Annotated in this window: 44 protein-coding genes and 3 pseudogenes (2 of these 47 cut by a window edge); 25 read left to right on the forward strand and 22 right to left on the reverse strand. The window is 42.1% G+C overall.

Features of this window, described 5'->3' with window-relative positions; translation table 11 throughout:
- The 3 genes from V7K38_RS21665 to V7K38_RS21675 all read left to right on the forward strand — a co-directional run.
- Positions 1–254: the final stretch of a protein phosphatase 2C domain-containing protein gene (locus V7K38_RS21665; RefSeq protein ID WP_334860485.1), read on the forward strand. It extends 2,023 nt beyond the left edge of the window; the window shows 254 of its 2,277 coding nt (coding positions 2,024–2,277); its start codon lies beyond the left edge, outside the window; it ends in the stop codon at positions 252–254.
- Between the two features lie 148 nt (positions 255–402).
- Positions 403–1,983 (forward strand): CHAT domain-containing protein, encoded by a 1,581-nt coding sequence (locus V7K38_RS21670; RefSeq protein WP_334860487.1) that lies wholly within the window; start codon positions 403–405, stop codon positions 1,981–1,983.
- Positions 1,984–2,135: 152 nt separating this feature from the next.
- Positions 2,136–2,783: a hypothetical protein gene (locus V7K38_RS21675; protein ID WP_334860489.1), complete on the forward strand. Its 648-nt coding sequence runs from the start codon at positions 2,136–2,138 to the stop codon at positions 2,781–2,783.
- Positions 2,784–3,007: 224 nt separating this feature from the next.
- Here V7K38_RS21675 and V7K38_RS21680 read toward each other — a convergent pair whose 3' ends face one another.
- From V7K38_RS21680 to V7K38_RS21700, 5 genes are all read right to left on the reverse strand, one after another.
- Complete coding sequence (locus tag V7K38_RS21680) at positions 3,008–4,390, reverse strand: PrsW family glutamic-type intramembrane protease (protein WP_334860491.1); 1,383 nt, start codon at positions 4,388–4,390, stop codon at positions 3,008–3,010.
- 927 nt (positions 4,391–5,317) lie between these two features.
- Entirely contained in the window at positions 5,318–5,770 is a 453-nt protein-coding gene (locus V7K38_RS21685; protein WP_334860494.1) for a nitrate reductase associated protein, read from the reverse strand.
- A gap of 219 nt (positions 5,771–5,989) precedes the next feature.
- Positions 5,990–6,448 carry a phosphate-starvation-inducible PsiE family protein gene (locus tag V7K38_RS21690; RefSeq protein ID WP_334860496.1) on the reverse strand — a complete coding sequence of 153 codons (459 nt, stop codon included), beginning with the start codon at positions 6,446–6,448 and terminating at the stop codon, positions 5,990–5,992.
- A 293-nt stretch (positions 6,449–6,741) separates the two neighbouring features.
- Complete coding sequence (locus tag V7K38_RS21695) at positions 6,742–8,961, reverse strand: molybdopterin oxidoreductase family protein (RefSeq protein ID WP_334860672.1); 2,220 nt, start codon at positions 8,959–8,961, stop codon at positions 6,742–6,744.
- A gap of 476 nt (positions 8,962–9,437) precedes the next feature.
- Positions 9,438–10,940, reverse strand: a complete 1,503-nt coding sequence (locus tag V7K38_RS21700) for a NarK family nitrate/nitrite MFS transporter (RefSeq protein WP_334860498.1) — start codon at positions 10,938–10,940, stop codon at positions 9,438–9,440.
- Positions 10,941–10,994: 54 nt separating this feature from the next.
- Here V7K38_RS21700 and V7K38_RS21705 point away from each other — a divergent pair, with 54 nt between their 5' ends.
- Positions 10,995–11,333, forward strand: a complete 339-nt coding sequence (locus V7K38_RS21705; protein ID WP_334860500.1) for a coiled-coil domain-containing protein — start codon at positions 10,995–10,997, stop codon at positions 11,331–11,333.
- On the opposite strand, the gene V7K38_RS21710 is transcribed toward V7K38_RS21705, so the two are convergent.
- Complete coding sequence (locus V7K38_RS21710) at positions 11,323–12,948, reverse strand: ferredoxin--nitrite reductase (RefSeq protein WP_334860502.1); 1,626 nt, start codon at positions 12,946–12,948, stop codon at positions 11,323–11,325. The two genes, V7K38_RS21705 and V7K38_RS21710, sit on opposite strands and share 11 nt — an antisense overlap.
- A gap of 611 nt (positions 12,949–13,559) precedes the next feature.
- On the opposite strand from V7K38_RS21710, the gene V7K38_RS21715 reads away from it, so the two are divergent.
- The 7 genes from V7K38_RS21715 (at position 13,560) to V7K38_RS21745 (ending at position 21,680) form a co-directional block, all read left to right on the forward strand.
- Positions 13,560–13,973: a QcrA and Rieske domain-containing protein gene (locus tag V7K38_RS21715; RefSeq protein ID WP_334860504.1), complete on the forward strand. Its 414-nt coding sequence runs from the start codon at positions 13,560–13,562 to the stop codon at positions 13,971–13,973.
- Positions 13,974–14,012: 39 nt separating this feature from the next.
- Complete coding sequence (locus V7K38_RS21720) at positions 14,013–15,311, forward strand: HEAT repeat domain-containing protein (RefSeq protein ID WP_334860674.1); 1,299 nt, start codon at positions 14,013–14,015, stop codon at positions 15,309–15,311.
- 503 nt (positions 15,312–15,814) lie between these two features.
- Positions 15,815–16,318 carry a hypothetical protein gene (locus V7K38_RS21725; protein ID WP_334860506.1) on the forward strand — a complete coding sequence of 168 codons (504 nt, stop codon included), beginning with the start codon at positions 15,815–15,817 and terminating at the stop codon, positions 16,316–16,318.
- A gap of 948 nt (positions 16,319–17,266) precedes the next feature.
- Positions 17,267–17,449, forward strand: coding sequence for a hypothetical protein (locus tag V7K38_RS21730; protein ID WP_334860508.1), 183 nt, complete (start codon positions 17,267–17,269; stop codon positions 17,447–17,449).
- Between the two features lie 691 nt (positions 17,450–18,140).
- Positions 18,141–18,836, forward strand: coding sequence for a pentapeptide repeat-containing protein (locus V7K38_RS21735; protein WP_334860510.1), 696 nt, complete (start codon positions 18,141–18,143; stop codon positions 18,834–18,836).
- Positions 18,837–19,397: 561 nt separating this feature from the next.
- Positions 19,398–20,261, forward strand: a complete 864-nt coding sequence (locus tag V7K38_RS21740; protein WP_334860512.1) for a hypothetical protein — start codon at positions 19,398–19,400, stop codon at positions 20,259–20,261.
- Positions 20,262–20,423: 162 nt separating this feature from the next.
- Entirely contained in the window at positions 20,424–21,680 is a 1,257-nt protein-coding gene (locus V7K38_RS21745; protein WP_334860676.1) for a glycoside hydrolase family 10 protein, read from the forward strand.
- A 59-nt stretch (positions 21,681–21,739) separates the two neighbouring features.
- Here V7K38_RS21745 and V7K38_RS21750 read toward each other — a convergent pair whose 3' ends face one another.
- From V7K38_RS21750 to V7K38_RS21790, 9 genes and pseudogenes are all read right to left on the reverse strand, one after another.
- Positions 21,740–21,931: a DUF6887 family protein gene (locus tag V7K38_RS21750; RefSeq protein ID WP_334860514.1), complete on the reverse strand. Its 192-nt coding sequence runs from the start codon at positions 21,929–21,931 to the stop codon at positions 21,740–21,742.
- Complete coding sequence (locus V7K38_RS21755; RefSeq protein ID WP_190942378.1) at positions 21,928–22,104, reverse strand: DUF6888 family protein; 177 nt, start codon at positions 22,102–22,104, stop codon at positions 21,928–21,930. Before V7K38_RS21755 ends, V7K38_RS21750 begins: the two co-directional genes overlap by 4 nt.
- Positions 22,105–22,109: 5 nt before the next feature.
- Entirely contained in the window at positions 22,110–23,591 is a 1,482-nt protein-coding gene (locus V7K38_RS21760) for a site-2 protease family protein (RefSeq protein WP_334860517.1), read from the reverse strand.
- Between the two features lie 211 nt (positions 23,592–23,802).
- Complete coding sequence (locus V7K38_RS21765; RefSeq protein WP_334860519.1) at positions 23,803–23,988, reverse strand: hypothetical protein; 186 nt, start codon at positions 23,986–23,988, stop codon at positions 23,803–23,805.
- A gap of 64 nt (positions 23,989–24,052) precedes the next feature.
- Positions 24,053–26,542, reverse strand: a complete 2,490-nt coding sequence (locus V7K38_RS21770; protein ID WP_334860521.1) for an S-layer family protein — start codon at positions 26,540–26,542, stop codon at positions 24,053–24,055.
- A gap of 83 nt (positions 26,543–26,625) precedes the next feature.
- Positions 26,626–28,335: a ShlB/FhaC/HecB family hemolysin secretion/activation protein gene (locus V7K38_RS21775; RefSeq protein WP_442940791.1), complete on the reverse strand. Its 1,710-nt coding sequence runs from the start codon at positions 28,333–28,335 to the stop codon at positions 26,626–26,628.
- A 465-nt stretch (positions 28,336–28,800) separates the two neighbouring features.
- Positions 28,801–29,016 (reverse strand): annotated as a pseudogene (locus V7K38_RS21780) (ATP-binding protein); the annotation flags it as partial.
- 42 nt (positions 29,017–29,058) lie between these two features.
- Complete coding sequence (locus V7K38_RS21785; protein WP_334860527.1) at positions 29,059–30,351, reverse strand: dihydroorotase; 1,293 nt, start codon at positions 30,349–30,351, stop codon at positions 29,059–29,061.
- A 184-nt stretch (positions 30,352–30,535) separates the two neighbouring features.
- Positions 30,536–31,888, reverse strand: coding sequence for a histidine phosphatase family protein (locus V7K38_RS21790; RefSeq protein WP_334860529.1), 1,353 nt, complete (start codon positions 31,886–31,888; stop codon positions 30,536–30,538).
- A 416-nt stretch (positions 31,889–32,304) separates the two neighbouring features.
- On the opposite strand from V7K38_RS21790, the gene V7K38_RS21795 reads away from it, so the two are divergent.
- Positions 32,305–32,430, forward strand: a complete 126-nt coding sequence (locus tag V7K38_RS21795) for a hypothetical protein (protein WP_334860531.1) — start codon at positions 32,305–32,307, stop codon at positions 32,428–32,430.
- 57 nt (positions 32,431–32,487) lie between these two features.
- Entirely contained in the window at positions 32,488–32,760 is a 273-nt protein-coding gene (locus V7K38_RS21800) for a sensor histidine kinase (RefSeq protein WP_334860533.1), read from the forward strand.
- On the opposite strand, the gene V7K38_RS21805 is transcribed toward V7K38_RS21800, so the two are convergent.
- The 4 genes from V7K38_RS21805 to V7K38_RS21820 form a co-directional block, all read right to left on the reverse strand.
- A complete protein-coding gene (locus V7K38_RS21805) occupies positions 32,713–34,014 on the reverse strand; it encodes a hybrid sensor histidine kinase/response regulator (protein WP_334860535.1) in 1,302 nt (433 codons plus the stop codon). The genes V7K38_RS21800 and V7K38_RS21805 overlap by 48 nt on opposite strands.
- Positions 34,011–36,797, reverse strand: coding sequence for a CHASE2 domain-containing protein (locus V7K38_RS21810; protein ID WP_334860537.1), 2,787 nt, complete (start codon positions 36,795–36,797; stop codon positions 34,011–34,013). The genes V7K38_RS21805 and V7K38_RS21810 overlap by 4 nt, the downstream gene beginning before the upstream one ends.
- Before the next feature lie 101 nt (positions 36,798–36,898).
- Positions 36,899–37,885, reverse strand: a complete 987-nt coding sequence (locus V7K38_RS21815) for a DUF928 domain-containing protein (protein ID WP_334860539.1) — start codon at positions 37,883–37,885, stop codon at positions 36,899–36,901.
- Positions 37,886–38,194: 309 nt separating this feature from the next.
- The gene (locus tag V7K38_RS21820) at positions 38,195–40,741 is read right to left on the reverse strand and encodes a CHAT domain-containing protein (RefSeq protein WP_334860541.1); all 2,547 of its coding nucleotides are present in this window, start codon (positions 40,739–40,741) and stop codon (positions 38,195–38,197) included.
- A gap of 238 nt (positions 40,742–40,979) precedes the next feature.
- Here V7K38_RS21820 and V7K38_RS21825 point away from each other — a divergent pair, with 238 nt between their 5' ends.
- Positions 40,980–41,192 carry a hypothetical protein gene (locus V7K38_RS21825; RefSeq protein ID WP_334860543.1) on the forward strand — a complete coding sequence of 71 codons (213 nt, stop codon included), beginning with the start codon at positions 40,980–40,982 and terminating at the stop codon, positions 41,190–41,192.
- A 105-nt stretch (positions 41,193–41,297) separates the two neighbouring features.
- On the opposite strand, the gene V7K38_RS21830 is transcribed toward V7K38_RS21825, so the two are convergent.
- Positions 41,298–44,108 (reverse strand): CHAT domain-containing protein, encoded by a 2,811-nt coding sequence (locus V7K38_RS21830; protein WP_334860545.1) that lies wholly within the window; start codon positions 44,106–44,108, stop codon positions 41,298–41,300.
- A gap of 492 nt (positions 44,109–44,600) precedes the next feature.
- Between V7K38_RS21830 and V7K38_RS21835 the strand changes: the two genes are divergently transcribed.
- The 3 genes from V7K38_RS21835 (at position 44,601) to V7K38_RS21845 (ending at position 51,180) form a co-directional block, all read left to right on the forward strand.
- Positions 44,601–48,035, forward strand: coding sequence for a two-partner secretion domain-containing protein (locus tag V7K38_RS21835; protein WP_334860547.1), 3,435 nt, complete (start codon positions 44,601–44,603; stop codon positions 48,033–48,035).
- A gap of 92 nt (positions 48,036–48,127) precedes the next feature.
- The gene (locus V7K38_RS21840; protein ID WP_334860549.1) at positions 48,128–48,844 is read left to right on the forward strand and encodes a hypothetical protein; all 717 of its coding nucleotides are present in this window, start codon (positions 48,128–48,130) and stop codon (positions 48,842–48,844) included.
- 608 nt (positions 48,845–49,452) lie between these two features.
- Entirely contained in the window at positions 49,453–51,180 is a 1,728-nt protein-coding gene (locus V7K38_RS21845) for a ShlB/FhaC/HecB family hemolysin secretion/activation protein (RefSeq protein WP_334860551.1), read from the forward strand.
- Between the two features lie 151 nt (positions 51,181–51,331).
- On the opposite strand, the pseudogene V7K38_RS21850 reads toward V7K38_RS21845, so the two are convergent.
- Positions 51,332–51,637 (reverse strand): annotated as a pseudogene (locus V7K38_RS21850) (phosphate ABC transporter ATP-binding protein); the annotation flags it as partial.
- Positions 51,638–52,144: 507 nt separating this feature from the next.
- On the opposite strand from V7K38_RS21850, the gene V7K38_RS21855 reads away from it, so the two are divergent.
- The 4 genes from V7K38_RS21855 to V7K38_RS21870 all read left to right on the forward strand — a co-directional run bounded on the left by V7K38_RS21855 (position 52,145) and on the right by V7K38_RS21870 (position 53,784).
- Complete coding sequence (locus V7K38_RS21855) at positions 52,145–52,465, forward strand: hypothetical protein (RefSeq protein WP_334860553.1); 321 nt, start codon at positions 52,145–52,147, stop codon at positions 52,463–52,465.
- Between the two features lie 198 nt (positions 52,466–52,663).
- Complete coding sequence (locus tag V7K38_RS21860; RefSeq protein ID WP_334860555.1) at positions 52,664–53,419, forward strand: DUF6920 family protein; 756 nt, start codon at positions 52,664–52,666, stop codon at positions 53,417–53,419.
- Between the two features lie 25 nt (positions 53,420–53,444).
- Positions 53,445–53,633: a hypothetical protein gene (locus tag V7K38_RS21865; RefSeq protein WP_334860557.1), complete on the forward strand. Its 189-nt coding sequence runs from the start codon at positions 53,445–53,447 to the stop codon at positions 53,631–53,633.
- A complete protein-coding gene (locus V7K38_RS21870) occupies positions 53,572–53,784 on the forward strand; it encodes a hypothetical protein (RefSeq protein ID WP_334860559.1) in 213 nt (70 codons plus the stop codon). The genes V7K38_RS21865 and V7K38_RS21870 overlap by 62 nt, the downstream gene beginning before the upstream one ends.
- Positions 53,785–53,927: 143 nt before the next feature.
- On the opposite strand, the gene V7K38_RS21875 is transcribed toward V7K38_RS21870, so the two are convergent.
- Positions 53,928–54,122 (reverse strand): hypothetical protein, encoded by a 195-nt coding sequence (locus V7K38_RS21875; protein WP_334860561.1) that lies wholly within the window; start codon positions 54,120–54,122, stop codon positions 53,928–53,930.
- On the opposite strand from V7K38_RS21875, the gene V7K38_RS21880 reads away from it, so the two are divergent.
- From V7K38_RS21880 to V7K38_RS21890, 4 genes and pseudogenes are all read left to right on the forward strand, one after another.
- Complete coding sequence (locus V7K38_RS21880; RefSeq protein WP_334860563.1) at positions 54,080–55,618, forward strand: phytoene desaturase family protein; 1,539 nt, start codon at positions 54,080–54,082, stop codon at positions 55,616–55,618. The genes V7K38_RS21875 and V7K38_RS21880 overlap by 43 nt on opposite strands.
- 113 nt (positions 55,619–55,731) lie before the next feature.
- Complete coding sequence (locus V7K38_RS21885) at positions 55,732–57,078, forward strand: FAD-dependent oxidoreductase (RefSeq protein ID WP_334860565.1); 1,347 nt, start codon at positions 55,732–55,734, stop codon at positions 57,076–57,078.
- A gap of 82 nt (positions 57,079–57,160) precedes the next feature.
- Positions 57,161–57,373 (forward strand): annotated as a pseudogene (locus V7K38_RS29710) (element excision factor XisH family protein); the annotation flags it as partial.
- Positions 57,358–57,671, forward strand: partial view of a XisI protein gene (locus V7K38_RS21890; protein ID WP_334860567.1) — the 5' portion only. The gene runs 25 nt beyond the window's last position; 314 of the gene's 339 nt are visible here — the first part of the coding sequence; its start codon is at positions 57,358–57,360; its stop codon lies beyond the right edge, outside the window. The pseudogene V7K38_RS29710 and the gene V7K38_RS21890, both read left to right, overlap by 16 nt.

Genomic DNA, 57,671 nt, shown 5'->3' on the forward strand with positions numbered 1-57,671 from the left:
CAAATCCCAAACCTGCTTCTGGCGACTTTGAGGTACATTTTTTGCAGCGTTGCTTGAATCCAGCCACCACAACTTCAATAAATCCCCAGAACCCTCTAGATACTAATAAGCCTTTGCAGGAAGCAAATAAAAAAATATGGATTAAATTCTCTCAAATTCAAAACTCTGAGGTGTTGGAACCAAACCAATCGCCCTCATGTAATACTTTGCCGCAACCGCCAGCTAATCAATCACCCCGCACCAGTCCAACTTAGTCAAATACTCGATAAACTGGTAAAGACCTGGAATAATAACAAGTAACAACCAAAGTAAAAAACTTGTAAGGTAAAAAAAGTATCCAATTTCTACCTTTAAAATTTTTATTTGGAATTATTTGTTTTTAGCTTTTAGTTTTATGAATCCATGCCATCCCTGAATTTGGCGATCGCCCGTCTTCTAAATACTGGCACTGACAACTTCGCCATTTGGGTGGTCAAGGCTCCCTATCCCAGTGGCTACGTTTTGCGTGACTCTGTATGGCCTGTTGAACTCAATCAAGTCTGGCAAGAATGGCAGCAGATGTTTGCTGGCCATGGTCGCCTAGATATTTCCCCAAACTCAACATCTCAAAAGTCGAACCCATTCCCTATAGATTTTATTTCACCCGTTTCAGGTCAGACTACTGGCCCCTACAGCAGTCGTCTGATGCAATACTTGGGAATGAATTTATGGCGCTGGGTATTTGACGGGCAAATTCTCGGTAGTCTAGAACGCAGTCGTGGGATTGCTATGGGTCAGCATACACGTTTACGCTTTCGGCTAGAAATTCGTGACCCGGATCTCATCGCTCTCCCTTGGGAAATTATGCAGCGTGAGCCTGGTCAATCGGCGATGTCTCTCTCCCCAGATTTGCTATTTAGTCGTACCAGCAGCGAAGTAGACCCTTTACCGTATTTGCGAACCGATCAGGCTTTAAGCATCCTGCTAGTTTTAGGTCATGATGAAAAACTGCAACTAGAACAAGAAGCGGCTATCTTGCAGCAAAGTCTTGTAGATACACCTGTGGGTGGTAATTCCCAAAGATATGCACCTTGTATAGTGAATCAACTCATACAACCAACTCCACAGGAGTTGATTCAAGAATTAGAAACCAAAGCATACAACGTTTTCTTTTACGCTGGACATGGTTTGCCAGACCCTGACGGGGGATTACTGTTTTTGCAATCAGACATGCCCCTGAATGGCATAGAATTGGCGCAAGTCCTGACCCGTACAGGTGTAAAACTAGCACTTTTCAACGCCTGTTGGGGCGCACAACCGGCTGCTATCAATCATCAAGCTATACCTGCCAGCAGTTTAGCTGAAGTACTGATTCGTCATGGTGTGCCTGCCGTTTTGGGGATGCGTGATGAAATCGCCGATCGTGAAAGCCACAGTTTTATTCAAGCCTTTACCGAAGCTTTGCGATCGCACAAACCAATAGATGAAGCTGTAGCACTGGCTAGGCAAGAGTTATTAACATTGTATAAATTTAATCAACCTGCTTGGACTTTACCTGTTCTCTACCTGCATCCAGATTTTAATGGTGAGCTGATTAAAAATCTAGATGAAGGTATTACTGAACTACCAGATACAGCCATTCCTGATATAGGTTCCTCGCTTCCCACCGCTTCGTTGCGATCGCTCACTCCAAAAGGTAAAACCTGGCTCTTGCGTAATGGAGTCACTCGCATCGGCCGCACGAAAGATAATGATATTGTTATTCCCGAACCATCTGTATCTAAACGCCACGCCGAAATCTTTTGCCGTAATACTCTGACTGATGCTACATTAATGCGAACTTATTATTTGCAAGATTTTTCTACCTACGGCACAACCTGGTTTTTAGGGCCTAATGGCTGGCAACAAATCCTCCGAGAGGAAGTCCCCTTGAAATCAGGAATGCAGTTAAAGTTTGGAAGCGCTAGAGGCGAAATCTGGGAGTTTACTCTTGAAGACTCTTAGGGGAGCTATTGCATAAATGGATTTTGATTTTGATGTTCAGCATCAGCTTTTAAAATCTATTTTACTTGAGAAAAAATCAACTATTTTTGCGGAAATCTCTTCTAGGAAATTGTAGTTGTCAATACCAGCAAATAATTGTGAGGCAATAAAAAATGGCTAATAAAATTAACGGCTCAGACACTTTATCTTCTTTACCATCTCAAGTAGATTTAGAGTTATTAGAAGCACTATTAGAACCAGACGATGCTACCTATCCCTGGAATCCAGCTGATGAAGAGTCAGAAGCTTATTTTCACGAACTAGAACAACAGTTCGGAATGCAAGATTTACTTGAGGAAGAACTGACGACGCGATCGCAAGATTTTTATGACAATCTAGACACACTTTGGTCTAATATCTCCCTTGCGTCAAGCTATGATCGCAATCCCCAACAGGCACTAGTGCTGAATCTTCAAGAAAAACTACGTAATACTTTTGCCGCCTGTGTCCCCCAAACATTGCTCAACACCATTGCCACCAAAGCTGCTGAGATTTTTGCTGCCCAGCAATCAATTGGTGAGCAATTAGTTGAGTGCGTTCAGACAGTATTACCAACTTGGGGAACTGAGGATCTTTTAGTCTTAGCTCGTCCTTATGCTTACGCTATGCGGAGTAGCGAATCAAAAAATACGGCATCTGCCATCAGTAATCTTAACAATAGCGAGTGGACAGCTTTATCAGAAGTCGAGAAAGCAAAGGTTAGTTTAGCGATCGCTTCTTATGCATTTACTCAACTCAACCAGTCTCAGTCGGAATTATAAACAGGGAATACCTGATAGATGCTGATAGATGGGTAACAGGTGACAGCAAATAAAAAAGAAAAATTATCTTTTTTATTTATTTTAGTTATAGTCACCCCAGAATAAATTTAGGGTACGCTTCTTTTCAAACTATACCATCTATCCCAAGCGATAAATATTCAAGAGTTTTTAGGCATTAGGCATTGGTCAATAATCAATAGTCTTCTTTGCTTCTGCCTCATTTATTATTTTGGGCCTAGAAATCGGGTAGCAAAATTTTGCGATCGCGTTGGTGATAGCGCCCGTGCCTTGAGAATTGCCGCCATCAAAAAGGCGTAAGATAACACCCCAACAACTACTAACAGCAAGGCATTAATAGATCCTGTAGCATTCCACAAAGCATGGAGCGCAGAGGCACTCAGATAACCAATGGAAAGAATTTGCCAACTTCTACTAGGCTTGAGAACAGCCAATCCGATAAAATAGCCCAGGTAGCCACTATAAGCCATGTGTCCAGCTACAGAGCCTAAAATTCGCGGAATTAGCAGTTGTAAACCCGCTAATTGACCAGCAGCACCTGTACCTACCTGTTGCGTTACATTTTGAGTAATATCTGGCACATACTGTCCGAGAGTTTCCAATAGAGTAAAGCCTACAGCAGAAGCCGTTCCCAGGAGAATACCATCTAGAGGTTCCCAGACACCGATCTTTTCCCGCCAAGGTGAAGACAACATTCTACCGATGGCAAACGCTCCTAATACAGGTAATGCCTTGAGTAACTCCTCCATCAACCCAGCACCAAAAAACATCCGTACCAGTAACTCTGTGAAAGTGGTAGATTCCTGGGGTGAGGGTAAGTTTCCAGGAAGGATGCCGCGAAACACGAAAATAAATACATCCAGCAGTGGGCTGAGTAAAATCAACGTTGTACCCAATGCCGAAGCCATTAGCACCCACCAAGGCTTTTCTTTACCGCAAAGTTGGTAAACAAAATAGTAGGCAGCAAAAGCGATGTAAGTTGCGACGATAACTTGATTAGCTTGGGGTTGACCGACTGTAGCAAACATTAACACTACAAAGATTACGGTCAGTATTCCCGGTACGAGGTAAGCTTTGCGAGTTAAATCTTTACCAGTGGAAATAATCGGGAAAAGTTGGGTAAAGCTAACAGAATCTGGCTGCTTTAATTGCGTGTGTCCGTGGTAATTTGTCGCCGAAGGTAATGGTGTAATTTGGTTAACTGTTGTGGCCGGGGTTTGATAAGTAAACTCGTACTCAAAAACGTATTGTGGGCCATCAGCACCTAGAGAAATGCGATCGCCTGGGTGCAATTCCTGACATTCATATAAGCGTTGTCCATTCAAATAAGTACCATTAGCACTATTTAAATCACAAAGCACCCAGCTGAATTTGCTATCTGGGGATAAAGAAAGGGGACGAACCACTGCATGACGACGAGATACCATTCGGTACATCATGGCATCCAAGACAACTTGGCAGCTGGGGTCGCGTCCAATTACCATCTCTTTACTGGGGGGCAGCGAATAGCGAGATTCCGATCCAGAAGCTGTCCCATTACCAGACACTAGCCGCAGAAATGCATTATGTCTTGCGTTTTTGCCTGTCATCGAGTTAGTGTGCGTTTCTAAATTAATTCTTCTTCATATAATTTGGCAGCAGGATTAACCTTAGCCACATTAACAGCAGCATTGCTAAATCCACTATAGCTTCACTTCTTGCTAAGAAATTTAAAATTATAGATGGGAAATTTTAAATTGTTTCACCTAATGTTAATAAGTATTCCATGTACTGAGAGTTTGTCCTAAATGGGCTTGTCACGCAGATGAATCAGACTGTATAGTTTGTCTGCTTTTGACATCCTAGCTGCAAATTTAACCCACGGCAATTTATCTAAAAACAGTAATTTTTACTGCATTTAGTTTCATTTAGAAAATATATAATTTCTGCTGGTCTATTTTATAGGACTTACGCAAAACTATACCCTGTAGGGGCGATTCATTGGAAGTCGGCGGGAAACTCTATCCCCTTGTGAATCTACGGTGTACACACAAGTCTTTGATGAGACGATTTGCAGTAGACCCTAATAAACCTCACCCTGGTTTTATTACGTTAAAATCTGCCCGTCTCTTTAGTAAGGCTACGGTGTACACACAAGTCTAGAAATAGCTGAGGAACACAGGTTTTACCCCACCCTAACCCTCCCCGTATGTATTGGGGAGGGAACCTGATTTCCTGTTTCCCCCCAATATATCGGGGGGATTAAGGGGGGGGTAATACGACTTGTGTGTACACCGTAGCCTTAGTAAGGAGAGGGATGTCCTTTCTTGACAGGGTGAGATTTTCTTTTGTTTTGGGTAATTCGATGACTTGTGTGTACACCGTAGGCCAAACAGGGCATTGGTAACTCTTCCCCATGCCCCATTCCTTATGCCCAAAAACTACACCCACAAGGGGATGGAGTTTTCCATGAATTGCCCTGAGAAGAAAATTAGGGTTTCGGCTATTATTTGCGTAAATCTTAATTTATTATGTAATTAAAGCAGATGAAATTCTGCGATCGCTCTCTTAAAGTTTTTGCTTTCATGTCCTGGGCGGCTGAGTTTAATCAAGGCAAAACGCTGTAAGGGCGTTAAAGCTGCCCAATGTTGCTGTGTCAGGGTTACACTTATTTCTTCAGCTTTTTCCTGGATGCTGGCTGGTACAGTCTTAGAGTCTAGCCATGCAGGATGTGGCTCAATGGGCAATTTTGTGGCTGGTATACCCGTGCGTTGTAGAATTAATTGTTGGATATGTTCGCGGTAAGACTGAATTTCTGTTTCTGTAGTGCAGGGTAACTCGACTAAAGCTTGACGCTCGGCTGTAGTCATTTGATTCCAATCAGACAATTTTAGCTTGATACCACAGGTATCTAAATTGCATCGCACTTGCATGGGGATACAACGCAGGGAATCAACAAAGTCTGCTTCAAATTGAAAGAAATCTGTCATAATCAAGTATTCAAAATTCAATTATTCAAAATTAGAGATTTTTAACCAGCGATAATTTTTTATATTTAAGTTACAGAGAATAAGTAATTAAAACGATATTTGTCAAAAATGCAGTTTCGGCTGCTCTTATGTACCAAGTATAGTATATTCTCTGCGGAGAGATCAGACTAAACTATATCTTTCTAAACATTAATGCCTGACAATAATCAAGCTCTATTTTTAACGGTTATTTTTGTCATTACTGAGACGGATTATTAAATAACTAATTGAAAGAGCGAGAATAGCAATTCCTAAACCAATTATATCAATACCTGAGACTTTTTCTAAGTCAAGAATAATAATTTTTCTAGCAACAGCAATTAAGGAAGTAACGATAACTAATTCAACCTGAAAAACGTGTTTTCGCAAATAAGCTGTGATATTTTCTAAGATTTCTAAGGCAATTAAAATATTCAAAAACAAGCCAAAAATTTTATATAATGTTGTGTTAAACTTAGCATAAGGGGCTGTCAACAACTCTTTAAAAATAAAAAGTGCTAAGTCTCCAATTGCCACCAAAATTACAACTACCATAAAAATAGATAGAACTTTAGAAACTAGCACCTCTACGTTTTCGATGATGTGCATGAAGTTCTCATCTTTAGTAGCTCCTAGAATTGCTCTCAGTAACTTTTTCATGTGTTGCACCCAATTAAAAAATAAAATCCCATAGATAAATCCAAAGGATTAAAAAAAGATACTTGGCCGATGCTTTGTCAGTTCTCTATCTGTTCTTTATTCTTTATCCATAGATAAAATTGCCTTTAGTTGAATATCTTAATTAATAGATATTTAACCTCTTTGAAGATAGTAATTGGTAATAGTCAAAATTAGAGAGTCATAAAAAACAATAATCACTATTGACTATTGATTATTGACAAAATTACTTATTGGTGATTATAAATTAGAAGTTTAGAGATATGCTTTGCAGCTTACCATTGGGAAGACTGGAGTTGATAATTTTTGACTGTAACTTCTACAGAAATTGGAATCAACTGCACTGCACAGGCTTTTAATTCTGGTTGTAGCGAATCGGGACAACATTCTGGATGGGTGAGGGCGTTAGCTTCGGCATTATCTGCCCAAAGTGAACCCCAGTGCATGGGGACAAAAACTGTACCAGGTGCGATCGCTTTTGTAACTTTAGCAGGAAATTGAGCTTTACCCCGACGCGATCGCACTTCCACACCCTGATTATCTACAATGCCTAATTTAGCAGCATCACGGGGATGAATTTCGATAAATGGTTGGGGATGCATTTTGCAAATTTTCTCAATGCGTCCGGTGCGGGTTTGGGTGTGCCAATGTCCGTAAAGTCGCCCATTAGTTAGCACAAAAGGATAATCGGGGTCTGGTGGTTCTGCCAATCCCTTTGAGTAATATGCCCCAAATTGGGCGCGTCCATCAGGGGTATGAAAGCGTAAATCAGTGTAGAGCCGTTTCCCAGAGGTTTCTCCCCCTGCTTCCCCTGCTTCCCCTGCTCCTCTGCTCCCCCTGCTCTGTTCTGGGTAAGGCCATTGAGTCGGGGCTTGCGTCAATTGCTGATGACTGATACCCGTCATATCGCAGGGGCGATTTTGAGTTAATTGGACGAATTCAGCATAAACTTCAGCCGAGTTAGCAAAGGCAAATTCTTTCTCAAAACCTAATCTCCGTCCAACTTCAGCGAAAATTTCCCAATCGGCTTTAGCTTCTCTTGGGGGTTGGCGAAATGCTTGACACAGAGTTACCACCCGTTCGGAATTTGTCATCACACCAGTTTTTTCACCCCATTGGGCTGCGGGTAGGAGAACATGAGCGTAGGCGGAGGTTTCTGTGGGATAATAAGCGTCTTGGTAAATAGTGAAAGGCGATCGCAGCAATGCCTTTTTCGTTCGCTCCAAATCTGGCATACTTACGGCTGGATTAGTCGCCGCAATCCACAGTAACCCGACAGCATCATTTTCTAAGCTAGTAATCATTTCCCAAACACTCAAACCGGGATTGGGTGAAATCTGTCCTGGCTTAAGCCGCCAAAACTCCTCAACTTCTGCGCGGTGCTGAGGATTTTTCACCGACCGATAACCCGGTAATAAATTCGCCAAACCCCCGGCTTCCCTTCCTCCCATTGCGTTTGGTTGACCAGTGAGAGAAAAAGGGCCAGCCCCAGGTTTGCCAATCTGTCCAGTCATCAGGTGCAGGTTGATGATAGTTCTTACCTTGGCTGTCCCTTCTGACGATTGATTCACACCCATCGACCACAAAGACAGTACTCGCTCTGATTTACCCCAATAGTGTGCTGCTGTTTCTAAATCTTCAATGCTGATTCCACATTGACGAGCTACCACTTCCGGGGGATAGTGGCGAATTACTTCAGCATAAGCGGGAAAGTTGCTGGTGCAGTCGTCCATGAACATGGTATCGATGTAGTTCCAGCGCATCAATAAGTGGGCGATGCCGTTTAACAAATCGATATCTGTACCCGGACGAATGGCTAAATGTAAATCAGCCGCTTCTGCGGTTGGTGTGCGTCGGGGGTCTACCACAATCATTTTGACCTTGCGGTTCTTTTTGTGATACTTTTCCAGCCGATTAAAAACGATGGGGTGACATTCGGCTGTATTAGTGCCAATTAAAAATGCACAGTCAGTTAATTCTAGGTCTTCGTAACAACAGGGTGGGCCATCTGCGCCAAAGCTTTGAATGTAGCCAGCCACAGCACTAGACATACATAAACGGGAGTTAGCATCAAAATTATTAGTACCCAAACAGCCTTTCATGAGTTTCTGGGCTATGTAGTAGTCCTCAGTTTGAAACTGACCGGAACCATACATACATAAGGCTTGTGACCCTTGGGTGAAGCGGACAGTTTGAATGCGTTGCGTGATCAGATTAAAAGCTTCATCCCAACTAACACGCCGAAACTCTTGATCTAAAGAGTCTCGCACCATTGGGTAATGTAATCTATTTTTATCTAAAGATTCTGCGATCGTTGCACCTTTTACACAAACCATTCCTTGACTCGATGGATGGGTTTTATCGCCGCGCACCCGCCAAGTCGGATTTCCTTCGCTATCTCGATTAGTTGCTTTGCCAAGTTGGGCTGGGGGTGAAACTTCTAGTCCACAGCCAACACCGCAGTAAGGACAAAGGGTTTTGGTAAATTCAGTCATGGCAGTTGTACTATTTTGTTGTTTGGATTGTGCAACCTTAGAGGATGTTTGAAAAGTTCTCTTATCGGTATCAAAAGTTTTAGATCCCCCTAAATCCACGCCACATGCTCCACTTGGGGAGACCCCAAGACCGCAGTGGCTCCCCTTAAAAAGGGGGACTTTGACTCCGGTTCCCCCCTTTTTAAGGGGGGTTAGGGGGGATCAACAAGTTCCTAAAATCACAGCCCAAGACTTTTCAAACAACCTCTAAGATGTAGGGACAGTTTGATAAATTTGTGTGTTACGCAAAAGTTGCTGAAAAGCTTAATTTAACGAACCGCAGAGACGCAGAGAAGCCAGTGCGTTGCGGGGGTTCCCCCTGTTGTAGCAACTGGCGCAGCGCAGAGAGAATAAAAGAGATTTTGATGAATTAGGATTGCTATAGAAGGATGAAGTCTAATTTAAATCTGATTTTCAATACTTCATCCTTCTGCTGATTATTCTTCGGTTAATAAGATAGAGTTTTGAGTTGCGGTTTCTGGTGATTCACCTTCATAAGCTGCGGCAAAGGAACCTTTTGGTTCTTTGAGGAAGAAGGCGCACATGAAAGCACAGATTAGTGCAGCTATACCCATTGTGCTAAATAGTGTGGGAGCGTCGGTTAAGCTAAAAATTGTTAGGTAAACTACGCCGCCAAAATTACCGTAAGCTCCCACGTTACCGGCAATTTGTCCAGTGGCTTCTTTTTTAATCATGGGTACGATGCTGTAGGTTGCACCGCAGCCAGCTTGGGCAAAGTAAGCGGCAAACATTGTAACTGCGATCGCTACTGGAATCGGCCAGCTACTATTAATAAAATGTGCCATCAAATAACTAACGCCGATACCAACGCTAATAATTGTCATTGTCCACTTCCGCGAACCAAATTTATCAGAAATTAACCCACCACTAGGACGAGAAACCAAATTTAAGAAGGGATAGGTGGCGGCAATCATTCCAGCGAGAACATGCTCTAAACCAAAGGTTTTCTCAAAAAATGCCGGGAGCATAGAAACGGCTGCGAGTTCGCTGCCAAAGCTCGTCATATAAGTAAATTCGAGTAAAGCTACTTGACCAAATTGAAAGCGTTCAGATGCAGGGTAAGTTTTATTGCCAATGAGAAGTTCTCGGTTTACTTCCCAAGCTTTATAACTTTGATAAGCAAATAATCCTGCTAATAGCACCCAAGTCAAATACATTTGACTCAAAGTTAGGAAATGAATGTTCTTTTGTTCTAAGCGCCAAGCTAATAAACCCAAGGCGAAAATCAAACCTAAATTCGAGATTATCATTGCCCAAAAGCTTTTGATGCTCGTCACTTCTAGGGAACCATTCTTTTTAGGTCTATTGTAGACTTTGCCTGTGGGCGTATCTTGGACGGTGTTGTAATAAATTACGCCGTAGATAGCTGCAATGATACCTGTGAGTGCGATCGCAAATCGCCAGTTAGAAGCACCACCAGCTAAAAAACTTGTAGAAACTGCAAGCATTGGTAAGGCAAATTCTGCACCAAAAGCCCCAAAGTTACCCCAACCGCCATAAATGCCTTGGGTAACGCCCATCTCCTTGGGCTGAAACCATTCTGCCACCATACGGATACCGACAACAAACCCAGATCCGACAATTCCCATCAGCAAACGACTGATGACTAATTGATTAAAGTCTTGCGCTAAGGCTGTTGCTAAACAAGGAACTACTGCAAACATCAGCAGCATTGAGTAGGTGATTCTGGGGCCAAAACGATCCAGAAGCATCCCAATGATTAACCGGGCGGGAATTGTGAGGGCAAGGTTACAAATGCCCAAAGTTTTGATTTGCTCAGGCGCTAAATGTAATTCTTTGCCAATGGTTGTAGCGAAGGGGGCAAAGTTAAACCAACAAACAAAGGTGAGAAAGAAAGCAAACCAAGTCTGGTGTAAAATGCGGTAGCGATCGCTAAATGAAAATAAATTTTTAAGCATTCTAATCTTTCTAATTGAATAAAACACTGAGAAGAAATAGCAAAAATTGAGCCTTTGAACTCGGAAGTTGCACCTTTGAACTCGGAAGTTGCACCTTTGAACTCGGAAGTTGCACCTTTGAACTCGGAAGTTGAGCCTTTGAACTCGGAAATTGAGCCTTTGAACTCGGAAGTTGAGCCTTTGAACTCGGAAGTTGAGCCTTTGAACTCGGAGGTTGAGCCTCTGAACTCGGAAGTTGAGCCTCTGAACTCGGAAGTTAAGCCTCTGAACTCGGAAGTTAAGCCTCTGAACTCGGAAGTTGAGCCTTTAAGGTTAAAGTATGAATTTTGCTACCCCATGCCCAATGCCCCATGCCCAATGCCCAATGCCCCAAATCAAACAATCAATTACTAAATAGGACTTCCTGTTTGAGTTTTGCCCCAAAGTTTTTGATTAGTAAGTCTTGTAATACTGGCTGTAAATCTTCGCAGGGTATGCCTTTGGTGACACAAGTTCCTAAATGAGCGTCTTTACCGACTTTGCCACCCATATATATGTCAACACCTTCGAGAGTTTTGCCATTTTTGCGGGTTTTGGTTCCCATCAAGCCGATATCTGCAACTTGGGGCTGGCCGCAAGAGTTGGGGCAACCCGTCCAGTGAATTCGGACTGGATTGGTGAAGGTTAACTCTTCTTCTAAGGCTTTAATCATTGCCAGGGCGCGGTTTTTGGTTTCGATGAGGGCAAAGTTGCAAAATTGTGCGCCTGTGCAAGATACTAGCGATCGCGTCAGTAAACCAGGATTAATCAAAAATCTTTCTAGTAACGGTTCTGTTAAAAATGTTGCTAACCGCAAGTCAGAAATGTTAGGAATAACAATGTTTTGCTCAACGGTAAAGCGAATCTCACCACTACCGTAAACTTCCGCTAAACGAGCAATTTCAAACATATCTTCGGCATACAATCGCCCGACGGGAATATTTAAACCTACATAATTTAATCCCGCTTGCTTTTGTTTATATACTCCGATATGATCGCGTTTTTCCCAGTCGATCTCGTCTTTTGCGGCTGCGGATAATAATGATGTACCCAAACGGCTTTCTACTTCGGCTCGAAACTTTTCTAAACCCCATTCATCAATTAGCCACATCAAGCGGGACTTTTGCCGATTAGCACGCAGTCCATGATCACGAAAGACTTCCAAAACCGCTCTACATACAGCTACCACATCTTCGGGAAGTACCCAAGCATTGAGAGGAATCGCCGCCTCACAACGTTTAGCTGAGAAAAAGCCACCCACGAGGAGATTAAAGCCGAAGACTTTTTGGGGAGTAGGGAGTAGGGAGTAGGGAGTAGAGGATTCTTCACTACTCCCCACTCCCCATTCCCCACTCCCTTCCTTAAATGCTGGAACAAAAGCTAAATCATTAATTTCAGCATGAACTGAATTGTCTCTTCCACCTGCGATCGCAATGTTAAATTTCCGTGGTAAGTTGCTAAACTCTGGGTTTCCCTCACCTTTGTTGGTGAGCATATCTTGAATTTGCTGTACTAACTCTCGTGTGTCGTACAACTCATCTGCATCCAACCCCGCCACCGGATCGCCTGTGATATTGCGAACGTTATCCATCCCTGATTGGATAGTGGTTAAACCAACTGCGTGAAATCTATTAAAGATATCTGGTAAATCTTCAATTCTGATTCCCCGTAATTGGATATTCTGTCTCGTAGTAATATCAGCGCACCCATCATCACCGTAACGCTGTACCACTTGGGCTAAAACACCCATCTGTCTGCTGGTAAGAATACCGTTAGGCATCCGTAACCGCATCATAAACTTCCCTGGGGTAACTGGGCGAAAAAACACGCCTACCCACTTGAGCCGATGATCGCGATCGGTTTCGTCCATTGCTTCCCAGCCCAAGGCGGCAAATTTCTCTATCTCATCCCTAATGGCGAGTCCATCTTTTTGCGCCTTGAGTTTCTCGAATTTATTGAGGCTGGTAGTGTTAGTTGTTGTGTCTGTCATGAGGCTGACTCTCGTGAGAATTTGTAATGGTAATTGGCCAATATCAATCAACCCGTAGTTCCATTAGGTGGTGTATCTACGAGCGTTGGGAAATAAAAACTTAATATTTGATTACGGCTGATTATTTTTACTCAAAAGCATTCCAGCTTAATTAAGGGAAATTTGTAGTCATATACATCTCAATACTTCTCGGTTAGCGCAATTAGTCGTTGGAGATCCCCCCAACCCCCCTTCAAAAGGGGGGCTTTTAACCCTCTTTTACCCCCTTTTTAAGGGGGTCGCCGTAGGCGGGGGGATCTGAATCTAGGACGACTCAACCCTTATCCGAGAAGTATTGATATACATCTTGGAAATTTGTCAAGCAAGTTTAGATAATGTTCATGTAACAATTTCGATACCCATAATCTAAGATGATATTTCTGTTAAAATCGTATAAAATGTTACGATTCTTTGGTAAAGTTGCTGAAAATGGATATGTAATATGCATTTTTTGCATCAAGGTTGGCTAAAAAGCCACTTAAAGCCCTTGACTAAGAGTGTTTAAGACGATAGGAGCGGTTTTGAATTGCCATTATTAATGAATCTAAAATCCCAAATTGGGTGTAGCACTTATGAAACGTCGTGATTTTATTAATTGGGTAGGTTTGGGTTTGATAGCGAGTTCTCTACCTGTAGCGATCGCAGCTTGTTCTTCTCAAACACCTTCTGCATCTGGAGATTGGCAAACAGTAGGCACTTCGGCAGATTTAGATAAAACTGGTCAATTGCTGGCTAAAAACTCACCTGCTGGGACTGTGTTGGTAGTCGGCACATCTAAATCGCCAAATCTGACAGCTGTTAACCCTACCTGTACTCACGCAGGTTGTACCGTAGTATGGAAAGCTGACGCAAAAAAATTCGCTTGTCCCTGTCATGGTTCAGAATATGGGGCTGATGGTAAAGTGCTAAAAGGCCCTGCTCCAAGTCCACTTAAAACTTACGCCGCTAAAATTGAGGGGAATTCAGTTGTAGTCAAGCCAGTTTAAGTAATTCGTAATTACGAATTGTTAAAATTAAAAAAGGGTATTGTGAGTAATATCAAGCAGCTTTTGGTGCAAGCCCAGACAGCATATAATGCAGCTGATTGGTCATCAGTGATTCAATATTTACAGCAATTAATTTTAGGCGCAGACTCGAAACATCCAGAGATAATTAAAAATCGAGAATATCTCCTGAAATTAACACTTTCAATTTTAGAGATGGGAGATTTTCAGCAACGCTGGGAAATCACCAAGGTGTTGACTAATTTGGGAAATATTGCCATACCACCACTCATTGACATCTTAGAAGATGAAGATGCAGAAGAAGAATTACGTTGGTATGCAGCGCGAACTTTGGGCGAATTTCAACAGCCAGAAGCGATCGCACCTTTGGTTGAATTGTTGAAAACGGATGAGGATGAAGAACTTAAAGCGATCGCAGCCACAGTACTAGGACAAATGGGTACTGTTGCGATCGCTACCCTCTCCGAACTTCTATTAAATGAAGATACACGACTTTTGGCAGTGCGATCGCTTTCCTGTATTCCCCAAACCGAAACAATCACACCACTGTTGAGTGTAGTACAAGATTCACAAGCAACAATCCGCACTGCTGCAATTGAAGCCCTTAGCAGTTTTCATGACGAACGTGTACCACCAATCTTGTTAAACGCTTTGGATGATATTTCTGCTCCCGTTAGGCGCGCAGCAGTGCTTGGTTTAGGTTTTCGCCCCGATTTGCGCGAAGCCTTAGATTTGGTGACGAGATTGCAACCCAAGCTTTACGACTTTAATCTTGATGTTTGTTGTGCAGCCGCAGTTTCTCTTTCTCGGATGGGTTGTGATGACGCTGCAAAACATTTATTTGATTTGTTGATTTCACCCCAGACACCGATAAAGTTGCAATTAGAAACTATCCGCGCTTTAAGTTGGATTGAAACACCATCCAGTTTGGAATATTTGCAAACGGCATTTAATCAAAGCACTTCAGAGACACTTTGGCAAGAAATTGTTACAGTTTTGGGGCGAGTGCAAAAGCCGCAAACTACGCGAACCACAGAAATATTATTGCAAATACTGCGATCGCAACATCCAGCCACAGAGATTGTCAATATCAAAAGTGCGATCGCTCTATCTTTAGGGCAGTTAGGCGAAATCCAAGCTATTGAACCATTGATTTCACTCCTAGCTGATTTTAATACATCGGTGAGACTACACGCGATCGCTGCCCTCAAAAATTTGGATGGGGAAGCCGCATATCAAAAATTGCAGCAATTAGCCAATAATGCTGCACTCACACCAGATTTACAACAAGGAATAGCGATCGCTTTGGCTGAGTGGTAAATTCTCTTCAAAGTTTTCTTTCACTTCCCAATGTTTGTTGTTAAAGTGGGTACTTATTGGTTTTTTTACTTTACATTAAAGAATAATTACTTAACCAATGGTAGATGCCAAAATCTATGAAAATACAGTCTAATTAAATTGCTAATTCTTTAACTGCTGCCTTTTGCTTGCATTATCTTTTGCTTATACCAATTCTGTATGAAGATGCACATAATAAGTCCCCCCTTCACAAGGGGGAACGGCGTAGCCGGGGGGGTAAATATATGCAGCTTCGCAAAGAAATGGTATTACATGATTTTGATGCTATCTTTACATTATCCCTTAATTGTAAGTGTGGGATAATACACAATATACTCCTTCCTTAGACAATGCCTATTATTATGCTTAGTATTAGATAAAAATCTCATCCAAATTACCCGCCTAACACTTCTGAATAAAAAATCATAGAGTAGAATGACTGAATATTGGTCAAATATTTTGTAAATTCAAAGTAGGATTTTTTAATGATCGGCTTAAGTAATTCGGAAAACAGTACAGCTAGCAGCACAGCAGCTACTAAGAGGCTGGCAAGGGCGATGATGGTTTCTGGTGGTGAATTCTCGCTGATATTAGCTTGTTGTAACTGTGTTCAAAAACAGCAGCAAGTGCTGAATGTGTTAATAGAGTTTTCATCAGCTGACATTCACGAAATCCTGCTCTCACCTGTGACAGAGACATTGTACACAGCTATTAAAACTGGGATTGGTGCTACTCAACCCGAAGCTTTGATGATACGGGGTTTAGAATCTGTAGTTGAAATTAACCAACTAATCATTAGTACCAACATCATGCGAAATGAGTTTCGGGAACAGTTCCGGTTCCCGTTGGTGTTATGGGTAAATGATGAAATTCTACGCAAGCTGGTCTGGCTAGCACCAGATTTCAAAGATTGGGCAGCTAGTACCATTAGATTGGATTTACCTCAGAATCAGTTTGTTGAAGTTGAACAACAAGCCATCAGCGCTTAATTAATATTGCCTGATATTACTTGCAAAAATATATACAAGCTAATGGCTTTTTCGTCAATACCTTTTGCACGTCACAGATTATTGATAAAGTTAAAAAAGTAAAACTAATGCGCCACAAAGGTTTCAGCGATAGCTTTGTGAAAAGATGGATAAAGTCGAGCTTAGATGTTGTTTTAAAAGCATTTTACTGTAACTTTAGACACTTTTAGATTCCCATACCATCTTTAAAAAGCAGGGCTGTTTCATTGCACAAGAATAATGAGTAAGTGCAGATTAATTAGCCATCTAGCAGTTAATATTAGGTATCCGTACCATCGTTATACTAGAGAATTGGTATAAGTGCATTGAGCGTGCTACTCTCCCTACTTGCTAACGTTACGCTCATTGCAATTAAGGTTCAGCATAATGCTATCAATAGTGACACTTTTATTCACCTCATTAGTCTCGATTTCTGTTTGATATGCTTAATATTTCCAATTAATTCATTATTTGATGATATCGTGGCACGCTGAGAAATTAAGAATATACATATTTTTTGGCTAGTTGCTCTTTCACCCTTGTTTGGGCTATTAGTATATCTATGCTTACGTCCGTCATTACCAGAAAATTTTGGAAAAGAGCCTGACGCTAAGAGCATGTTTGAAAAGTATTATTGCTAACATCTAAGCCTCAGAAACCTAACCCCCCTAGCCCCCTTCCCTACAAGTAAATGGGGGTTTCAAAGCCTCTCTCCGAGACGGAGAGAGGAATGGAAGTGGGGTCTTTAGTATACTTTGCGACTTTTCAAACATCCTCTAAAGTGAATTCAATTCCTAAAGGTTTTAGTAATGTTCGTTAAGCACGTAAAATTTAGGTCGGTTATTACCCACATGAGTCTGATTGTTATTAGTCAGAATGTAATGGTGCAATATATTGCACTCTTACAAAAGCTAAAGACAGAGGTAAACTATGTTTCCTTTTTGGGGTAATCCTTGTTATGGAAGCGAACCTATTTCGCACAAAAGTAGCTTAGAGCGGAAATTAAAATTCTTAATTTGGATACGAGATGATTTAGAGTCAAAACTTGCTGGCATTAATGCTTCTATTGATACCATTCGCAAGCAAATCGAACGCTCAGACTCAGCTGTTTAGAACTTAGTTCTTGGAGACATTTGTACTTCAGGCAATTAGAACTCTTTTGTGACTGGGCGCTGTAAATGGGTAGAATCTGGGTTGTAAGTCTTTGTACAGCGCTCGATCACAAAGGAGCGCACAAAAGAAAAAGAGATAATCTTGAAAAACGAACCCCAGTTTTTGGTGCTGGTAAAACTAACTCCGAACCAATAACTCAAGGCAAAGATGGAATACAGAGGTTCCCATTCAGATGTGGTACGAAATTGATTATATTGCTAAGTCTAGGGAAACGGCACTACTAGCCTGTCAAGTTTAAATTGATGGGTAAGAAAGTTCGTAGTGAGTTAGCTCTAGCTTCTCCCAAAGGGAGAGGCTAGCGCCAAGGGGGTTTCCCCCATGAGCCACTAACTTTCCCGTTGGGTAGGGACTTCAGTCCTTATTTTCTAAGCACGCTTTGTGCTTACAGCGCTTCCGGCTATTATGCAATACAGTTTTCCTCTTGCCCCTCTTCTATCATAGCTTTCAGCTTTGAGAATGTACCTCATAGCTGCCGTAAGTGCTGTACTACAAACTTTTCATTACTAGCTTGACAGACTACTACTGTGCTTACAGGTGTATCTCACGTAAACGAGAATCGCTACAAGTAGAGTTGATTAATATCTGAAAGTTAGAGCCGTAATCGTTACTTAACGCGCCAAAACTTATAAAAATGAAAAATATTATCTCGATTGGTTGGAATAGTTGGTTAAAACAGCACAAAGAATCTGTTTTACTATTTGACTCAATTGCTGCTGCTAGTGAGCTTGCCCTTATGCTTAACGGTCACTGGGATGGCTGTAATGGTGTGATCCTTGCTAAGTGTGATGAGGTAGCTGTTGACACTGCTGCCAAACTATTAGAAGCCAGATGGTGTTATCAAGGCGCTGAAAAAGCTGTTCTAAAGAGAGTAACAACTGATGAAATTTTACGCCGTTATGCAATAGGAGAAAGATATTTTATTAATGCTAACTTGAGATGTGCAGTACTCGCTTCAGTAAAGCTGAGTGAAATTAACCTAAGTTATGCTTCGTTGAGTTGGGCAGACCTAAGTCAAGCCAATCTAAGTAAAGCTGATTTAACAGCAGCAGACTTAAGCCAAGCTAATTTAAGTGGAGCCGATTTGAGTAAAGCATACCTAATGAGGACAAATTTAACCAAATCAGACCTGCAACAAGCCTCGCTGAAGGAGGCTAACCTAAGTAGGGCTAACTTAAGTGAAGTTAACCTCACTAATGCAGATTTAACAGGAGCTAATCTATCATTTGCAGACCTAAGAGGGGCAAATTTTAACTTTTGCAATTTGAGTGGAGTTAACCTAACAGGTGCTAAGTTAATTGAAAGTGACTTAGCTTTTGCTCTCCAATGATATTGGCTGGAGACGGTTGCAGATGTTGTTTTAAGCTTATAGAGCGAAGACGTTAAAAAGGGAGAAAGTAGAGTCAAAGTCTCCCAATTATCGGGGGATTTAGAGGGATATAAACTTTTGATACCGACAATAGGGTTTTTCAAACATTCTCTTATATCTTGCTACACGCAGCGTCTCTTAAAGGATGTTTTAAAAGTGGTTGGCTGTAATTTTAGGCACTTGCTGATCCCCCCAACCCCCTTAAAAAGGGGGGCAAAGTCTCTGAAAGTCCCCCTTTTTAAGGGGGATTTAGGGGGATCTAAAACGTTTTGCTACCGACCAGAGGACTTTTAAAACATCCTCTTAGAAAGCTTTTTGAAGCGAGTAAATTTTCATTCATAATTTCTATAAGGAACAAACAATCTGTCCATCAACGTCTGTCTTTATATCTGTTTCAGAAGAAATATACTAAATAAATTAATTCCAACTCGTGAAACTATGGAATTATATATTTTATTGTCTATTAGTGACTAGACTCTATTTATGAGTTATAAAACTCTTGATTAACATTCCTATATTACTATGAAATCCATGCTGAAAAACTACTTTAATAACAATCAAGCACGAATTTTTACTGCTTTGATTTTGACTGGAATTTTGTCTGTTGCTAGTGGTTTAACGCTAATAAAAGATGCTAATGGTGCTTCTGCTAACTTCTGGTTAGAAACAAGCAATGAAGTTCTCAAAGACAATATTAAACCAAGCCGATTGCCACGTCCAGTAGCTAACGCGGTACTGCAAGATGTAGCCCGCAGACAGGGAATTTTAACCAGACAATTGCAAATTACTGATTATAATCAACAGAGTTGGCGCGATGGTTGCTTGGAACTGCCTCAACCTGATGAACTCTGTACCCAAGCGTTAGTTCCTGGCTGGCGGATTGTGGTATCTAATGGCAGACAAAACTGGGTTTATCATACTAATCAAACAGGTTCCGCAGTCAGAGTGAATCAAAAGACTAGCGAAAGTACACTGTCTCCTGTGCAAATTCCAGCCAGCGAGTTACCACCACCGTTAGATAGAGATATAGTATTTCGGCAAATCTCTAGTGGTGGTTTTGCTGGCAGAACCTACGAGACTGTTTTACTCAAAGATGGGCGATTGATTCGTGTGCGGATTGGTGATGCCAACGATTCGGAACGTAGTGTTCGCCGTGTTACTAGGCAACAGGTGCAGCAATTTTTGAGATTTTTAGAACGTTCCAAATTTAGTAAATTCCAGAATCTGAGTTATCCAGCGCCCACTGGTGCTGCTGACTATATCACCTTTACTCTTACAAGCCTTGAGGGTACGGTTCAGTACAACGATATTTCTCTAAATAACCTGCCAAAAGATTTACAAGCAGTAGTCAAAACCTGGAATAAACTCACAGCAACTGCCCAATAATAAACTTCAGTGATGGAATTATAACAATTCGTAATTGCTTGCGAGGGTAATTATAAATTATGAATTAGTAATTAATTAAATAGCGATTGTTTTCAGGCTTACAATCTAAGCGATCGCTATTCCTGCTGATTGTTCATAAGTGGATAATGTCCATAGCAAATGATGAAAAGGTTTGTCAAGTGGTGTGTTGAGTTTCCTTCTTGGTGGAATATTCGCCAAAGTAGATCGGGGTTGTTTGCCCTTATAGTTACCTTGAGTTTGGTAGCTACAGCGATGTTATCGTTGCCCTTAAAAGCTCAAATTATTCCTCAGAGAGCCTCAGCATCTGAGTTAAGAGGGGTATGGTTAACAAATATTGATAGCGATGTCTTGTTTGAGCGCGATCGCCTCAAGGGATCTTTGCAACGCCTTGATGAACTCAATTTTAACACCATATATCCGGCGGTTTGGAATTGGGGATATACATTGTATCCTAGCAAAGTTGCCCAAAAAGTTATCGGGCGATCGCTCGATCCCACTCCCGGATTGCAAGGACGAGATATCCTTAAAGAAATTGTCGATGTGGGACATCAAAAAGGGTTAACAGTGATTCCCTGGTTTGAATTTGGCTTTATGGCACCAGCAGATTCCCTGTTAGCTAAAAATCGTCCCCAATGGCTCACCAGTCGCAGGGATGGAACTCGCATTGTCAAAGATGGGAATGATAATCGCGTTTGGCTAAATCCCTTTCGCCCAGAAGTACAACAATTTATCCAAGATTTAATTGTTGAAATTGTCGGAAACTACAATATCGATGGTATTCAATTTGACGACCATTTTGGCTTACCATCAGAATTAGGATACGATGCTTATACAGTAGCACTTTACAAAAAAGAACACCGTGGTAAAGCTCCCTCCAAAAACTTCAAAGATCCAGAATGGGTGAGTTGGAGAGCTAACAAAATCACCGAGTTTATGAAACGGGTATTTACAGCTATCAAAGCGACTAAAAAAAATTGCCTGGTTTCTGTTGCTCCTAATCCTCAACGTTTTTCTTATGATTTCTTTTTAGCAGACTGGCAGAAATGGGAACGCCTGGGAATTATTGAAGACTTAGTTTTGCAGATATATCGGGATGACTTGAACGTTTTTATCAGCGAATTAGAGTATCCAGAAGTGAAAGTGGCAAAGAGACATATCCCTGTGAGTGTAGGTATTTTGGCTGGGTTGAAAAACCGATCTATACCGATGCAACAAATTCAGACACAAGTCCAAAAAGCACGCGATCGCAATTTTGCTGGAGTCTCTTTCTTTTTCTATGAAAGCCTCTGGAATATGGGCAAAGAAAAACCCCAAGAACGTCAAACGAGCTTTCAGAAAATCTTTCCCACACCAACGGCTTACCCGAATTTGCTAGCCGGTTGGAAACCGTTGAGTTAATTTTCCGGCGTTGCAAATTATGCAACGCCAATTTTACTAATAAACTGTTGATGAACAATTTAACTAGCTTGCTGTCCAAACCGTCTTTGTAAATCAGCCTCCGCTTCCTCAATTGTCATCGGAACTTGTTTTGGAGATTGAGCGCGTCTCCTGTCGATATAGATATGGAACGCTTCATCGTCGTTGCGATGCTCCAAAATATAAGTTCTTAGCTGCTCTAAAGACATTTGTTGAAAGTTAGGTTTTGTCATAACCAAAGAATTTCTCCAGTTGGTGTTACCTCAGCTTCTATTGAATTATTCGCCAAAATATAAACATTTCTGGTGCGCTCGTCTAATCTTACAAGGTCTATTCGTTTATAAACTCTGGTAAGTTGAGCGCATACCCGAATTGCGGATATTGCTTGTTTGGGTGTAGGCTCCATAAACACTATCCTATTCCCAAACGCCCAGCCAAGCCAGGAGTCAGGGGTAGGAGCGTGGTAATCATCAAGAATAGAGCTAAAAGCCCCAAAGCGGCTCTAGCATCATCGGGTTCAGTAACTTCATTCAAGCTGGGGCGTTCTTGATCCCGTTGCAAGAAGAAAATCACGATCGCCCAATACATGGCAAGAGTATTACCGAGAGACACAAGCGCTAGTAAAATTAAAGTTGCGATCGTTGCTCGTCCTGCGGTTTTGCGTCCATAAATCGCCTGAACAATGCGCCCACCATCTAGTTGTCCTGCGGGCATTAAATTCAAAGCGGTAATTATTAATCCCAACCAACCAATTATCACTAGGGGATGAACACTTACCAGGGACGACTGCAACGCCGAACCAAGGACAACTCGCGCCAAGCTTCCCACCAAAATCGACCCTTGGAAAAACTGATTGGGTAATTGAAATAAACTACCTGGGTGGGAAATTAGTAAGCCTGTCACCAGCATTAACAAAGAAACGATACCACCTGCGGCTGGCCCTGCTAAGGCGATATCAAATAATACTTTGCGATTGGGTAACAGAGATTCAAAGCGGGTAATTGCACCAAAGGAACCAATTTGCACAGCCGGCAGAAAGAAGGGCCAGCTAAGGCGAATTTCGTGGCGTTTAGCAAGTAACCAATGACCGATTTCGTGAGCTACTAAAATTGCAAATATCCCAGCACCTATGGGCAAAGCTTCTTGAAATCGTTCTGGATTGCCAAAGAAATCAAAATTCAGCAATAAGCCCGCAGCTTCTAAATTTGTGGCCATGGTTGCTATCAATAGAATACCTGCAAAAGCCTTTTGTGATAATAACATCGGGCGGGGATCATTGCGGCTTGGTAGAACAATCACTACCGGTCTGGCATCTGTATTTTCCACCAAAAACAAGCGATATTGCTCACCAAGGCGTTGCTGTAAACTAGCAGTTAGACGATTGTGAGTTTCTTCTGGTTCTCCCCGCAAATTGCCTTTGAAAATTGCTCCATCTTGGTAGGCGATGGTTTCTGTGGCAAAAAATGTATCGATACCAAAGATACCTTTAATTGCATTTAAGTCTTCTTCTGGTATCGGCGGAATCTCCGCTTTCAGTTCTGCTACTGTTGGTTGTGGGGAATTTGCTTCAACTAAGGAATCAGCAGCGAGTCTTTCTGTTGCACGTTGCTTGAGGATGGTATCTTGCCCAGCAGCGCGTAACTGTCTGCCCAAGTAGATGTACAATCCTGCGGAAGTCACTATTAACAACAATATACCCGCTATATTAATGTAAATCCCTGCGGCAAACAATCCAAAAAACAAGAGCCAGGGAGTCATCAACACCACCGACTGTAACCAGGCTAAGATTCCCAGCTTACCAAAAGGTCTGGCGCGATAAAAGCCCCAGCCCAAAATACCTAAAGCTACCAGTAGGGTTGCTGCCAGGATAGAAGTTTCTGATAAAGTAAACATCTCCAAACCTTTGCTATTGAGAATGAGCCAGAACAAGTCCGGTATTGCAGATACACTTATTAATGTATAACGCCGCTTGTCGTCTGCCCAAATTATGCGGTTTTGCCTAGTGGCTGAACCTCACCCGGCCTATAGCTAAGTTTAGAGACTTCGCTTTCCTTGCTTATTCAATGATGGGCTGCGTAAGATAGACGCAGCCCAGTTTACTACTCTATAGCTTATGAAAGTACTGGTTGTGCTTCAGTTTCTCGGCTTTTTGCTTGAAGACGGTTGGCACTTCTGCGCTAAACGCCTCGCCTGAAACCACTTCTGTTACCTGAGCGATCGCCGCTCGCATCATCCCCGAAGTTAATAACCCACTGGTTAATATAAATAGAAAGGCTACGGCTTTCATCACAAACAAACTTCCTTTTCCTGATTTAAACTTATATCTCTCGTTTAGGCGATGATTGATAACATCATTAACTTTTGGGAACCGCAGCGCAGGTTAATGGTTGTTGCACCTGATTTAGAGATTTATCTGCAATTAATTCAATTTTGCCCTGAGCATTGCGATGCCAAGAAGTGGCTTGGACAAAAACCTCTGGAGATTGGGGTATTTGTGCGGTAACTGCACCAGTATTGCGGTATGCACTCAGATTGCGGATATCAGACCAAGTGCGTAGGGGTAGCCCGTCGTAGACATCGCTCCTCACTTCCTGAGTTGGATTTTGCGGTATTCCACCCCTTCCCGTTGCGACAAAACTACTGCCTTGATTGTCCGCGCAACCTGTAGTAATTTGCTGTGATGGATTGGTTACATTGGTTGGTAGTTCTACTAAGCCCGAATTTGGATCGACTCCGATAGTATTGATTTGGACAGTACCGTTAACCCCAAATTGTGAACTGGCGCTAATATCGTTTTCTGGAGTCAGTTGAGTCCGATATTTTAAACCGAAAATACCTTGAGATGTAATCTCAACATTGCCACCTTTCCCTTGAAAGGCATTAGCAGTAATGTCGCTGTTTTCTAATCCCAAAATAATCGGTGAATTAATCGCTAGATTACCACCGTTACCAGTACCACTAGCAGTTGCTGTGATTGTACTGTTGTGCCGCAAAATCAAGCTATTAGCTTGCAAATTAATATTGCCACCTTCCCCCGATTGGGTAGAGGCGGCAATACCTCCTTGGCGCTCGATTTGAATGGTATCGGCATTAACGAGCAAGTCTCCGGCATTTCCCACCCCATCATTACTAACACTGACCAACGCGCCATCGCTGATGCTTAATTGAGGCGTGTTAATAATGACGTTGCCCGATGCCCCACTCGGCACAGGAGGGAAGTTGAAGCGTTGTTGTAAAGCGGGAGCGATAATCGTGGCAACAGACTCAATGGTGCTGCGGCTGAGAGTACCAGGTACTTTCCCCCGCACCTCAAAGGATTCGGCAGCATTCAGAATCACACTACCCGCGTTGCCTCTGGCCACAGTGAATGAACCGATTCTGCCTCCTGCTTGAACCGTCAAATGTCGAGTATTGAGGGTGAGATTACCAGCGTTACCAGTGCCAAAAGTTACAGAAGAAATGTTACTGGGCAGAAGAGAAGTCGGTTCCACACCAATTACGGAGAGCGTTTCATCAACATTGATCCTCAGATTCCCAGCATTGCCTGTACCTAAAGTTGAAGAGTTAATCGTTCCACCATCCACGAGGGTCAAATAGCCGGTTGAGAGTGCGATCGCCCCTGCCGCTCCTACCCCGTATGTATTGCTAGAAATGATGCTTTCGGCAAAAGTCTGTGGCGAAAGCCCGTTAATCTCCGTAAAGTCTATAGCTTTGACAGTAATCATGCCACTGCTACCCGCACTATATGTATCAGACCGAATCTCTCCTCCAACCTTTAGACTCAACCGTGGAGACTCAACCACAATCGCACCACCCTCAGATGCTCCCAACTGAGTCGTCCGTAACCCAGTTGAAACGCTGCCATCGGGAGTAGTACCCAGAATTTGGAATGACTCTGTTGCCCGGACTTGAATGCCACCACCCGGTTGCAAGCCGAAGCTTTGAATCAACAGAATGGAGCCATCCTTCATGCTGATATTTGCCCCTTGCACCTGGATACGACCGCCGCCAATGCCGCTAGCATCTAGCATCGACTGCTGCGAAAGTTGGATATCTCGAAAGCTCTCTACCCCGCCATAGTCGAAATCCCAGCCTTGAGAGCTAGGAGTCAGACCGACCCGGCCAGCCCCGACACTAGCGATCGCTACCTGTCCTTGTTCTGCTGTGAGTGTCCCACCCGTCAAGCCAATATTGCCACCAATCAAAGCCAGGGTTTGACCCGGTTGGACTTGTAACCCAGTGGGGGTGGCACTTCTGATCGCGGGGAAGTTGGGATCGGGTGTTGTAAGTTGGTGTCCGTTGCCTTGCACAGTAATCGGGGCGGGATTGCTACCCATTTGTAAACCCACAGGTATACTCATAGTCAATAATGGTCTACTGGAAGCATCTACAGCACTAAACTCTGTCCCATCGGCAAACTTAAGACTACTTGCCGTCGTCCCTACAAAGGAGCCGCCAATATTCAATCTGGCATCTTTACCAAACACAATCCCGTTGGGATTGATCAAAAATAAACTTACAGGATTATTACCGTTGAGAGTTTGAATTAATCCTTGAATATCAGAAACATTTCCACCTGTTACCCGACTAAATATATTTGTAATATTTGGCGTATTAGTTAAATTAAATGTTGCCAAAGCGCCAGCAGGTACAGAAAAATTACTGAAGCTATGAAATAAATTATTACCTTTTTCAATCCCGTTAAGAATATTAAAGTTATTCCCGTTTTGGTTGACAATAGTATTTGTTGTGCTATCTGAAGTCACCTGAGCGATCGCCGATCGCATCATCCCTGGAGTTAATAACCCACTTGTTAATATAAATAAAAAGGCTACGGCTTTCATCACCAAAAACTTCCTTTACCTGATTTCAAGTTATAATTCCCATTCCAGGCATAAACGTTATTGTCTTCAACAAATCGCCTTGCTCAAAACGGTGAATAGCGCACCGAGAAATATAGCCCATTTTCTTGGAGCGATCGCTTTTCACCATCTACCGAGATCAGGGGAATACCCCAATCTAGGCGGGCCAGCAAGTCATCACTCTGTTTCCATAACAGCCCTAACCCAGTACTAACAAGGGTACTGGTTGATGGATTTTCGCCGTTGACATTCCAGCCTTTACCCACATCAATGAAGGGTGTCAGTTGCAACACCCCGCCAATTTTAGAAGCGCGGAGAATGGGGACTCGAAATTCTGCGGAAAATAATAGGCCATTATCTGTGAGTAATGCGTCTTGACGATAGCCCCGGACACTTAGTTGTCCACCAAGCCCAAATTGCTCTAAAGGTACTAAGGAATCTGCTGCTAATTGAAAATCGCCTCTGGCTAAAAATAGAGTGTCTGGTGCTAATTGCCGCACCCACTGCGCTTGTCCTCGCCATGCGAAAAAGCGGCTATCTGGTTCATTATTACTAAGATTTGCATCGAACCAATCTACGCCAAAACTAAATTGCGATCGCGCCGCAAAGACATACTGGTTACTTCGCTGGATATATTCTTGAAAAAAGCGCAAAGCTGAAATATTGGTTTTTCCGTTCTCATCTGCACCTGGAGAGAGGCGAAATGGCCCAATATTATCAATACCCAACTCAGTTTGGCTTTCTTGGCGCGAGAATGACAGCCCAATTGCCAACTCTTGGGTTGGTTTTTGCACCAATGGTTGTCGATAGCCTAATTCATAAGATCGACTATTTGACTGAATATCAAGAACCCTAAATGGTTTTTCAATAACGTGGTTCCATCCCTGGCTAAAACTGAAGGATACAGTGCCATTGTGGGCATTAATTGGCAGCGTGTAATTGGCATTAATTGTATTACTGCCATCGGTATTGGCATATCCTACGCTCAGGGTATCACCGAAACCTAATAAATTGGCTTCTTGCAAATCTATTCCCCGGCGAAAACTGCCGACACTAGGTGAGCGCCCATTATCTAGGCTTGCTGTTAGTTTAAAGGTGTCTGCTTCTTGAACCTCAACTTGCAAGACATTAGTTCCCGGATGCACGCCTGTCTGCAATTCGGCTGATAGGTTTTTGATGCGTGGATCGAGACGGAGGAGTTGTAATTTTTCTAGTAAGCGTGGTACATTTAGGGGTTTGCCAGCACCAAGTAGGATGCGATCGCGAATGTATTTACTACTTAATCGTCTATTACCAATGATTTTGATTTCTTGGAGACTACCTTCAATCACCTGAATATTGACTGTTCCAGCTTTCAATGTCTGCGGTGTAATCAATGCTCCTGTAGTCACATAACCGTTATCAGTGTAAAGCTTGGCGATCGCATCTTTGATTTGCAATAATTCTGCGAATGTCACCTCTTTTCCCACAAAGGGATTTGTAATAGCGGCAAATTGTTCTGGTTTGAAAACTGTACTACCAAGAACTTCAATGCGATCGACCCGAAATTTAGCATTAGAGTCATCTTGGCTCGGAATTGACTGATCTGGGATTGTTGGTAAAGGCAGCAATTGATTGCTATCTGTTGGCTTCGGCAACACATTAGCAGGTAAGGGAGTGGCAGGAACTTCTTGTAATCGACTGGGTGGTAAAGTTAAAGTCTCAGGATTAGGTGTTTGGGCATTCGCCTGTTGATAATTACACAATACTGCTGCTAAAACAAACCCAAATGTCAGAGGTCGCAGTTCAGAGATAATACTTAGAGATTTTGTGAATATTTGTTGCGTATAAAATACTGATTTAATACTAGATTTTTCAATAATAACTGGCTTCACTGATACCCTCCTCCTTAAATTTTACTAAAAAAGAATTCAGGAATCAGGAGCGGAGCCGGAAAGTTTTTCTCTATTCTCCGGTCAGAATTCAGTTGGTTATTTCGGTCGAAAAAGCCGATAGCGTAAAGGTAACAAGTCCGTGAGCATCTGAATTAAAGGGTTGAAGACCCATACTAGATAGGCTGATTTAGTGACCTTGTATTTTGACCGGAGGCGGAGCGTCTCTGGCTCCGCTCCTGTTAGCGGATAGCTAAGGTTTAGCCCATTCTGACCTCTGAATTCTTTTTCAACTAGTTGATCCCTGATACCTGAGTGTAACGAGCGATATATCATTATTTATAATGGCTATATTTTTTACAACTATCATCAGAGAAAATACTGGTTTTTATTGGTTATTTCTAAGTCTGAGTGAGAATTCGTAAGGGTAGAATTCACATTCAAAGTTCCACCATACTTTTCTACAAAAATAGAATTAGCGATCGCTAATTCTAATCCCTTTGCTTTACCAACACCTTTAGTAGTAAACAAGTGGTCAAATATTTTTTCTTTGACTGATTCGCTCATTCCCACCGTACTATCAGCATTGCCCGTGAGTTGCAAAATGCAAAACGAAATACAATTTTTTCAACACCAAGTTTGCACAACATGACCTTTCAATTGTTGTCCTAACCAAGGTGTATTTTGTGAAAGTGTAGAGAGATTTTTTCGTTCGACTTTCCAGATTTGCTCGGGGTCAAATAAAGTAAGTTCTGCTGGTTGATGAGGTAGAATCGCACTGACTTTTTGCCCTAAACACTCTGCTGGACTGCTACTCAATGCCCGCCATAACTCTAAAGCTGTAAATTCTTCAGTTTCAACCAGATATTGCCACAGCAAAGGTAATGCTAACTCTAAACCAATAGCTCCTGGAGGCGCTTCGGCAAAGGCTTGGACTTTTTCTTCGTAGCTGTAGGGTGTATGATCGATGGCGATCGCATCTATAACCCCTGCACGTACCCCCGCACGCAACGCCGCCATATCACTGGGATTGCCTAAAGGCGGGTCTAAATGCAAGCTAGTGTTATAACTCTTAACTGCTTTTGTATCAAGTAAAAGGTGCATCCAAGTGGTGCTGGCGGTGATGGGTAAACCAGCAGCTTTGGCTGAGGCGATTAATTCCACGCTGCGAGATGTGGAGACGCGCATGATATGGACTGGTGTACCGATGGTTGCAACCAATTCAAGCATAGCTGCGATCGCAGTAGTTTCGGCACTGGCGGGTATGGGTGGTAAACCAAAACGCAGAGCATCTACCCCTTCTCTCATTACACCATTTGCTGTTAACTGGCGATCGCTAGGCCAAAATGCGACTGGTTTACCCAACGGCTGGAGATACTCTAACACTCGGCGCACTAGTGCCAAATTTTCAAAAGGTTTACCATCGCTAAAACCAATAACTCCAGCAGATGCCAAATCTGCTAATTCCGTCATTTGCTTCCCAGCAACATCTAGGGTGATAGCGCCCCAGATATGAAGTAGAGGAAGGGGAGAAGTAGGGGGAGACAAATTAATTTTCTTCTTCCTTATTTCCACACCTCTTTTCTGCTGTAACTGTGCCACAAGTGCAGGATTATCAATAGCTGGGGATGTATCGGGTAAAATGCTAACTCTGGTAAAGCCGCCAGCAGCAGCAGATTTTAAAAGAGACAACACGGTTTCTCGTTCTTCAAATCCCGGTTCACCGGAGTGGCTATACAAATCCACTAACCCAGGCCCAAGAACAAATCCCTGGCAATCTCTAATTTGAGTATCGGAATGAATATCAGCAATGTGCGAAGCTACTTCTTTAATATAATCATCAGCAATCAGCACATCAAAGAGTTCGTCGATTTGAGAAACTGGATCAATCACCCGTACTTTTTGCAGCAGTTCAGCCATAAAACTTTTTAGTTAGGAGTTAAGAATAAAGTTAGGAATTAGGAGTAATAAGTTATGAGTTAGGAGTTATCAGTTATTTGTTCCTCCCTCATCATTTTGAACTTTATTCATCACTTATATTTTTCACTCCTAACTTGACTTTTAACTCCTGTACAGACGCAATTAATCGTGTCTCCTAAGTTTTTTACAATGCTCCTGCTGCTGTTTTATCTAGTACGCCTCCACCGAAGTGAGTGGTGATATTCATCGCTTGTAATACTGGTAAACCATCGATTCCAGAAGGGTAATCGATAACGCTGACTGCGCCATTCCCCTGACGAAAATTCCAGAAATTTTCTAGCGATAAACCTAGAATGTGACAAAGTAGAGTTTTATTAGTAGCATCATGAGCTACCACTAATACAGTTTTAAATTGATTAGTTAATGCTGCTTCCACAATTGATTGCCAAGCTGCAACGCTGCGTTCCCACACCTCTTGCAAATTTTCCCCTTCAGGCATTTGCACTTCGGCCGGCACTAACCGCCAGCGCTGCAACTCTCCGGGAAACTCTTGTTCTATCTCTGTTTCTAATTTCCCTTCCCAGAGTCCGTGGCTGATTTCTCTTAAACCATCTTGCAAATCTAACTTTACATGAGGATGCTGCTTTAAAATAATCTCTGCTGTTTCTTTAGGGCGCAGCATGGTGCTACTGCAAGCATTATCAATCGCAACCTCTTGAAGAAATTCGCCTGCTTTTTGCGATTGTTGTCTCCCGTTGTCATTGAGGGGAACATCAATTTGCCCTTGAAACCTAGTTTGGCGATTCCAGTCGGTTTCACCATGACGCACTAGCAACAACCGTACTCCTTGATGATCCGGTCGCAATGAGGGTAAAGTCTCTCCAGTGTGTTGCGTCTGATTTAATGATTCTAGCTGGACTGGTTCGCCCAATCCCCCAGAAAAATTAAGTACGCTGATGCCACAGTTAGATTGCTGGATTGAATGGTAGCGACTTGCAGGGATTCCCAAGGCTGTGCTAATCAGGGCGCGATTAATGCCGTTATGTCCCACTATCAGAATAGTTTCGCCTTGATGGTGAGACAAACTTTCTTGCCAAAACTGCCGCGCTTGTTCGTATAAAGCAAGAACAGGAAAATGTTCTCTTGTCCCTTGTGCATCATTTAGCAGCATCCGCAGTTCGTCGGGACGTTGATGCCAAGTGCGGTAGTCTTCGGCAAATTTTTGCTTAACTTCAGCAGTTAGCAGTGCTTCCCATAAAGGGAGGTCGATTTCTAGCAGTAAATCAGAAACTTGAATTACAGCAGATTGTTCGGAATGAGTTGCTAACTCACTATGGATAATATCTGCTGTGTGTTTTGCTCGTTGCAGGGGACTGCTATAAATAGCATTAAATACAATATTGCTGAGGGCTTTGCCAGCTTTAATGGCATCGTTACGACCTTTCTCGGTTAATGTTGACGCATCAGTGCGTCCCTGAATACGCCGTTCGGTGTTATAACCACTTTGACCGTGGCGCACAATGATGACACGAGTCATCTCCAAGCCCTCCTGTATCTAGACGATTAATTTTACTGCAAAATGATTGCAGAATTACGGACTCAGGAAGGCGGATTTAGTTAAAAGGGCGGTTATGAACCGCAAATATACACGCAAAAGCTATCTTTGGGGGTTTTAAACTCTCAATTTTCCTTACAAACCATTGACAAAGTAAATCTTTTTTTGTTTAATAGTGCCTTAATTGTGGTATAAGCAATTCATGTATAGGCAAAGCGGCTTCCCGCAGGGTATTGCCCCTACTTAAAGTCCTGTCTCATAATAAATGTTTCCAAGCAAGAGTGAAGACTTAACAGTATTTTCAACAGAATGAAACTGCTTCTTCAACCCTCATCACTACAATCGGATTCAACCACAATAATTCCACGGAGACTGAAGCATTAGATTTAGCAACAGTGATGAAAGCTTCTCATGCACTGGCTGGAGAAATTGAGTTAGAAAAGCTGTTGACAACCCTGATGCAGGTTGTAATCGAAAATGCTGGGGCTGAAAAATCAGTCCTTCTGCTGCTTCAAGAGGATTGATCATTCACTACTGAATATACACTAACAAAAATCCCCACGATTCAAATTCTTACCAAAATGACTGATGCTGATATAATAAATATTCAAATTGCGGATAATGGAGTTGGAATGTCTGAAGAGGTAAAACAGCGCCTATTTGACCCCTTTTTTACAACAAAACCGATTGGCACAGGAATAGGCTTAAGATTATCGATTAGTCACTCTATTGTCGAAAAACATGGGGGACGATTAAGTGTAATATCCGAACCGGGAAAAGGAGCGGAGTTTTCTCTTTCTATCCCCTTAAATTCCCAAAGTAATAATAAACTTTGTCCCCTGTCCAGAAGTTGACAAACATTGGATTTGTCCATCGTGTTTATCGATAATAATTTGGTAACTGATGGCTAATCCTAGCCCGGTTCCCTTACCCACAGCCTTAGTTGTAAAAGATGGTTCAAAAATTCTAGCTTGCACTTCAGGAGGCATACCAAAAGCATTATCTTCGATGCAAATTGAAACAGTTTTTTCCTGAGGCTGCACTGATGTAGCGATCGTGATGGTGTAAGGTGTAGCAGCAATCTTCTGAACTGAGCCGTTTTGATAGAGGTCATCAAATGCATCAATAGCATTAGCGATAAGATTCATAAATACCTGGTTCAGTTGTCCAGGATAGCAAGTAATTGGAGGTAAATTACCATATTCTTTCACAACCTCGATTTTCGAGCGTTTTCCTTGGTCTTGCAATCGATGTTTTAAGAGCATTAAGGTACTATCAATTCCTTCGTGAATCTGAAACTCTACCATAGATGAAATATCAGAGCGAGCAAAGGTTCTGAGAGAAAGGCTGATGTCCTTAAGACGACCAATTCCCTGGTGCATTGATGCCAAAATGTTTGGTAAATCTTCAATCAAATACTCTAAATCAATCTCTTTAACAAGTTCTACAATTTCTGGATCTGAATGTGGTAGCTTTTGCTGTTGGAGATTTACCAAACGCAGGAGATCCTTGACATATTCCTCAATATGAGAGCAATTTCCACTAATAAAACCAATTGGGTTGTTAATCTCATGACCTATCCCTGCAATCATTTGTCCAAGGGTAGACATTTTCTCACTCTGGATTAGTTGTAGTTGAGTGTTTTGTAACTGTTGCAGAGATTGAGTTAATTCTCCGGTGCGTTCTTGTACTCTTTGTTCGAGGGTACGAGTCAGATGGGAGATTTTTAGATGTAACTTTAATCGAGCAATGACTTCTTCCTGTTGGAAGGGTTTGGTAATATAGTCAACTGCACCAATTTCCAGTCCTTTCACTTTGTCTGTGGCATCGGTTAAGGCAGTCATAAAAATGACTGGAATATTCTGAGTAATGGAATTAGCTTTCAATCTGCGACAAGTTTCAAATCCATCAATACCCGGCATCATGATATCCAGGAGAATCAGATCGGGAACAGCGTATTCTGTTTGTTCGATGGCGGATTCTCCATCGGTTGCCACGAGTGTTTTCCAGCCACAGCCCTGAATCGCTTCTGATAGCACTTTCAGATTGTTGGGATTGTCATCTACCAAAAGAATATACATTGGCTTCAAGAGGGGTTCGAGCATCATTGACGTGACTCAGTTATTACAAAAGATTTAAGGAACTTACGGATTTTTCCGGTTTGGAAGTTGGCAGTAAATTGGCTCAACTCATTTGCGAAAGGAGTTAGCTGATCTTGCTTAATTAACTCTTTTATAATTCCCTCAATTGCCTGAATATCTCCCATCATTGCCAGATGATAAAGCTGTTGTAAAACATCCTGTGATGGTAAAACCAATTCAGCATCAGCTTTCTGTTCAAGCTGGTAAGATGGCTTCTGAGGTGTGGATTGAGCATAAATCCACTCCAGTTTTAGCAGTAATCTCAGTGCATTAAATAATTCATTAATTTGCAGAGGTTTCGGTAAGAATGCTGTAGCCCCTGCCTGAAAACTCCGTTGCCGATTTTCCTCAAAGACGCTGGCACTAGAGACAATAATTGGAATAGAACAAGTTTGTGGATTTTCTTGTAAGTGAACCATGAATTCAAAGCCATCCATATTAGGCATAGCTAAATCAAGCACGATCACATCTGGGTGATGTTCAGTTACCATCTGTAACCCATGTTTGCCGTCACTTGCTTTCAGGGTTCGACAGCCAATTCCTTCAAGCAAACTAGTCAACATAGAACAGTGGTTAGCATCATCATCGATAATGAGAATTTCAGGTGCAGTACCCCGAATTCCGGTGATTTTCTGATGAGTTGGGGTTGCTGCTACGTCCGTTGTCGGTATCGTTTGTATCTGCCAGTCATGGGAAACTGGTACTGGTAGCATTAAATCTAGCCAAAAGAGACTACCTTCACCCAGATGACTCTGTACTTGAATTTGGCTGCCCATCAATGCCGCAATTCTTTGACTGATTGCCAATCCTAAGCCAGCACCTTCAGATTTCCGCCCTGCTTCACCTACTTGCTCAAAAGCCAAAAAGATTTTCTTTAGTTGGTTTGGTGACATCCCAATACCTGTATCTTCAATCTGGAAGCGAATTTTCTGGTGTGTCATTTGTTGAGACTCTTGACTAATGACTTCGACTTTGAAAGTGACGCTACCGTTATCTGTAAATTTGATCGCATTACCGAGTAAGTTGATCAAAACTTGCCTTAGTCGCTTTTCATCCACTTCAATAGCAACTGGTAGGCGATCGCTGATTAAGATATTAAGTGCAATCCCTTTTTGTTTGGCTCGGATACTGCAAATTTCGGTGATACCATGTAAAAAACTGGTCAGACGTACATTAGTTGCAAACAATTCTAATTTCCGAGCTTCAATTTTTGAAAGGTCGAGAATGTCATTGACTAGCATCAGGAGGTGTGTCCCACATTGGTGAATAATGCTGACACCTTCGAGATTTTTCTCTGTCATGTTTGGCGATACTTGTAGCACCTGGGCAAAACCAAGGATGCCATTAAGTGGTGTACGTAGTTCATGGCTCATATTGGCCAGAAACTCGCTCTTTGCTTCGTTAGCAGCATCAGCAGCTTGCTTGGCCTCAAGCAGTTCATGAGTTCGCTCTTTAACTTTGGACTCCAGAGTTTTGGAATAATCTAATAGTTGAGCGTTGGCAATTTCTAGTTGCTGATTTGCTGCCTCTAACTGCCTCTGTTTATAGGCATTTGTCGTTGCAATCACACTGCTGATGAATGCGGCTAAAGTGGGAGTGACTGGAATCAGAATGCCATGTAAAAACATTTCATAGCCACCTCCCACAAACACGCCACTGATGGCAATAGTTGCCCAGAGAATTTTGCCACCAGGAATCCGCAGTTTGCGACTGGATAAGAACCAACTACCACTAGAACCGATCGCAGACGATAAAATAATCCAGAGGGACACAGCGAAGCCAGAAACGCCGTGCAGATTTGTCTCCCCTGTTTTTGCCCCTTGCACCAGTTGAAGGGCAATATTGGCATGGACAACAACCCCTGGCATCTGTTTTTGGGCTGACATCCAGGAGGAACTGAAGGGTGTGTTGAAGAAGTCATTGGTACTAGCGGCGGTTGAGCCGATAAACACCATGCGATCGCGCATTAGATTGGCTGGAATTCGCCCTGCTAAGACATCGCGCATGGCAACTGTCCGAAATGCCGCATCTGTTCCATGCCAATTGAGCAAAATTTGATAGCCGCCTAGATCAGCATCAAAGTAGCCTGCTTCTTGATTATTTAGTGGTAAGTAAATTGCCTTACCCAATTGAAACTTTTGTTGCTTAGGGTCAATATTTTTTAAACTAATATTGTCGGATTCTAAGTACTTGAGCGCGACAACAGTTGCCAGCCCAGCTTTGAGCGTGTCTTGCTCTTTGGCATCAGTTGCCGTTAGGAGAGCGCGACGGACAAAGCGATCGCCATCCAAGACTAAATCTGCTAATCCGACTTGATCGAGTTTCTTCAAATCTGGTGGCGGATTGACACGCTCTCCAGTGATTTTCTCAACGCCGATTAAATTAGGAGTGCTGCGGAAAATTTTTACAAGTTCTTCATGTCCGCTTCCCTCTGGTAAATCTCGATAGAGATCCAAGCCAATGGCTCTGGGCTGCTGCGCCCGAATCTTTTCTAGTAATTTTGCTAACGCCCAATCTGGAATTGGCCATTTCCTTACCGATTGGATATCGCGCTCATCGATTGTGACAATCACAATTTCATTAGCGATCGTATTGAGCGATCGCTGACGAACCCATTCATCACGAATTTCCCATTCAAGTAAATTGAAAAATCCCAACGATTGCCCGACAATGACAGTCAAAGCAACAGTGGGAGTAATAATCAAAACGCTACGAGTGTGTTGGATGAAAGTCTGGAATCTTCGCCACATGGTGACTGGGGATTAGGGACTGGGGATTAGGGGCTGGGGATTGGGGAGTAGAGGGAAAATAATCAATGCCCAATGCCCCATGCCCCATGCCTAAATTGCTATTAGTTCACAGATACTAATAACGGAACTGTGACAATTTCCTTCAAGCTAACTGAAGAGAGGAGTTCTTCCCATTGTTTGGTAAGAGTCACATTGGTAGGTTGAGCGCTGTGTAGGGCTGCAAGTGTTTCCACACAGTCATACCAAACGCCATGTTTACCAAAAGCCATCGCCTGCTTCAGAGCATCTTTTTGCTGCATTGCTGTTGCCAGTTCAGCATTAGGCTGGATGCGTTGAATCCAACCATCGACATAAGGCGTATTTGGACTTAGCTGGCCATCAAGTTTGACAGCTAGGAACCAATGGTAGTTTTTCCCAACTACTAAAGCGGGTGCATCAGCTGGTAATTTGACAGCCATTACTCCAGCTTTGAGAGCAATAGGAATGGTGATTTGATACTGTGTATTACCAACTTCATCCTTGAGGCTAAACACAGCTTCTTCTGCATTAGAAGCTGGGAGATATACCAGAATTGTGGGACGTTCAGACACTGTTGTGCCATAGAAGTCTTGGGGTAGGAGTGCGATTATGGCTGCTGGGCCTGCTGCACTTACAGTTGAAGGATTTAAGTCGTAACTACCAACCGGAGAAGCTCCTCCAGATGCTTGTCTAGGAGCGCTTTTGCCTGCACTAGGTGTAAATAGATCGCCTCTAGAAGCTCCTCCAGTTGCTTGTCTGGGAGCGCTTTTACCTGCACTAGGTGTAAAAAGGTCGCCTCTAGAAGCTCCCCCAGCTGCTTGGCTGGGAGCGCTTTTGCCAGAAGTAGGTGTAAACAGACTACCACGGGAAGCTCCTCCAGTTGCTTGGCTGGGAGCGCTTTTGCCAGAAGTAGGGATAAAGAAATTTCCACGGGAAGCCCCCCCAGTGGCTTGGCTGGGAGCGCCATTGTTAATGGGTGGGGTAAATGTAACAGCATGGGCTGTGTTCAATGTACTACTAGTGAGCAGAGCAATGAAGCTCAATGCACTAGCCAAATATCGACGTTTCATAACGTAGCACCTCATTGGAAAAAAGTAATACTAAATACATTGATTCTGATTGTGGGAAAAAGTTGGATAAATCTTTTCAGCTAAGAGTCAAAGGCTTTAAGACATACTAGAAATATAAACGAAAACCGACTTTAATTCCGTAAAAATTCGTGCGATTTACTAATATTTTACTGAGTAATATTACGCAAAAGAAAGATGTAGGAGGGAAAGCGAAGATCGCGGTTTAATATCATGTCCAGTTAATCACTTATGATTAACGCATCTGTACAAAAATCGGAAAAGCCCCCTGCTTCCTGCCTCCTGCCTCCTTCACAGCCAGTTACCAACCAAAACGAAGGCAGACCAAAAGAAAGGATCGTGAAAATCAGTTTGGCGAATTAAGTTGATTTGAGCTTGCCGCAGTGCCTCAGCTTTAGTAATGTTGGGCTGTCGTAGTTGATCATAGAAGCGCGTCATCAGCATCTCGGCTGCTTTATCTTTGACAGGCCAGAGAGTGGCAATGGTTGAGCGGGCACCAGATTTGACAGCCAAGCCTGCTAGTCCAAGAACGGCGCGATCGTCGCCTGCTGCCGTATCACAGGCACTCAGTACTAGCAACTCAATTGCTTTGGAAGATTCGCCACCCCGATTTTTGAGAAGTTCTGACAATTCCTGAACGTTAACTTTTCCATCCCAAGTCAGTAGGAAGGTATCTTCAAGGCGGGAGCTAAACTGTCCGTGGGTTGCGAGATGGACAATATCGGCGCTACTAGATTTGATGCGATCGCCAAGGGCTTGACTAGTGAATTGCTCATTGAGCAACATCGAAGATCGGACTGCCTTCGAGATTTGCTTAACCTCTAATTCTACAGCAGGCAAAGCACTGAAGCCATTACGAGATTGGCTGATACCACCGACGATCGCATTAATTTTGTTTTGCTTTAGCGATCGCGCAGCTAGCAATTTCATTCCCGGTGAGAGAGCAACAGCATACTTCTCAATCAGATATTGCTTACCGTCATACAAAGCGGCTATAGGAATATTACGTAATCGACCATCCAAAACAAATACTAGTGTTTGGGTATCTTTAAAAGCTCCATCCATTTCGGCAGGACGAATTAACCAACTATAAATTTCTTGAGACAAGCGATCGCGCTCTTTAGAATCTGAGACAGGATTGAAGCCAACTAATAATTTTTCTAAAGTTTGTTCGATGTCAGCAATAGATTTTTGTGTCACATAGTAACGCAACGGTTGCCCGGTTTTAGAAAGGATTACTGCTAGGCGATCTGGCAAGATAATCGGATAAATAACAGTTGCATTGGGGTCAATTTTGTCAATCTGCTGAGATATATCTAAACAAGCTTCCCGGAAAAAGTTATCGAGTTCTGCAACTTGCAGTCCCTCAATCAAGTCACGAGCTTCCATCAGTTCTGCTTGACTGGGTTGCCGATCTAGGAGTAAACCTACAAGTTCTCGGTAAACAGGCTCCACACTTTCACGGAAGGAGAACTGAACATCGAGGTTGACGGAAACTAAATCTCCCCTGATTGACTTTAAAGCTCTGACTGCTTCAGTATAAGCAGCGATCGCTTCAGGGCGATCGCCCTGTTCTTTATACAACTGTCCCACCTGCCAAGCAGATTGAGCAATGATATCCTCAGCTTGGAGTTGACGCGCAATTTTGAGGGATTTCTGACTTAACTCCTGTGCTTGTGATAACTGCTGTGTCTGACGATAGAGTTTTCCCCACTGATAGAGTGCGTAAGCTTCTGCTTGAGCATCTTGGATTTGTTGGGCAGACTTGACTGTGACTGCCATCAGTTGCGCTAGGTCTTTGAGTGGTATGATTTGCTTAGAATTTGACTGCCCATTCAGTGAGGCAACAAAATTGATCGCTGCGTAGAGAGAACTGTGACTTGGGGGTAGTTCTCCAAGTTGTTGTAGTAGTTGAGGTGCGAGTGGGGTAGCCAACTCAAGCTTGTCGTAGTTGAGAAAAAGCTTAAACTTAGCTAAACGTGCCTCTAAACGATCGCTTGGATTTGTAGTTAACTTTTCTGCTTGTTCAAAGTAATCTAATGCCGCCCCTGGATCTTTTAAGTGTACGGCGGTTTCTCCTAAGCTTAGGAGAATGGAACTCAATTGAGGTGTAGTTTCAATTTTGCGAGCGATCGCTAAACTTTGCTCTAACACCTCTTGACTCTTGCCATCGCCAATCATCAGCAGGGCTAAACCAAGTGATTGCAGTCCACTAACTTTAATTTCTGAATCAGGCATTCCTGCTAAATTTTGATTTAACGCCTCCAACTGCTGTTTAGAACGACGATAAAATCCCAAACTTTGTAAAGCTTGTGCTTGGTTAATTTGACTACCCAAGCTACCCATTTTGTCACTTGCTTGCTCATAATATTTTTGAGCTTGTTGCCAATTTTCCAGAGCAATTTCGGCTTTACCATTGTGCAATTGCAAGTTTGCTTGGGTATTGAGTACCTGCGCCCAGAGAATTGCATCAGCAGAGGGAATAGAGGTTTGCAATAGTTTCAAGCTTTGTTCAATCGACTCTTCGGCTGCTTTCCATTGGTTAAGTTCCTGTTGTGCTAGTGAAAGGTAACTTAAGCTAAGGGCTTCGTTCAGACGATCGCCTTGAGTATTGTACTGTTGTGCTGCTGTTTGCCAAATCATCACCGCTTCTGCAAAGCGTCCTGAACGGTAGAGGTTTCGTCCTTGTTCTATCTGGTTAGTGGATGCTGAAGCATTCAGAGTAGATGCCAATACTTGCACAGATGCTCTAACAGGTGTAATGGTTACTACCAAACATAAACTCAAGATACTCAGATTGATATATAGGCATCGACGTTGTTTGATTAGTAAAGCCATAAATAATTAAGGAGAGTCACACCACTCACTTAAATATTGCCCAACTAATCATCTAATCTATCAGTCTAAGAGGTTGTTTGAAAAGTCCTCTTGTCGGTATCAAAAAGTTCTAGATCCCCCTAAATCCACGCCACATGCTCCAAGTCGGCAGAGCCGCCCAACGCAGTGGCTCCCCTTAAGAAGAGGGACTTTGATTCCGTTTCCCCCCTTTTTAAGGGGGGTTAGGGGGGATCGCTAAGTGCCTAAAATCACAGCGAAATACTTGTTCATTCAACCTCTAAGCTTCCACTACTCAGTATTTGTTGAGCGATCGCTTTCGGGAGTTATAGCATATCCGCATAAGTTAGTTATGATTTACACAGTCATCGCACAATACAGTTCAGATAAGACCAAAACACTTGTAGAGACGGCGATTTATCGCGTCTTAAAAACCCAAAGTTTTTACCAATAGCCCTAAACTGAACCGTATTGAGTCATCGCGCCCCAATTTGAATTAAAGATAGTTGTAAATGATCTGGTTGAGCCGCGATTAACTCAATTTACAAATTAGTTAGTATCAAAGCCAATTACCGATCGCAATCATTGGGGCCCAGTAAGCAGGATTTTCATAAGATGGTGATGATTTTTGAGCATGAATCATCTTAATTTGGGCTTTTTGCAATGCTTCTGCAATACTCATGCCACTGTTGCGATAATTGGTGTAAAACGCTTTGATTAGTTCGGATGTCGATTCATCTGTGACATTCCACAAAGATGCGATCGCACTTTTAACCCCAACTTGCAATGCAACTCCAGCTAATCCTAGTGTGGCACGATCGTCGCCAACTGCGGTTTCACATGCTGTCAATGTGAGTAGTTCGACACTATCCGATTTGCTGCTGAGGTTTCGCAGTGAGTTTTCTAATTGACTGATGGTAAGTTTTTGGTTTTTGCCTGTGACAATAAAGGTGTCTTCAGGAATGATCCCGAATTGAGCATGACTGGCTATGTGAACAATAGGATATCTGCTTTTGTCAAGGGTTTTCTGAAAACTTTCAGGGAAAAAGTTTTCATCCATGAGTTCCGTATGATTAGGAAATATACTTTTAATTGCATTAACTTCATCAGAAACAGCAGAAAGTGCATCAAAAGTCTTGCCGTCGATTGTGGCTTTTTCTGTTAAACCCAAAATTAACGCCTTTTGCCTCCTGCGATCGCTAGCTTTGGGTGTGCTAAGTCGTAAACTGGGTGTTGTAGCGATCGCGTAGGTTTCAACTAAATATTTGTATTGTTTGCTGTCATAAAGTGCTGCCATTGGAACACTACGCAAAAATCCATCCTGAATAAACACCAGGGTTTTGATTTTCTCCGGTTTGAGATCCTCGGCAAAGGGGCGAATTATCCAATCATAAAGTTGTGCCGCAGTTGTTGTATTGTACTTAAATTCTTCTTTTCCTTTAACTAGTCCTGTGCGAAACTCGGTAATTTTTTCCTCTAGGGTATCGCTACTAACTATTTTTTTTGTACCTTCTTGGTTGGGATCTTCAATCCACTTAAATTTAGTTGCCTGATTGGGTAACTGCAATAATATCCCAGTTTTGCCATCTAATATTATGGAACTCAAAAACCCAGTATTCTGAAACGCTACACTATTATCTTGGAGGAGTTCTTCTACCTGTTTGGGATTTAAGGCACTTAAAATGCAATCGTTGCCAAAATAATTCTGTAATTCTGCGAGTTTTAAGGCATCAATGGTGTTAACTACTTTCGATAGTTCCTTGGCGCGTTGTTTATCTGTGTAGACGTAGCCCGTCGCAGATATCGCACCAACTTCTAACAAATCGAGCCGCGACTGGGCCAAGGTACGGTACAATGGTCGCACAACATCGCGCAAGTCAAACTGGACATTTCGTTCAGCCGTTAAAATATCGCTGCGGATATCTTCTAGAGTATCAAATGCTCGTTGATAGGATGCGATCGCTTCTTCTTTTCGATTTTGTTTATCTAAAATACGTCCTGCTTGCCATTCCCACAAATACAAGCTATCTTTTGCACTCAATTTATTGTCTGCTGCAAGAATAGCAGTTTGGGTATATTTTAAGGCTTTTTCATTATCGGCTCTGCATTCCCAGAAATGACCTAAAGCACCATTAGAATAAGAAATTAGGCGATTATCTTGTAATTTTTTACTTGTTAATATTGAGTTGTTAAGCAAATTAAATGCTTCGTTATTACCAGATAAAACCACTTGAGTTGGACAGTAGGTAAAGGGCGAAGTTCCTTTAGCATCACGCTGTAAGTATGCTAAATCAATTGCCCCATAGACTTTTGTGGCTGAATCGGGTAAGCTTTCAAGAATTTTCAAAGCATCTTCAAGGGTTTTGTTAAACTCTCGGCCGTTAATAAATTTGCTCTTATTAGTCTGAGAAACTAACTGAATTAAATTTAATAATCCTCGCATTTCTGCTAAAGTATCTTTATGGTCGTTGGCAAGTTTTGCACTTTTGTCAAAATACTGATAAGCTTGGTTATAGTCTTCTACAGACTGTTGAGTAAATTCATTTTCTTTACTAGAAATACCAGCCTTGTTTGCAGAATCAGCTTGTAACTCTCGTAATTGAGCGCGGCTTTTGTAGGCATTACCTAAACTATTTAGCACTAAAAATTCCGAAGCTGGATCGAGTTTTTCTGCTTCATGCAAATATTGAATTGCTTGGTTGTAATCACCCATTAAGCGATATGCTTCACCGAGAATTCCCAAAGCTGCAACTTGATCGGTTTTATCGTTGTATTTAGTGGCAATTTGTGCAGCACTTTCTGGAGTGCATTCTATGCTTTTTGACTTATCTACCAGTTTGCCACACAAAAGTGCGATCGCTTTCCGGGGTTGTCCCAAATTGCTGTAAACTTGGGCAAGTTCAGACTTCATTCGTCCCACCTGCTGCATATTCTCTACCGCGCCATAGTCACGAATTGCTGCTAATAGGGATGCGATCGCCTCTTTATTGTCTCCTATTTCTTGGTAGGCGCGCGCCAAATTTTCATTTACAATCGCAGTAGAGTCTGGATTATTGCTATCCTGATTTAATGCCTCTTGCCAATATTTGATCGCATTAAAAAAATTTCCCGCTTCATAAGCTTTAACTCCTTGTTCAACTAGTGCAGTGGCATTTGGAGGTTGTGCAGATACGACTTGTCCAAACACAATACATATTAGTAATGTAGTCAAAAACGATACTTTAATCAGTCTTAGATGTCGATTTGGTTTTTGGTATTGCTGAGTAAAAAAATAAACTAGTTTCTTGTAGAGGTTCCCAACCATCAACAACATCTGTATCCACCGACGTGCGGATAAAAATATTTTAAGATATTTATTCTTGGCTTTCATATTTCTACACCTAGATAAAATATTTATCGAAACAGAATTCACAATAATATTCGTATTGAAAAAGCGGATAGCGCAGCGTCTCGTAGAGAAGCTGGGCATAGCCCATTCTGACTTCTAAATTCTTCTTCAATTAGCTTTTATTGTTTAAGTTACCAAAAATTAGCAGAAAAAACTGAAATTTCTAAAAATGTACAGTTTTATGCAATTTATCTAAAACAGCAATTATGATTCTAGAAGATTAAAGTCTACCAAATTTTTGTCAAAAATCAAATAGGAGTACTATATAGGACTTACGCAAAAAATAGTCAAAACCCTTATTTTCAGGTAGAAGCAAGAAATTAATTTCCTTTACCCGTGTAGTTTTGCGTAATCCCTAGTTTTGGCGCTGATATTAATAAGTGATGAACTAACCTCGAATCTTTACAACAGAGAAAGATATTCAGTTCAGGAATATCGTGAACTTTATTTTAATTTATTCAAGGGAAATTAATTATGAATATAGTACATCATATTCAAAAAGTCAGGATTAAAAGTATTCTTTATTATTTATGCCTAATATCAACGATATTCAGCCAAGGTTTGCCAGCGAAAGCCCAAATTACACCCGATAACAGCCTGGGTGCAGAAGCATCTCAACTCAATCAAAATGTGTTAATTCATGGCGCACTAGGCGACAAAATTAATGGTGGTGCAAAACGCGGCAGCAATGTTTTTCATAGTTTCAGCGAGTTTAATATCCAAGATGGGCAACGAGTGTATTTTGCCAACCCCAGTGGAGTAGAAAATATCTTGGCACGGGTAACAGGTGGGAAAGCATCGAATATTTTCGGAACATTAGGCGTTGATGGTGCAGCAAATTTGTTTTTGATTAATCCGAATGGGATTTTGTTTGGAGAGAATGCACAGTTAGATGTGCAAGGGAGTTTTGTGGGTACAACAGCTAATGGAGTGCAGTTTGGTAATCAAGGAAATTTTAGTGCTACCAATCCTCAAGCACCGGCATTGTTGACAGTAAATCCTTCGGCGTTGTTTTTTAATCAGATTAATCAAGGTGCAGGAATCCAAAATAACTCAATTGCAGCAGCAGGGATAGATAGTGCAGGGTTTAAGACATTTGGTTTACGAGTTCCTGATGGTAAAAGTTTGCTGCTAGTTGGTGGTAATGTCAGCGTGAATGGTGGGTGGTTAAATGCTGATGGGGGGAGAGTTGAATTAGGGGGATTAATAGCACCTGGAAAGATCAATCTAGTTTCTAATGGCGATAATCTCAGCTTAGAATTTCCTGAGAATGTGACTCGTGCAGATGTATCGCTGACGAATCAAGCAATTGTTTCTGTAAAAGGGTTTGGGGGCGGTAATATTCAAATCAATGCCCGAAATATAGAGATATTAGACGGAAGTGGACTTGATGCTGGTATTGGGGTGGGCTTAGGGAAACCTGAAACGATTGCAGGGAATATTACCCTTAATGGAACTGGAGAAATCAAAATTGCGGGTTCGGAGAGTCAAATTGTCAATTTAGTTCGTCCAGAAGCAAAAGGCAGTGGGGGTAATATTACCATTGATTCTGGTTCTTTCTCATTACAAGACGGTGCGATGTTGTCTACCTCAACTTTTGGGCAAGGAAATGCGGGGAATGTGACAGTAAGTGCAAAAAATGGTGTTTTCCTTACAAATGGTAATATTTTCAGCACAGTGGAAGCGGGAGGTATAGGTAAGGGTGGCAATATCAACATCAATGCAGCAACTCTATCACTCACTGATTCTGCTCAACTGCAAACTTCTACTAGTGGTGCATCTGCTAACCAACCAGCAGGAAGAGGGGATGCAGGCAATGTCAATATTAAGGTAACAGGCACTGTTGATATTGCTGGGGAAAAAAACGGTTTTGTCAGTGCAATTAATAGCTTTATGGACGAGGGAACAGTTGGCAATGGAGGTAATATTACCATTAATTCCGGTAACTTCTCATTACGCGATCGCGCTCAACTTTCTGCCTCAACTTTGGGAGAAGGGAATGCGGGGAATGTGACAGTAAAGGCAGAAAATGCTATTACCCTTGCAAGTAACGCTTCTATTTTAAGTGCAGTGGAAGCCGGAGGTGTAGGCAAGGGTGGCAATATCAACATCGATGCAGCAACTTTATCACTCACCGATGGCGCTCAACTGCAAACTGCTACTAGTAGTGCATTTGGAACTAAACCAGCAGGAAGAGGGGATGCAGGTAATGTCAATGTTAAGGTAACAGGCACTGTTGATATTGCTGGGGAAAAAAACGGTTTTGTCAGTGCAATTAACAGCTTTGTGGACGTGGGTACTGTGGGCAATGGAGGTAATATTATCATTGATTGCGGTGATTTTTCGTTACGCGATGGTGCTGTAATGTCTGCCTCAACTCTTGGACAAGGAAACGCAGGGAATGTGACAGTAAGTGCAAATAATGCTATTAGCCTTACAGATGCTGCTATCTTCAGCACGGTATCAGCCGGAGCTATAGGTAAAGGTGGCAATATCAACATCAATGCAGCAACCCTATCACTCACTGATGGCGCTCAACTGCTAACTGCTACTAGTGGTGTATTTAACACTAAACCAGCCGGAAGAGGGGATGCAGGTAATGTCAATATTAACGTAACAGGCACTGTTAATATTGCTGGGCAGAAAAACGGTTTATTTAGTTCAATTAGCAGCTTTGTAGACGTGGGTACAGTTGGCAATGGAGGTAATATTACCATTAATTCCGGTAACTTCTCATTACGAGATGGTGCTATATTTTCTGCCTCAACTTATGGACAAGGGAATGCGGGAAATATTTATATTTATGCCAAAAATGCACTAACTGTTTCTGGAACTAGTCAAAAGACAGGATTTTCTAGTGGTTTATTTACATTTAGTGATTCTAATTCTATTGGCAAGGGTGGTGATATCACTTTAAATACCAATATCTTTCATATCTCTAACGGCGCTTTATTAGATGCACGTACCAGAAATAATCAAGAGGGCGGCAATATTACGGTAAATGCCAAAATTTTTGAAGCACTCAATGGTGGACAACTCACCACCACTGCCTCAAACAATGGACGTGCAGGTAAAATTACTGTCAATGCTGACGACAAGATAATAATTAGTGGTAGTGATTTTGATTTTGATAACCGAGTTCGTAATTTTCCTGGCACAGTAGTAAATATTGGTGCTAATAGTGGCTTATTTGTCAGTTCTACAGGTTTAGGAATCACAGGGGATATCGAAGTCAACTCCCCCCAAATTACTCTAGATAACCAAGGTAAACTCAATGCCGAATCAGAATCAAGTAATGGTGGTAACATTACAGTTAATAGCGACTTACTCTTACTTCGTCGTGGCGCTCAAATCTCTACCAGCGCAACAACAGAAAAACTAGATGGCAATGGTGGTAACATCAATATCAACTCAAGATTTATCTTGGCAGTTCCCAACGAAAACAGTAATATCAGTGCTAACGCCTTTAGGGGAAAAGGCGGAAATATTAAAATCAATTCACGAGGTATTTTCGGTATCCAGTCGCGGGCAAAATTAACTCCAGAAAGCGATATTACTGCAAGTTCAGAATTGGGTGTTTCTGGTGTAAAAAATATCAATACACCCGATAACAGTTCTATTCCAAACAGTTTCACCGGATTATCACAGAACGCCATCGACACCAACGTACTTATCGCCAATAGCTGCATTTCACGCGGCATCAAGCAACAAGAAAACTCTTTTACCATTACAGGTTCTGGTGCTTTATCTACTAATCGTCCTGGGGTTTGGGTTTCTAGCTACAGAACTGGTGAGGTGAGAGGTGTCGAAATTACATCCCATGCTTGGAAAAAAGGCAATCCGATTATTGAACCACAAGGATTGTATCGATTACCCAATGGGCAATTAATCTTGAGTCGAAGCTGTTAATCTGAAAGATTGCACATTTTGGGAAAATGTGATGTACAGAAAACTGCACATCCACCAGATAAATTACACACTTGTATCTGCATAAAAGGTGAATGCATTCCCTAGTCGTTTCCCCTAATCTGAGTATTAAAGAAACGGTTAATGAATCGAAAAACAACAAAGTTTGTCAATTTATCAACCGTTCTGATGAAAATATCATTATTTCTTTAATTCAGATTGAGAGGTTGATTATGTTTGATAAATTAGTTTGCAACACAATTTTAGCAACACCTTTGACATTCCCAAAATTCAAACAAACTGCTTCTATGGCAATTTTAGTAGCTGGAATTGGATTATTTGGCATTAAGTCAGCAGATGCAAGAAATGCCTTAGTGCAAACACAAAATGTTCCTGAATCTTCATCTTATGCGATCGTCTCCGGCGCAGACAAGCTGATCGCGCAACTCGTAGATGCAAATTCTCCGATTTACGGAACTTGGAGTCTAAGATATAGCGTTGATGGAACCGTTTATCAAAGTATCTTGGTGATGGAAGGATATTCTGGAGCGATGAGAACTAGATATTTTGACTCTACAATCAATAAAAGGCAAGTTATAGATCAAGAAATTAGCCTCAAGTCTTCTCCTCAAGGATTAGTTTTATTGGGATATAACCCTGTCTATTCTGGAACTTCTCAAAGACACCCGACTTATGCTGCGGATAATTTTTTGTTTTCTATTGAGCCTGATGGCTCAGTAGTAGCGTATACTTGCGACGATTTACGACGATGTTCAGCTGTAGATGTGGAAACTATATTGTCCCAATCTTAAATAGAGTTCGTCTGCCAAATTATCTGGTGATTAACAAACTGATAAGTCAGTGCTTACGCTATCGCCTCTTTTTTTCTTGCCTCATATTATGTCTGTTCGATGACTTAATCGCAAGATCCCCTCACTTTGGCAAGCTGCGGTGTACACACAGTCTTCTAACATTCCCCCATCGGCTTTTCATCCCCCAAATTTGGGGGGCAAAAACCGAGCCAGCGCCGTCTTCTCACATTCTTTTCGAGAAGCTTGTCTGCGACACGCTACGCGACACCTGGGAGTTTCCCTCATGAGCAACTAGGATATAGGGTGTAATGAACGTGGAAATCATAACTAATTATTTGAACTTGATATCTATCATATAGAGTTAGTATAAGTTCTAAATATTAGAATTGCCAAATTAAAGCTCGATGGTTGCACAAAGATGCAACCATCGAACAAAGTATTATGGTATTTTGATTAAGCTATAATATAATATTTTTTAAATATCTAATTATTAATGCGATCGCTAAATCAGTTGGTGGGAGTGAATAGAAATATGATTCCTATAGCATAAATCAATCTAAAAGCTTTACCAATTAAAAATGATAACCCTTACAAATCGTAGATAAACAATGGGTTTTTACCTTCGGTTTCAACCAATTTTTTTCATATTACTTTCTGGCATCAGCATCACTCCACTCGCAGTATTTGCCCAATCGACACCCCTACCAGGAGTCACAATTCCCCGCGATGCTCCAGGAAAAGTGGAACAAACTATTCCTCAACCGTCACCATCACCAAGTATTTCTCCCACCCCACCTGCACCAACTGTTCCTATACTCCCATCACCACAACAGGAAAATGTACCTGATACCACTTTTCCGAGCGGCGAAAGTTTTTTTGTCAAAGAAATCCGAGTTATAGGCTATTCTGTTTTAAAAGATGAAATCATTAAATTAAAACAGCCCTTAGAAAATACAAACATCACATTTGAGCAATTATTGCAACTGCGATCGCAAATTACCAAACTCTATGTTGATAATGGCTATATCAGCAGTGGTGCTTTTATTCCCAATAATCAAGATATTGCAAGCGGTGTTGTGCGAATCCAAGTTGTAGAAGGCGAACTTGAAGGAATTTCCATTTTAGGGTTAAAAAGATTGCAACCTGCTTATGTGCGTTCTCGGATTGCACGGTTGGCAAATAAGCCTTTAAACCAAAAACATCTCGAAGAAGCGCTGCAATTATTACAACTCGATCCTGCCATTGAACGAGTTAATGCCGAGTTAACCGCAGGTAGCACCCCAGGTAACAATATTTTACAGGTGACAATTACCGAATCGCCAGCATTCCACGCCGGGGTAAACTTTGCCAATAACCAATCACCTAGCGTTGGTTCAGAACAAGGAAGTGTTTTTATTGCTCACGATAACTTATTAGGATTCGGGGATAAATTTAATGCCGAATATGCTAAAAGTGAAGGTCTAGATATTTATGATATCAGTTATTCTATTCCCTTTAACCCCTTAGATGGAACTATTGGTGTCCGCTATAGTAACAGCGCTAGCCGAATTATTGAAAGCAAATTTAGTGATTTGAATATCCGTAGCGAAGCCGAAACCCTTTCTTTGAACATCCGTCAACCCCTAATCCACAAGCCAAACAACGAATTTGCTTTAGGTTTAGCATTCGATTTACGGCAGAGTCAAACCTTTATACTTAATAATATTCCCTATTCCTTTACTGAAGGGCCAGAAAATGGGAAATCAAGAGTTACGGTAATTCGCTTTTCTCAAGATTGGTTACAACGTAATATTAACAGTGTCTTTGCGGCGCGATCGCAATTTAGTTTTGGCATCGATGCAATTGACGCAACCGTTAACGACACTGGTACTGATGGGCGGTTTTTCTCTTGGGTGGGGCAATTACAATTGGTGCAACGGCTATCTCCCCGCATTTTGATGTTAGCCAAAATTAACACTCAACTGACACCTGATTCTTTACTTTCACTGGAAAAAATTAGCATTGGCGGAGTAGATACAGTACGCGGTTATCGTCAAAATCAACTTGTTGCTGACAATGGGGTAGTTGGAGGAGTGGAAGTTCGTATTCCCCTGACATCGAATATCGAAACTTTACAGCTAACACCCTTTTTTGACATCGGCACAGCTTGGAACAATAGAGGTACTAATATCGACCCACAAACCATTGCTAGCCTGGGTTTAGGCTTAAATTGGCAACCTTTAAAAGGTTTGGTATTGCGTGCAGATTATGGTATACCATTCATGGGTACTAGCGATCGCGGTAATTCGCTACAAGATAATGGCTTTAATTTTTCAATTCGCTATCAACCGTTTTGATATTTAGGGATTTTGATTCCGGTAGGGACAATACCCTCCGGCTATTCCGTTGGAGAACTCGGAGAGTAGCCGCAGGGTATTGCCCCTACGACAAATGTGGTTTTTCAAAACATTCATTTTTGGTCTTTTATGTCAATGGCTAAGTCCTAATTTAACCAAATTTATCACTGACGTAATCTTTTGTGTCTTTCTGCTTAGAGTTATTCAAAATCACTTCTGTTGAGTCATACTCTACCAAGTAGCCAGTACGATCGCCTGTTTCCGTAGAGCTAACGTTGAAAAAAGCTGTTTTGTCAGAGACTCGTGCCGCTTGTCGCATATTGTGGGTAACAATGACAATGGTATATTGCTCTTTAAGTTCGTGAATCAGTTCTTCAATCCGCAAACTAGACATGGGATCGAGTGCAGAACAAGGTTCATCCATGAGTATAACTTCCGGTTGTCCAGCGATCGCTCGCTTTTTTTGCTAAAAACCTTTGTTTTAACGCTAATTTTGATGTGCTTAACCATAAAGCCAAAAAAGCTGAACTTCTAGCTTAATTAATACAATTCAACCATAAATCAAACTCTTGTAAATACTCGATTTCAAACATCCGGTTGTTATGCTGTTCTGTAGAATACTAATTAGAGCAAGCTGTAAAATCTTTTTGGGAAGAGGCTATACAGTTATCAAATCAATCCAGGTTTTTAAGTGAATACTTTATTAAGCAATCTAATGCTACAGTCAAGGCATGTAAAACCAGATTACAGCCAACAGCTTATTTTGAAAACAAAGTTCAAGCACTTCATGGACAGCAGACATACTTGTCCTGGCTGTTCAAGTATTTTACTCCGCCATATCCGCTTGGGAGTGCTTTACTGGCGTTGTAGCTGCTGCCGTCAGGAAACACCAGTTTTATAAACAAGACTGAGAGAAGCAGAAGTAGATTCTAAGAATTTTTATTTTCTATTAGGTTACTAATAAATGTCTCACGCATTGATTAATTTAACATTGCCAATCGTTCTTCAAGAAATTGAGAATGTATTGGGTGAGTACCCTGAGCATCCTTATCAATTAGCCTTTTCAATTCATGAATTGCGGCAAAAGCTAATTGCCCACATTCTCAGTCATGCCCCTAACCGCTATGTAGTCGAAGAGGTACAGAAATCATCTAGCGACCCGAAACTTCACAACTTTTCTCCTTTTAAGGAGCGATTATATCTGGAAATGGTTGTTCACGGAAGTATTCTGCATATACTGCGCGAAAACGCTGATTGGGTGAGTCGCCATATTCCACATATTTAAAGTTAGTTCTTATTGGCCAACAACTCTATTCAAGATTCAACCCAACAATCCAATGATTAATCATCAATCTCAAATGACACCTTTCATTGCTTCTCCAAGAGACAATTGGGCAGATCGCGTTGCAGTTTTGCTTGCAGGTTATTGAATCCATGCTGACTACACAGCCACTTCTGGTAGGAGTTCACAATGGTTAAAACAATGACTAAAACCCAAGATGTATCTTTAGATGATTTGTGGAAATGGGCATCCATCAATGGTGGAGTTTTCCAGCCAGAATTGCTAACAGATATTCCCCCCGTAGCCCGTCGTTATCTGGAAAATGCGATGGCCCCCGGTACGCAGCTAGCCTCAGCAGTTAGATTATGGATGCACGGAGAAATCAAACTCGGTCAAAAATGGCATCCCTTTAAGGGAGAAGAAGTGATTTACTGGAATCGAGGGATGATTTGGCGGGCGAAAACTTCGATGCAAGGCTTACCGATTTGGGGCGCAGATCGGATTGTGGATGGTGTTGGCGAGTCTCGGTGGAAAATCCTGGGGCTGTTTCCGGTGATGCAGGCATCTGGCGAGGATATCACCCGCTCTACTGTGGGGCGAGTTCAAGTAGAGTCGATGTTACTGCCTTCCGTCCTCTGTAATCCCGACATCTCCTGGATCGAGTTGAACGGTTCACAAGTACAGGCAAACTTCACAGCACTCGGTGAACCTGCCAAACTCACCCTGACGGTTAACGATCAGGGAATGTTGGAGCAAGCCAAAATAGATCGCTGGGGCAATCTTGAAGGCGAAGCGTTTCACTACATCGATTTTGGTGGCATGGTCGAGGATAGTGGCACCTTTGACGGCTACACGATCCCGACTCGCCTTCGTGTTGGCTGGTATTTTGGGAGCGATCGCTTTGAGTCAGAAGGCGAATTCTTCCACTGCGCGATCGATAAGGCAATCTATCGATAAGATGTAAAACTATAGAAAACAAGTCATGCAAGCATTTATTTTTGCTCTCACACTAGCAGACTTACCAGTTATTAGTAACTTCATCGGTGCGATGATTGCCGAAGCATTATCGTTATCAAAACAAACATTAGGACTTGCATTGCACGCTGCTGGTGGTGCGGACGGGGGCGATCGCGCAACAAGACAATTTTCAAGGCGTATTTGTCGCCAATGACAAAGGCGATCCAGTCTTCGTACCCATTACAGTTAGCAGAACGGTAAATGACAAAACCGAGGTCAAGTCTGGCTTAACCAGAAACGAATTTGTCTTACTCAGCTTTCCACCCGGAACTCGTAAGGTTTCTAAAGCCAATGGCAGACCTTAAGGAGGCTTGATTTTCCTATGAAAAAACTTGCTTTACCACCGCCAAAAACTCCATTGAAGCACAATTTGCGAAAGCGCAGACTTCCTCTCGGTGAAATTCTGATTATGTCAGTCGAAACCCTGTGGAGTGACAAGTTGCGAACATTAATATTGTAAGGCTTTTAGTCTAGCCCGCAGTTGGGCGATTTCCTGCACCATATCTAAGACCATTACCGCCCCGACGATGACAGAGCGGGTTGAAGCATAGAGAAAATTATTATCGATCGCAAGACGTTTATTGTTTGAGGAAACCTCAGATGAAACCGGATTACCTAATTGTAGGCAGTGGTTTATCAGCATTGGTCTTTGGTGCTTTGATGGCAAACTCTGGTAAGACCGTGCAAATACTCGAAGCCCATGAACATCCAGGCGGCTTTGGTCACACATTTACGATGGCTAAAAAATACACGTTTAATGCCCAATTCCATTATGTTTGGGATTGCGGTGAAGGACAAACGGTCAATCGGGTACTCAAGAAACTGGGTTTGGATCGGGAAGTAACCTTTGAGCGGTACAACCCAGATGGCTTTGACCACATGCGAATGCCGGGATATGCGTTAGATATTCCTTCGGAACCGGAGGAGTTGATGCAGCGATTATCAAGGTTGTTTCCTGCACATGGCGATAGCATTCGCCAATTTGTTAACGAGGTTGAAAAAACGGGCGCAGGTTTGAAAAGACTCGCTCCCCCAATTAAGCCAATTGAACTACTTAAACATACAAATGAAGTGTTTTCTACTGTCCAATATCTCAACAGTACACTTCAGGATGTATTCGACAAATTTCAGCTACCCCAAGCCGCCCAAACCCTATTAGCTCTGCAATGGCCTGATTTTTTGCTGCCTCCAAATCAACTCTCATTCTATGCGTGGGTCATTTTGTTTAAGGGTTATCAAGCAGGTGCATTTTACCCAACCCAGCATTTTGAGCATGTCATCAATTCCTTAGTCAAGGTGATTGAATCCCACGGAGGGCAAGTACTGCTCAACCATGAAGTCACGAATTTTAGACTCACTGACAAAACGGTTACGGGCGTTGAGGCGATGGATTTAACCACCCATCAAACTCACGAATTTACAGGCGAAACCGTGATTTGCAACATTGACCCCAAAAAAGCCGCCAAAATGATTGGTGAGTCTAAGTTCTCTAAAAGTGTGCGTCGAAAACTCAACTATGAGTATTCTCCATCCAACTACATGGCTTATTGCGTCGTCAAAGACCTCGACCTTCGAGACTATGGATTTGGCAATTGGAATCTCTTCCACACAGGTCATCACGATCTGAATGGAGCCTTTGCTCAGATGTATGAATACAATGACTTTTCCAATCCCAGCTTTGCTATGACAACGCCCACTTTATTGACAGAAGCAAGTCGGGATTGCCCAGAGGATTGCCAGATTGTGGAATTTCTTACTGTTGCTAATTACGAATACTTCCAGCAATTGCAACAAAATGAACGCAAAGCCTACAACCAGAAAAAGCAAGAAATCTTCGATTGCATCCTAGATGTTGTGGAAGAACACTATGTACCTAATTTTAGAAAACATCTAGTCTTCCATATCACGGGTAGCCCCACCACTAATGAACGTTTTTGCTGGTGTCCCAACGGGAATTCCTACGGCTCCAGTCTCACACCACGCAACATGGGTCTAGGACGGTTAAATCACGAAACCTCACTAAACCATTTCTATTTCTGCAATGCCTCATCAGGCTATCCGGGCTTTGCTCCCACATTCTGGACTGGGGCATTGCTGTATCAACGATTATCTGGCGATGTGCTGTTAGGCAACAGCTAAATAAACAGTCAGACAATTTTGGATTTATCCGTGGGATAAATCCGTTTGCTCTGTACCATCCAGGAATCATTGGTCACACATATTATTCATATTCAAAAATTGAGAGGTCAGCTATGAGAATTGCAGTTATCGGTGGCGGAGCCAGTGGTATGGCTACAGCTTACCTGCTTGATAAACAAGGGCATCATGTCACCGTGTTTGAACGGCAGCCCATGTTGGGGGGACATATTCGGACACTCAACAAGAATGTATTGCCTAACCAATCTGATTGCAATGAAATCTTGGAAACTGGAGTGCTAGAATTTCCTACCGTATTTCATCACTTTGTTGCTCTCATGCAAGAACTAGGAGTAAAACTAGAACCCATCCGTGTCGGTTCAGCTTTATTTCCCAAAGATGGCAATCACTTTTTATCGGGGGTAACAATTGAGAACAACTATACAGGTGTTCAGCGCCTGATTGAATATCTGCGGTTCGATGTCCTCCATACCCGTTCCGTTGGATTATGGCTGGAAACCCGATTTGCCCAGATGGAAGATTTTTACGATCGCCCACTGTCTCAATATCTGAATAACCAAAGTATGAGCAATACCTGGCTAAAGTTGCTGATAATGTATAGCTACTCAATGCCCTTTGAACTCATTGACGATTTTCCCGCAGAGCTAGCAATTCCGATGTTGCGCGACTACCTCGCAGTTAAATGGCTCAGGGTTGAAGGCGGTGTATATTCCTATATTGAAAAAATTTTAGAGCGATTTAAAGGTGAAGTTTTGTTAAATGTGGAGATTGCCAATATTTCTAGAAGTCCAGATGGTGTAAAAATAAAGCGATCTGCCTCTGGCAGCAGCGCTTCTGCTGAGGCAGACGCTTCTCTGCGAGAGGCTCCGCCAACGCGTAGCTTGCTTCCCCGTAGGGGTACGCGATCGCACGGTGATATCCAAGATTTTGATAAGGTCGTGTTTGCTACACCACCTGACCAAGTAATGGCTCTGTTAGCTGACGCAACCGAGGTTGAAATTAAACGCTTCTCAAAGTGGAAAGCCAATTATGTAACTACTACAGTTCATACAGATACTTCCATGTATGATCATCATGACATCCATCATCCCTCAGAATTTGATTTTTTCCAGACAGCCACCCGATGGGGATATAACAGTTATTTAAATCAGCTTTGCGGGATCTCATCGCCACAGAATTATTTTCTATCCTTTCAACTGGAAGGATTGATTGCCAAAGATCGGATTATTCACACTCAAGAACATCACACGCCGTTGTATACTACTGAATCTTTTCGATACCGAGATGAAGTAGTTGCTACCAATGGAGAGAATCATACTTACTATGCAGGAGCTTATCTAGGAGATGGATTGCATGAAGGAGCGATCGCATCTGCCTATCGAGTTGCTGAACTCATCGGTTCACCCTTAGCTCTCTCCAAATTACTAATTCGTAATTCGTAAACCCTTACTTCATACCTAACATGATATTGACTACTGCGATCGCACCAAAAACCCTGACAGCACATGAACATCTGATGTAAAAGATTTAGAACAGGCTTTAGGGCAATATATCCTATATCGCCAAATTCTCAATGAGACAGGGATCGAGCGAGATATCTATCTTGCAGTTTCTCGCTTAACCTTTAACAGTGTATTTACCATAGAATTAGGACAGATTTTACTTACAAATCAGATTGTCAAATTAATTGTTTTTGATGATGAAAGTGAGGTTATTGTTCAATGGATACCCGAATAGGATATCGAGAAATCATTAAGAACATACTCCAAAGTCACGCAGATTATCGTGCTTCTCTTCTTGATGCCTATAACTCTCAAGTTATATTTGATGATGAGCGAGGACAATATTTAGTTTTAGACATTGGGTGGAATGGCGATCGTTACCTTCACTCTACCCCTATTCACCTGAGTTTAATTGGCGATAAAATCTGGATTCAGTATGACGATACTGAAGAGGGGATAGCAAATGATTTGACGGGTGCTGGTGTTTCTAAAAGTGATATAGTTCTTGGATTTCGTCATCCTAAAGTTCGACA

This window comes from Nostoc sp., from assembly GCF_036917465.1.
GTDB lineage: Bacteria > Cyanobacteriota > Cyanobacteriia > Cyanobacteriales > Nostocaceae > Nostoc.

Excerpts from the sequence above, each read along its gene's own strand:
- V7K38_RS21670 (WP_334860487.1), top strand. The coding sequence starts at position 403 with ATGCCATCCCTGAATTTGGCGATCGCCCGTCTTCTAAATACTGGCACT.
- V7K38_RS21675 (WP_334860489.1), top strand. The coding sequence starts at position 2,136 with ATGGCTAATAAAATTAACGGCTCAGACACTTTATCTTCTTTACCATCT.
- V7K38_RS21680 (WP_334860491.1), bottom strand. The coding sequence starts at position 4,390 with ATGACAGGCAAAAACGCAAGACATAATGCATTTCTGCGGCTAGTGTCT.
- V7K38_RS21685 (WP_334860494.1), bottom strand. The coding sequence starts at position 5,770 with ATGACAGATTTCTTTCAATTTGAAGCAGACTTTGTTGATTCCCTGCGT.
- V7K38_RS21690 (WP_334860496.1), bottom strand. The coding sequence starts at position 6,448 with ATGAAAAAGTTACTGAGAGCAATTCTAGGAGCTACTAAAGATGAGAAC.
- V7K38_RS21695 (WP_334860672.1), bottom strand. The coding sequence starts at position 8,961 with ATGACTGAATTTACCAAAACCCTTTGTCCTTACTGCGGTGTTGGCTGT.
- V7K38_RS21700 (WP_334860498.1), bottom strand. The coding sequence starts at position 10,940 with ATGCTTAAAAATTTATTTTCATTTAGCGATCGCTACCGCATTTTACAC.
- V7K38_RS21710 (WP_334860502.1), bottom strand. The coding sequence starts at position 12,948 with ATGACAGACACAACAACTAACACTACCAGCCTCAATAAATTCGAGAAA.
- V7K38_RS21715 (WP_334860504.1), top strand. The coding sequence starts at position 13,560 with ATGAAACGTCGTGATTTTATTAATTGGGTAGGTTTGGGTTTGATAGCG.
- V7K38_RS21725 (WP_334860506.1), top strand. The coding sequence starts at position 15,815 with ATGATCGGCTTAAGTAATTCGGAAAACAGTACAGCTAGCAGCACAGCA.
- V7K38_RS21730 (WP_334860508.1), top strand. The coding sequence starts at position 17,267 with ATGTTTCCTTTTTGGGGTAATCCTTGTTATGGAAGCGAACCTATTTCG.
- V7K38_RS21735 (WP_334860510.1), top strand. The coding sequence starts at position 18,141 with ATGAAAAATATTATCTCGATTGGTTGGAATAGTTGGTTAAAACAGCAC.
- V7K38_RS21740 (WP_334860512.1), top strand. The coding sequence starts at position 19,398 with ATGAAATCCATGCTGAAAAACTACTTTAATAACAATCAAGCACGAATT.
- V7K38_RS21745 (WP_334860676.1), top strand. The coding sequence starts at position 20,424 with ATGAAAAGGTTTGTCAAGTGGTGTGTTGAGTTTCCTTCTTGGTGGAAT.
- V7K38_RS21750 (WP_334860514.1), bottom strand. The coding sequence starts at position 21,931 with ATGACAAAACCTAACTTTCAACAAATGTCTTTAGAGCAGCTAAGAACT.
- V7K38_RS21755 (WP_190942378.1), bottom strand. The coding sequence starts at position 22,104 with ATGGAGCCTACACCCAAACAAGCAATATCCGCAATTCGGGTATGCGCT.
- V7K38_RS21760 (WP_334860517.1), bottom strand. The coding sequence starts at position 23,591 with ATGTTTACTTTATCAGAAACTTCTATCCTGGCAGCAACCCTACTGGTA.
- V7K38_RS21770 (WP_334860521.1), bottom strand. The coding sequence starts at position 26,542 with ATGAAAGCCGTAGCCTTTTTATTTATATTAACAAGTGGGTTATTAACT.
- V7K38_RS21785 (WP_334860527.1), bottom strand. The coding sequence starts at position 30,351 with ATGGCTGAACTGCTGCAAAAAGTACGGGTGATTGATCCAGTTTCTCAA.
- V7K38_RS21790 (WP_334860529.1), bottom strand. The coding sequence starts at position 31,888 with ATGACTCGTGTCATCATTGTGCGCCACGGTCAAAGTGGTTATAACACC.
- V7K38_RS21795 (WP_334860531.1), top strand. The coding sequence starts at position 32,305 with ATGAAAGCTTCTCATGCACTGGCTGGAGAAATTGAGTTAGAAAAGCTG.
- V7K38_RS21800 (WP_334860533.1), top strand. The coding sequence starts at position 32,488 with ATGACTGATGCTGATATAATAAATATTCAAATTGCGGATAATGGAGTT.
- V7K38_RS21805 (WP_334860535.1), bottom strand. The coding sequence starts at position 34,014 with ATGATGCTCGAACCCCTCTTGAAGCCAATGTATATTCTTTTGGTAGAT.
- V7K38_RS21810 (WP_334860537.1), bottom strand. The coding sequence starts at position 36,797 with ATGTGGCGAAGATTCCAGACTTTCATCCAACACACTCGTAGCGTTTTG.
- V7K38_RS21815 (WP_334860539.1), bottom strand. The coding sequence starts at position 37,885 with ATGAAACGTCGATATTTGGCTAGTGCATTGAGCTTCATTGCTCTGCTC.
- V7K38_RS21820 (WP_334860541.1), bottom strand. The coding sequence starts at position 40,741 with ATGGCTTTACTAATCAAACAACGTCGATGCCTATATATCAATCTGAGT.
- V7K38_RS21830 (WP_334860545.1), bottom strand. The coding sequence starts at position 44,108 with ATGAAAGCCAAGAATAAATATCTTAAAATATTTTTATCCGCACGTCGG.
- V7K38_RS21835 (WP_334860547.1), top strand. The coding sequence starts at position 44,601 with ATGAATATAGTACATCATATTCAAAAAGTCAGGATTAAAAGTATTCTT.
- V7K38_RS21840 (WP_334860549.1), top strand. The coding sequence starts at position 48,128 with ATGCATTCCCTAGTCGTTTCCCCTAATCTGAGTATTAAAGAAACGGTT.
- V7K38_RS21845 (WP_334860551.1), top strand. The coding sequence starts at position 49,453 with ATGGGTTTTTACCTTCGGTTTCAACCAATTTTTTTCATATTACTTTCT.
- V7K38_RS21855 (WP_334860553.1), top strand. The coding sequence starts at position 52,145 with ATGTCTCACGCATTGATTAATTTAACATTGCCAATCGTTCTTCAAGAA.
- V7K38_RS21860 (WP_334860555.1), top strand. The coding sequence starts at position 52,664 with ATGACTAAAACCCAAGATGTATCTTTAGATGATTTGTGGAAATGGGCA.
- V7K38_RS21865 (WP_334860557.1), top strand. The coding sequence starts at position 53,445 with ATGCAAGCATTTATTTTTGCTCTCACACTAGCAGACTTACCAGTTATT.
- V7K38_RS21880 (WP_334860563.1), top strand. The coding sequence starts at position 54,080 with ATGAAACCGGATTACCTAATTGTAGGCAGTGGTTTATCAGCATTGGTC.
- V7K38_RS21875 (WP_334860561.1), bottom strand. The coding sequence starts at position 54,122 with ATGCTGATAAACCACTGCCTACAATTAGGTAATCCGGTTTCATCTGAG.
- V7K38_RS21885 (WP_334860565.1), top strand. The coding sequence starts at position 55,732 with ATGAGAATTGCAGTTATCGGTGGCGGAGCCAGTGGTATGGCTACAGCT.